Source organism: Cupriavidus sp. GW822-FHT02D05 (genome assembly GCF_058802485.1).
Map to the genome: position 1 here is coordinate 57,672 of NZ_JBXAOE010000008.1, position 57,671 is coordinate 115,342.

At 67.1% G+C, this 57,671-nt stretch carries 43 protein-coding genes (2 of these 43 cut by a window edge); 23 read left to right on the forward strand and 20 right to left on the reverse strand.

All coding sequences use genetic code 11. The features are described from left to right. Positions 1–1,607: the 5' portion of a carbon starvation CstA family protein gene (locus AC1RQK_RS12490; protein ID WP_183035997.1), read on the reverse strand. 466 nt of this gene lie to the left of the window's left edge; the window shows 1,607 of its 2,073 coding nt (coding positions 1–1,607); the start codon lies at positions 1,605–1,607; the stop codon falls past the left edge of the window. A gap of 391 nt (positions 1,608–1,998) precedes the next feature. Between AC1RQK_RS12490 and AC1RQK_RS12495 the strand changes: the two genes are divergently transcribed. Both AC1RQK_RS12495 and AC1RQK_RS12500 read left to right on the forward strand, forming a co-directional pair. After that, positions 1,999–3,435: a cache domain-containing protein gene (locus tag AC1RQK_RS12495; RefSeq protein ID WP_492809210.1), complete on the forward strand. Its 1,437-nt coding sequence runs from the start codon at positions 1,999–2,001 to the stop codon at positions 3,433–3,435. Continuing rightward, complete coding sequence (locus AC1RQK_RS12500; RefSeq protein WP_492809211.1) at positions 3,432–4,100, forward strand: response regulator; 669 nt, start codon at positions 3,432–3,434, stop codon at positions 4,098–4,100. Before AC1RQK_RS12495 ends, AC1RQK_RS12500 begins: the two co-directional genes overlap by 4 nt. A 284-nt stretch (positions 4,101–4,384) precedes the next feature. Here AC1RQK_RS12500 and AC1RQK_RS12505 read toward each other — a convergent pair whose 3' ends face one another. Continuing rightward, complete coding sequence (locus tag AC1RQK_RS12505) at positions 4,385–6,241, reverse strand: phosphoenolpyruvate carboxykinase (GTP) (protein ID WP_492375464.1); 1,857 nt, start codon at positions 6,239–6,241, stop codon at positions 4,385–4,387. A gap of 568 nt (positions 6,242–6,809) precedes the next feature. Here AC1RQK_RS12505 and AC1RQK_RS12510 point away from each other — a divergent pair. The 10 genes from AC1RQK_RS12510 (at position 6,810) to AC1RQK_RS12555 (ending at position 23,053) form a co-directional block, all read left to right on the forward strand. Further along, entirely contained in the window at positions 6,810–7,823 is a 1,014-nt protein-coding gene (locus AC1RQK_RS12510) for a D-2-hydroxyacid dehydrogenase family protein (protein ID WP_492809212.1), read from the forward strand. Between the two features lie 153 nt (positions 7,824–7,976). Next, complete coding sequence (locus tag AC1RQK_RS12515) at positions 7,977–9,152, forward strand: MFS transporter (RefSeq protein WP_492809213.1); 1,176 nt, start codon at positions 7,977–7,979, stop codon at positions 9,150–9,152. A 147-nt stretch (positions 9,153–9,299) separates the two neighbouring features. Beyond that, complete coding sequence (locus AC1RQK_RS12520; RefSeq protein ID WP_492809214.1) at positions 9,300–9,929, forward strand: MOSC domain-containing protein; 630 nt, start codon at positions 9,300–9,302, stop codon at positions 9,927–9,929. A 198-nt stretch (positions 9,930–10,127) separates the two neighbouring features. Next, a complete protein-coding gene (locus AC1RQK_RS12525; RefSeq protein ID WP_492375460.1) occupies positions 10,128–11,372 on the forward strand; it encodes an efflux RND transporter periplasmic adaptor subunit in 1,245 nt (414 codons plus the stop codon). Between the two features lie 18 nt (positions 11,373–11,390). Beyond that, positions 11,391–14,588, forward strand: a complete 3,198-nt coding sequence (locus AC1RQK_RS12530; RefSeq protein ID WP_492809215.1) for an efflux RND transporter permease subunit — start codon at positions 11,391–11,393, stop codon at positions 14,586–14,588. Positions 14,589–14,869: 281 nt separating this feature from the next. Then, entirely contained in the window at positions 14,870–17,155 is a 2,286-nt protein-coding gene (locus AC1RQK_RS12535; protein WP_492809216.1) for a TonB-dependent hemoglobin/transferrin/lactoferrin family receptor, read from the forward strand. A 21-nt stretch (positions 17,156–17,176) separates the two neighbouring features. Further along, a complete protein-coding gene (gene cobN, locus AC1RQK_RS12540) occupies positions 17,177–21,268 on the forward strand; it encodes a cobaltochelatase subunit CobN (protein ID WP_492809217.1) in 4,092 nt (1,363 codons plus the stop codon). A gap of 6 nt (positions 21,269–21,274) precedes the next feature. After that, on the forward strand, positions 21,275–21,784 hold the full coding sequence (locus AC1RQK_RS12545; protein WP_492375456.1) for a MotA/TolQ/ExbB proton channel family protein: 510 nt from the start codon (positions 21,275–21,277) through the stop codon (positions 21,782–21,784). Then, on the forward strand, positions 21,781–22,101 hold the full coding sequence (locus tag AC1RQK_RS12550) for a DUF2149 domain-containing protein (RefSeq protein WP_441640460.1): 321 nt from the start codon (positions 21,781–21,783) through the stop codon (positions 22,099–22,101). Before AC1RQK_RS12545 ends, AC1RQK_RS12550 begins: the two co-directional genes overlap by 4 nt. Before the next feature lie 52 nt (positions 22,102–22,153). Next, positions 22,154–23,053 (forward strand): ChaN family lipoprotein, encoded by a 900-nt coding sequence (locus tag AC1RQK_RS12555; protein WP_492809218.1) that lies wholly within the window; start codon positions 22,154–22,156, stop codon positions 23,051–23,053. A gap of 14 nt (positions 23,054–23,067) precedes the next feature. Here AC1RQK_RS12555 and AC1RQK_RS12560 read toward each other — a convergent pair whose 3' ends face one another. The 9 genes from AC1RQK_RS12560 to AC1RQK_RS12600 form a co-directional block, all read right to left on the reverse strand. Continuing rightward, positions 23,068–24,561 (reverse strand): dihydrolipoyl dehydrogenase family protein, encoded by a 1,494-nt coding sequence (locus tag AC1RQK_RS12560; RefSeq protein ID WP_492375454.1) that lies wholly within the window; start codon positions 24,559–24,561, stop codon positions 23,068–23,070. An 80-nt stretch (positions 24,562–24,641) separates the two neighbouring features. Continuing rightward, on the reverse strand, positions 24,642–25,571 hold the full coding sequence (locus AC1RQK_RS12565; protein WP_492375453.1) for a patatin-like phospholipase family protein: 930 nt from the start codon (positions 25,569–25,571) through the stop codon (positions 24,642–24,644). A 55-nt stretch (positions 25,572–25,626) separates the two neighbouring features. Continuing rightward, positions 25,627–26,067, reverse strand: coding sequence for a PaaI family thioesterase (locus AC1RQK_RS12570; protein ID WP_492375452.1), 441 nt, complete (start codon positions 26,065–26,067; stop codon positions 25,627–25,629). 39 nt (positions 26,068–26,106) lie between these two features. Further along, the gene (locus tag AC1RQK_RS12575) at positions 26,107–27,165 is read right to left on the reverse strand and encodes an AbrB family transcriptional regulator (protein WP_492375451.1); all 1,059 of its coding nucleotides are present in this window, start codon (positions 27,163–27,165) and stop codon (positions 26,107–26,109) included. A 301-nt stretch (positions 27,166–27,466) separates the two neighbouring features. Continuing rightward, on the reverse strand, positions 27,467–28,981 hold the full coding sequence (locus tag AC1RQK_RS12580; RefSeq protein WP_006162311.1) for a tripartite tricarboxylate transporter permease: 1,515 nt from the start codon (positions 28,979–28,981) through the stop codon (positions 27,467–27,469). 16 nt (positions 28,982–28,997) lie between these two features. Further along, positions 28,998–29,471, reverse strand: a complete 474-nt coding sequence (locus AC1RQK_RS12585; protein WP_492809219.1) for a tripartite tricarboxylate transporter TctB family protein — start codon at positions 29,469–29,471, stop codon at positions 28,998–29,000. A 242-nt stretch (positions 29,472–29,713) separates the two neighbouring features. After that, positions 29,714–30,682 carry a tripartite tricarboxylate transporter substrate binding protein gene (locus AC1RQK_RS12590; protein WP_150986401.1) on the reverse strand — a complete coding sequence of 323 codons (969 nt, stop codon included), beginning with the start codon at positions 30,680–30,682 and terminating at the stop codon, positions 29,714–29,716. Positions 30,683–31,053: 371 nt separating this feature from the next. Continuing rightward, positions 31,054–32,523: a sensor histidine kinase gene (locus AC1RQK_RS12595; RefSeq protein ID WP_492809220.1), complete on the reverse strand. Its 1,470-nt coding sequence runs from the start codon at positions 32,521–32,523 to the stop codon at positions 31,054–31,056. Then, positions 32,523–33,197, reverse strand: coding sequence for a response regulator (locus AC1RQK_RS12600; RefSeq protein WP_492809221.1), 675 nt, complete (start codon positions 33,195–33,197; stop codon positions 32,523–32,525). The genes AC1RQK_RS12595 and AC1RQK_RS12600 overlap by 1 nt, the downstream gene beginning before the upstream one ends. A 247-nt stretch (positions 33,198–33,444) precedes the next feature. Here AC1RQK_RS12600 and AC1RQK_RS12605 point away from each other — a divergent pair, with 247 nt between their 5' ends. After that, on the forward strand, positions 33,445–34,602 hold the full coding sequence (locus AC1RQK_RS12605; protein ID WP_492373260.1) for an ABC transporter substrate-binding protein: 1,158 nt from the start codon (positions 33,445–33,447) through the stop codon (positions 34,600–34,602). Positions 34,603–34,636: 34 nt separating this feature from the next. On the opposite strand, the gene AC1RQK_RS12610 is transcribed toward AC1RQK_RS12605, so the two are convergent. Further along, positions 34,637–35,398: a TetR family transcriptional regulator gene (locus AC1RQK_RS12610; protein ID WP_492373256.1), complete on the reverse strand. Its 762-nt coding sequence runs from the start codon at positions 35,396–35,398 to the stop codon at positions 34,637–34,639. A 446-nt stretch (positions 35,399–35,844) separates the two neighbouring features. Between AC1RQK_RS12610 and AC1RQK_RS12615 the strand changes: the two genes are divergently transcribed. The 4 genes from AC1RQK_RS12615 (at position 35,845) to AC1RQK_RS12630 (ending at position 42,406) form a co-directional block, all read left to right on the forward strand. Next, positions 35,845–37,077, forward strand: coding sequence for an efflux RND transporter periplasmic adaptor subunit (locus tag AC1RQK_RS12615; protein WP_492373255.1), 1,233 nt, complete (start codon positions 35,845–35,847; stop codon positions 37,075–37,077). A gap of 30 nt (positions 37,078–37,107) precedes the next feature. Next, the gene (locus AC1RQK_RS12620) at positions 37,108–40,260 is read left to right on the forward strand and encodes an efflux RND transporter permease subunit (protein WP_492809222.1); all 3,153 of its coding nucleotides are present in this window, start codon (positions 37,108–37,110) and stop codon (positions 40,258–40,260) included. A gap of 1 nt (position 40,261) precedes the next feature. Further along, complete coding sequence (locus tag AC1RQK_RS12625; RefSeq protein WP_492809223.1) at positions 40,262–41,737, forward strand: efflux transporter outer membrane subunit; 1,476 nt, start codon at positions 40,262–40,264, stop codon at positions 41,735–41,737. A 210-nt stretch (positions 41,738–41,947) separates the two neighbouring features. Further along, entirely contained in the window at positions 41,948–42,406 is a 459-nt protein-coding gene (locus tag AC1RQK_RS12630; protein WP_492373253.1) for a GNAT family N-acetyltransferase, read from the forward strand. A 4-nt stretch (positions 42,407–42,410) separates the two neighbouring features. On the opposite strand, the gene AC1RQK_RS12635 is transcribed toward AC1RQK_RS12630, so the two are convergent. Next, positions 42,411–43,634: a CapA family protein gene (locus AC1RQK_RS12635; RefSeq protein WP_492809224.1), complete on the reverse strand. Its 1,224-nt coding sequence runs from the start codon at positions 43,632–43,634 to the stop codon at positions 42,411–42,413. Between the two features lie 136 nt (positions 43,635–43,770). Here AC1RQK_RS12635 and AC1RQK_RS12640 point away from each other — a divergent pair, with 136 nt between their 5' ends. Next, the gene (locus AC1RQK_RS12640; protein ID WP_492373251.1) at positions 43,771–44,502 is read left to right on the forward strand and encodes an oxygen-binding di-iron domain-containing protein; all 732 of its coding nucleotides are present in this window, start codon (positions 43,771–43,773) and stop codon (positions 44,500–44,502) included. Positions 44,503–44,526: 24 nt separating this feature from the next. On the opposite strand, the gene AC1RQK_RS12645 is transcribed toward AC1RQK_RS12640, so the two are convergent. Next, entirely contained in the window at positions 44,527–45,135 is a 609-nt protein-coding gene (locus AC1RQK_RS12645) for a glutathione S-transferase family protein (protein WP_492373250.1), read from the reverse strand. 154 nt (positions 45,136–45,289) lie between these two features. Between AC1RQK_RS12645 and AC1RQK_RS12650 the strand changes: the two genes are divergently transcribed. Then, positions 45,290–45,748, forward strand: a complete 459-nt coding sequence (locus AC1RQK_RS12650; RefSeq protein ID WP_492373249.1) for an Lrp/AsnC family transcriptional regulator — start codon at positions 45,290–45,292, stop codon at positions 45,746–45,748. 80 nt (positions 45,749–45,828) lie between these two features. On the opposite strand, the gene AC1RQK_RS12655 is transcribed toward AC1RQK_RS12650, so the two are convergent. From AC1RQK_RS12655 to AC1RQK_RS12680, 6 genes are all read right to left on the reverse strand, one after another. Continuing rightward, positions 45,829–46,614 (reverse strand): OmpW/AlkL family protein, encoded by a 786-nt coding sequence (locus tag AC1RQK_RS12655; RefSeq protein WP_492809324.1) that lies wholly within the window; start codon positions 46,612–46,614, stop codon positions 45,829–45,831. 101 nt (positions 46,615–46,715) lie between these two features. Then, entirely contained in the window at positions 46,716–47,939 is a 1,224-nt protein-coding gene (locus AC1RQK_RS12660; protein ID WP_492373258.1) for a DUF2957 domain-containing protein, read from the reverse strand. A 383-nt stretch (positions 47,940–48,322) separates the two neighbouring features. Next, entirely contained in the window at positions 48,323–49,150 is an 828-nt protein-coding gene (locus AC1RQK_RS12665) for a DUF1571 domain-containing protein (RefSeq protein ID WP_492809225.1), read from the reverse strand. 339 nt (positions 49,151–49,489) lie between these two features. Next, positions 49,490–50,425, reverse strand: a complete 936-nt coding sequence (locus AC1RQK_RS12670) for a TetR/AcrR family transcriptional regulator (RefSeq protein ID WP_492809226.1) — start codon at positions 50,423–50,425, stop codon at positions 49,490–49,492. A 278-nt stretch (positions 50,426–50,703) separates the two neighbouring features. Continuing rightward, complete coding sequence (locus AC1RQK_RS12675; RefSeq protein ID WP_492809227.1) at positions 50,704–52,299, reverse strand: GMC family oxidoreductase; 1,596 nt, start codon at positions 52,297–52,299, stop codon at positions 50,704–50,706. Between the two features lie 21 nt (positions 52,300–52,320). Next, positions 52,321–52,905: a hypothetical protein gene (locus AC1RQK_RS12680; protein ID WP_492809228.1), complete on the reverse strand. Its 585-nt coding sequence runs from the start codon at positions 52,903–52,905 to the stop codon at positions 52,321–52,323. A 182-nt stretch (positions 52,906–53,087) separates the two neighbouring features. Here AC1RQK_RS12680 and AC1RQK_RS12685 point away from each other — a divergent pair, with 182 nt between their 5' ends. From AC1RQK_RS12685 to AC1RQK_RS12700, 4 genes are all read left to right on the forward strand, one after another. Then, positions 53,088–54,191 carry an AraC family transcriptional regulator gene (locus AC1RQK_RS12685; RefSeq protein WP_492809229.1) on the forward strand — a complete coding sequence of 368 codons (1,104 nt, stop codon included), beginning with the start codon at positions 53,088–53,090 and terminating at the stop codon, positions 54,189–54,191. Between the two features lie 273 nt (positions 54,192–54,464). Continuing rightward, positions 54,465–56,063, forward strand: a complete 1,599-nt coding sequence (locus AC1RQK_RS12690; protein ID WP_492809230.1) for a flavin-containing monooxygenase — start codon at positions 54,465–54,467, stop codon at positions 56,061–56,063. Positions 56,064–56,129: 66 nt separating this feature from the next. Beyond that, entirely contained in the window at positions 56,130–57,044 is a 915-nt protein-coding gene (locus AC1RQK_RS12695; RefSeq protein ID WP_492809231.1) for an SDR family NAD(P)-dependent oxidoreductase, read from the forward strand. Further along, positions 57,041–57,671: the 5' portion of an alpha/beta fold hydrolase gene (locus AC1RQK_RS12700; protein WP_492809232.1), read on the forward strand. 332 nt of this gene lie beyond the right edge of the window; the window shows 631 of its 963 coding nt (coding positions 1–631); its start codon is at positions 57,041–57,043; its stop codon lies off the right edge, out of view. Before AC1RQK_RS12695 ends, AC1RQK_RS12700 begins: the two co-directional genes overlap by 4 nt.

Genomic DNA, 57,671 nt, shown 5'->3' on the forward strand with positions numbered 1-57,671 from the left:
AGCGGGTCAACCACGCCCTGGTACAGGAAGTAGCCCCAGAACGATACGGTCAGCGCGGTGGCGATCAGGTTAGCCGGCAGCGAGTCGGTGCGGCGGAACGAGGGCACGAAGCTGCCCAGCAGGTCCTGCAGCATGAAGCGCCCGGCGCGGGTGCCCGCGTCCACCGCGGTCAGGATGAACAGCGCCTCGAACAGGATGGCAAAGTGGTACCAGAAGGCCATCATGGCCTGGCCGCCCACCACCTGGTGCAGGATGTGGGCAATCCCCACCGCCAGCGTCGGTGCGCCGCCGGCGCGCGAGATGATGGAGTTCTCGCCAACGTCCTTGGCAGTCTGGATCAGCACATCCGGCGTGATCACGAAGCCCCAGCCCGACACCACCTGGGCCACCGATTCCGGCGAGGTGCCGATCACGGCTGCCGGGCTGTTCATGGCGAAGTACACACCCGGCTCGATTACCGAGGCCGCGACCAGCGCCATGATGGCCACGAACGATTCGGCCAGCATCGCGCCGTAACCGATAAAGCGCATATGCGCTTCGCTCTCAAGCAGCTTGGGCGTGGTGCCCGAGGAGATCAGCGCGTGGAAGCCCGACACCGCGCCGCAGGCGATGGTGATGAAGAGGAACGGGAACAGGTTGCCCGACCACACCGGGCCGCCGCCCTTGGCGAACTGGGTGAACGCCGGCATCTTCAACTCCGGCGCCACGATCAGGATGCCGATGGCCAGCGCGATGATGGTGCCGATCTTCAGGAAAGTGGAGAGATAGTCGCGCGGGGCCAGCAGCAGCCACACCGGCAGCACGGCAGCGATAAAGCCGTAGATGATCAGCATCCACGTCAGCGCCTTGCCGTCGTACGTAAACAACGGTGCCAGCACCGCGCTTTCATGCACGTACTGGCCACCGATGATGGCCAGCATCAGCAGCACGAAGCCGATCACCGACACCTCGCCGATGCGGCCCGGGCGGATATAGCGCGTGTAGATGCCCATGAAGAGGGCGATAGGAATCGTCACCCCCACCGTGAACGTGCCCCAGGGCGAATCCGCCAGCGCCTTCACCACGATCAGTGCCAGCACCGCCAGGATGATGATCATGATCATGAAGCAGCCGAACAACGCGATCATGCCTGGCACCGTGCCCATCTCGGACTTGATCAGGTCGCCCAGCGAGCGGCCGTCGCGGCGCGTGGAGATGAACAGCACCATGAAGTCCTGCACTGCCCCGGCAAACACCACGCCCGCCAGGATCCACAGCATGCCGGGCATATAGCCCATCTGCGCGGCCAGCACGGGACCCACCAGCGGGCCGGCGCCGGCAATGGCGGCGAAGTGGTGGCCGAACAGCACGGCCTTGTTGGTCGGCACGTAGTCCAGCCCGTCGTTATGGCGCCAGGCCGGCGTCATGCGCTTGGGGTCGAGCTGCATCACCTTCTCGGCGATGAACTTGCTGTAGTAGCGGTAGGCGATCAGATAGATACAGATCGCGGCGACCACGATCCACAAGGCACTGACGGCTTCGCCGCGAGACAGTGCAACGGTGGCAAAGGCGAAGGCGCCAAGGATGGCGACGGCCAGCCACACCAGGTGTTGCCCGATGCGATTCATGATGAGGGTCTCCTCAGACCATTTTTAGGAATGCCGGCGGCGGCAGGTGCCGGAAGCAAGGGGGGCGCCTGGGCGGCGTCCCCTGGTGGCGGCGGGCGGAGGGGGGGTGGCGGGATGGTCCCTGCCATGTCTCCGTCGGCGCCCGGTATGTCTCGCAAGATCCGGATCTGGTCGTCGCAGGCGGGCGATGCAAACAGCATAGACGCTAGCCGCACCCACTGCGCAGGACGCGTGCATTACGCCGCTTGAGCGGCGCGCGTGCGTCTGGCGTGTAGTATTGACACCCGTCCCTGGCGGCACAAGCGCGGAACTACGCAGCGATGCTGCGTGTTACTACGTAGATCGACGCTCGCATGCCGCTTGCGCGTCATCCGTGTTTACCCCGGTCCCGATGAAACTCCGTCAGAAAATCCTGTTATTGGCCGTCGCGCCGCTCGCCGTGGCCATGTTCGGCATCGCGCTGGCCGTGCGCTACCAAGCCACCCAGCTGGCAAGCCACGAGCGCGCCCTGGTCGAGGCGGCCTACCTGCAGAGCAAGGAAGCCGAGCTGCGTCACTACGTAGAACTGGCGCAAAGCGCGATCGCGCCGATGGTGCGCTCGGGCCACAACGATGCGGCCACCCGTGACGCCGCCATGCAGGCCCTGGCGCGCCTGGACTACGGCCCCGACGGCTATTTTTTCCTCTATGACCTGCAAGGCCGCAATCTGATGCACCCGCGCCAGCCCGAGCTGGTCGGACAGGATTTATGGAGCCTGCGGGACCCGCAGGGCGCGCTCACCATCCAGAAGCTGATCGCCGCGGCCCGCTCCGGCGGTGGGTCGGTGCGCTATATGTGGAGAAAACCCTCCTCGCAGCAACTGGCCCCCAAGCTGGGTTACGTGGTCGCCGTGCCGGCGTGGAACTGGATGCTGGGCACCGGCATTTATCTCGACGACGTGGAGCGCACCCTGCGCCAGCTCGATGCGCGGGCGGAGACCGATATTCGCGAGACCATGGCGTGGATCGGCGTGATTGCTGCGATCAGCATCCTGCTGGTGGCCGCCAGCGGCCTGGCGCTCAATGTGAGCGAGCACCGCGAGGCCGACGCCAAGCTGCGGCAGCTGGCGCAGCGCGTGGTGCAGTCGCAGGAAGAGGAACGCGCGCGGCTGTCGCGCGAGTTGCACGATGGCATCAGCCAGTTGCTGGTGTCGGTCAAGCTGCTGCTGGAGACGGCCGCCAACCGCCTGCGCATGGCCCCGGACCAGGGCCAGTCGGTGGCGCCCGTGCTTGGCACGGCGCTGGTCCGCCTGGATACGGTCTTCAATGAGGTGCGCCGGGTGGCGCGCAACCTGCGGCCTGCCCTGCTTGATGACCTTGGCCTGTTCGCCGCGCTGGAGCACCTGGCACGCGAGATGCAGGAAGGCAGCGGGCTGCAGATTTCCGTGTCGCACACGGGCAAGCCGCGCGAACTCGCTGACGAGCAGGCCACAGCCCTCTATCGCATCGCCCAGGAAGCGCTGACCAATGTGGAGCGGCATGCGCATGCGCGCCATGTCACGCTGGGGCTGGCGTTCGATGCCAACGCTACCCGGCTGACCGTGCAGGATGACGGCGCCGGCTTCGACGTGGCGCGCATGCAGCTCGATCCGAAGCGCGGCATCGGCCTGCGCAACCTGCGCGAGCGCATCGCCGCGCTGGGCGGCGAGTTCGATATCGTCTCCGGCCCGGGCTCGACCCGGCTGAGCGCGGCGGTGCCGGTGGTGCCGGCGCAGTCGGCCACACGCCACAACCCGGATTCGCCGGATTCGCCGGATTCGCCAGATTCACAAGGAAACCCCCGCTCATGACCCCCGCCCCCGCCCGCGTCCTGTTGATCGACGACCACGCGCTGGTGCGCGACGGCATGCGCATGCGCCTTAGCCTGCAACCCGAGCTCACGGTGGTGGGCGAGGCCGACGACGGCGAGGCGGCGCTGGCCTGGCTGGCGCGGACCAGCGCCGAGCACATACCTGAACTGGTCATTACCGATATCGGCATGCGAGGCATGGGCGGCATCGCGCTGGCCGCCGCGCTGCATGAGGACTATCCGGAGCTGGCCGTGCTGATCGTGTCGATGCACGACAACCTCGAATACGTGCGCCAGGCGATCCGAGCCGGCGCGCGCGGCTATGTGCTCAAGGATGCACCCGCCGACGAGCTAATGGCCGCGATTGCCGCGGTGCTGGCCGGCCGCGTCTTCTACAGCGCCCGCATTGCCCGCAGCATGGCCGAGCAAACCCCGGCCGCCGGGCCGCTCGATGCGCTCACCCCGCGCGAGCGCGACATCTTCAACTGCATCGGCCGCGGCCAGGCCAACAAGGACATTGCCGCCGCGCTGGGCGTGTCGGTACGCACCATCGAGACCCACCGGCTCAACCTGCGGCGCAAGCTGGGCATCGAAGGCCGCGCGGAGCTGGTGAAGTTCGCCGTGGAGCAAGGGAGCACGGAGGGTGGCCCGACCGGGTCCCAATGAAAAAAGCCCACTCCAGTTGACGGAGTGGGCTTTAGCGCTTGCTGACGAAGCTGGATCTGCGTTGTCGCGCTCCCCTCTCCCGCGCGCGGGAGAGGGGCTGGGGGAGAGGGCGGGCGCTCGTCATGCCTGCGTGCTGGAGAACACCACGGGCTTCGCTTCAAGTGGCTCCTAGCTAAGCCACCCCTCTCCCCGGCCCTCTCCCCCTGAGGGGAGAGGGAGCGACAGCCGTCGTCGTGGCGCCTGGCTTTGGCCTGTTCGACGGCTTCGGTGGATGTGCCTGTTATTTAGGCAGCCAGACGCTTGGCCAGCGCGGCCTTGGCATCCACCAGGGCTTGCGGCAGGTTGTGCTTGAGTTGCGTGAACAGCTCCTCATGCAGCTCCAGTTCCTTCTGCCAGGCGGCGTGGTCGATCGAGGTGACCTGCTCGAACTGCTGCTTGGTGAAATCCAGGCCTTCCCAGTTCAGGTCCTCGAAGCTGGGCGAGGTGCCGAACACGTGGTCGGTGCCCTTGCCTCGGCCTTCGACGCGGTCGATCATCCACGACAGCACGCGCATGTTCTCGCCAAAGCCCGGCCACACGAAGTTGCCGGCCTCATCCTTGCGGAACCAGTTGACGCAGTAGATGCCCGGCAGCTTGGCGCCGGACGCTTCCAGCTTCTTGCCCAGCGCCAGCCAGTGGCCGAAGTAGTCGCTCATGTTGTAGCCGCAGAACGGCAGCATGGCGAACGGGTCGCGGCGCACCACGCCTTGCTGGCCAGCAGCGGCGGCGGTGGTTTCCGAGCCCATGGTGGCGGCCATGTAGACGCCTTCGGTCCAGTTGCGCGCCTCGGTCACCAGCGGCACGGTGGTGGAGCGGCGGCCGCCGAAGATGAACGCATCGATGGCGACGCCAGCCGGGTTGTCCCAGTTATCGTCGATCGACGGGCACTGCACTGCCGGGGCGGTGAAGCGGGCGTTCGGGTGGGCAGCCTTGGCGCCGGTTTCCTTGGCGATGGCCGGGGTCCAGTCCTTGCCCTGCCAGTCGATCAGGTGCGCCGGGGCTTCCTTGCTCATGCCTTCCCACCACACGTCGCCGTCATCGGTCAGCGCCACGTTGGTGAAGATGACGTTTTCCTTCAGGGTAGCCATCGCGTTGAAGTTGGTCTTCTCGCTGGTGCCCGGGGCCACGCCAAAGTAGCCGGCTTCCGGGTTGATGGCGTACAGGCGGCCGTCCTGGCCCGGCTTGATCCAGGCGATGTCGTCGCCGATGGTGGTGACCTTCCAGCCTTCGAAGCCCTTGGGCGGGATCAGCATGGCGAAGTTGGTCTTGCCGCAAGCCGACGGGAACGCGGCGGCCACGTGGTATTTCTTGCCTTCCGGCGAGGTCACGCCCAGGATCAGCATGTGCTCGGCCAGCCAGCCCTCGTCGCGGCCCATGGTGGAGGCAATGCGCAGTGCGAAGCACTTCTTGCCCAGCAGGGCGTTGCCGCCGTAGCCCGAGCCATACGACCAGATTTCGCGCGTTTCCGGGAAATGGACGATGTACTTGGTCGGGTTGCACGGCCAGGCCACATCTTTCTCGCCGGCAGCCAGCGGCTTGCCCACGGTGTGCACGCACGGCACGAACTCGCCATCGGTGCCCAGCACGTCGAACACGGCGCGGCCCATGCGGGTCATGATGCGCATATTGACGGCAACGTACGGCGAATCCGACAGCTCTACGCCGATGTGGGCGATCGGCGAGCCCAGCGGGCCCATCGAGAACGGCACCACGTACAGCGTGCGGCCGCGCATGCAGCCGTCGAACAGGCCGGACAGCGTCTGGCGCATTTCAGCCGGGGCGGTCCAGTTGTTGGTGGCGCCGGCGTCTTCCTTCTTCTGCGAGCAGATGAAGGTGCGGTCTTCCACACGCGCCACGTCGGACGGATCGGACAGCGCCAGGAACGAATTCTTGCGCTTGGCCGGGTTCAGGCGCTTCATGGTGCCGGCAGCGACCATCTGCTCGCACAGGCGGTCGTACTCTTGCTGCGAGCCGTCGCACCAGTAGATATTGTCGGGTTTGGCGAGGGCCGCGAACTCGGCCACCCAGGCGACCAGCTTCTGGTGCTTGACCCAGGCCGGTACGTTGAGTGCGGGCGTGCCCTGCATGGCGGGGTGGTTCATACTGCTACTCCAAAGCGTAAAGGAAATCTTGCAAAGCCAGGCCGGTTGCCGCGGTCGGAAGACGGCTGGCAGCGCCCCATGACCTGGGCAGACCGCGGCCATTCGCCGCTGGTTCCGCACCGGGCCGCGTAGGGCGGCTCTGACCAGGATCGTCACATCCCGTTACAACTGCACAGCGACCGGAACTGCGCAAAAGGTCGCGACAGGCCCCGCGGCTGCGCTACAGTGGCGCTTCGCCTGTGGCAGGGCCGGGCAGGCTTTGTCCGGCGCGGCCCGGGTGACGGGAGCAAGGCTCGACCGACAATCTGGGGCGGCACCGGAACCGGCAAGGATACCACCGCCGCTCGCCGCTGTTTTTTGCTCCGCAGCAATGTTTGTGCGCGATTCCGGGCCATGCCGTATTGTCTCGTTTGCCTGTCCGTCGGCTCACTTTCGCGTCGCGCGGGATTGTTCCCGCCGCGTTGCGCACTCGGTGCGGTGTCGGGCGGCAGATGCTAAAACTATAACGTTGATGGGTGCGCGGCAATGTGGGTGTGCGCACCTTGCGATAGCCAAAATAGAGTTTCCGATGAAGATTGCCGTACTCGACGATTATCAGGATGCCGTTCGCAAGCTGTCGTGCTTCAGCCTGCTCGATGGCCATGACGTCAAGGTGTTCAACAACACTGTCAAGGGCGTCGGCCAGCTGGCGGCACGCCTGTCCGACGTGGAAGCCGTGGTGCTTATCCGCGAACGATCGCGCATCACCCGGCAACTGCTGGAAAAACTCCCCAAGCTCAAGATCATCAGCCAGACCGGGCGCGTTGGCGGCCATGTGGATGTCGAGGCCTGTACGGAACGCGGCGTGGCGGTGCTGGAAGGCGCGGGCTCGCCCGTGGCCCCGGCCGAGCTCACCTGGGCCCTGATCATGGCGGCCCAGCGCCGCATTCCCCAGTATGTGGCCAGCCTCAAGCATGGCGCCTGGCAGCAGTCCGGGCTCAAGTCCACCACCATGCCGCCCAACTTCGGCCTGGGCCAGGTGCTGCGCGGGCAGACGCTCGGGATCTGGGGCTACGGCAAGATCGGCAAGCTGCTGGCGGGCTACGGCCGTGCCTTCGGCATGAATGTGCTGGTATGGGGACGCGAGAACTCGCAGAACGCCGCGCGCGCGGACGGCTTGGCCGTGGCCGGGTCGCAGGAGCAATTGTTTACCGACAGCGACGTGCTGTCGCTGCACCTGCGCCTGAGTGACGAGACCCGTGGGCTGGTCAAGCTGGCCGACTTCTCCCGCATGAAGCCCACCGCGCTGTTCGTCAACACCAGCCGCGCCGAGCTGGTCGAGGAAAACGCCCTGCTGGCCGCGCTCAACCGTGGACGCCCCGGCATGGCGGCGGTCGATGTGTTCGAGTCCGAGCCCATCCTGCAGGGCCACGCCCTGCTGCGCATGGAAAACTGCATCTGCACGCCGCACCTGGGCTATGTCGAACGCGAAAGCTATGAGATGTACTTCCGCATCGCCTTCCAGAACATACTCGATGTGCTGAGCGGCAAGCATGACAGCATCGCCAATCCCAAGGCGCTGACGCCGGCGCTGTCGCGCTAAGCGCTAGCCCGCAGGCGAGCGCCCCGCCGGCCTCCCTGCCGGCGAGTGCGCTACGCTCAACGCGAACCGGGCAAAACCGCTACACTCGGACTTCGCGCGCGGCCTCTGGCCGCGTTTTTCGTCCTCCGCACCTCCTTCTCCGCCCCCGTCGCCATGGATCCCAGGCTCGTGATGCTGTGCCTTGGCAATTTTGTCATCGGTACCGGCGCGATGATCGTCACCGGCATGCTCAATGACATTGCCGGCGATTTCCAGCTTGGAGCCGGCACCGCGGGCCAGTTGATCTCCGTGTTTGCGCTGGCGACCTGCGTCGGCGCGCCCTTGTTCGCCACGCTCGGCTCGCGCATCGACCGCCGGCTGCTGCTGGCGGGCTCATTGCTGGTCTATGCCGCGATGCACCTGGCCGCGGCCTTTGCGCCGAGCTTTGCCAGCCTGATGGCGATCCGCTTGCTGAGCGCGATCGGCGCGGCCATCTTCACCCCGCAAGCCGCCGCCACCCTGCCGTTGCTAGTCAACGCGCAGACGCGCGGGCGCGCCATCAGCTTTGTTTTCCTGGGCTGGAGCGTGGCCAGCGTGGTGGGCGTGCCAATGGGGACGTGGATCGCCAGCGCGCTGGGCTGGCGCTTCAGCATGGGGCTGGTGGGTTTGCTGGCGCTGGGCGCGTCGGTGGGCGTGTGGCGGGCCTTGCCGGCGCGGCTGTATGTGGAACCGGTGGGCCGGGCGGCCTGGGGTGCGGTGCTGCGGCACACGCCGATGGTGCTGGTGGTGGCCACCACCATGATCCAGTCGGCCGGGATGTTCACGCTGTTTACTTATATTGCCCCGCTGCTGCGCGACGTGCATGGTATCAGCGGCGGCACGCTCAGCCTGATGTTCCTGGCTTACGGCGCCTGCGGCGTCAGCGGCAATGTGCTGGCGGCGTCGCGCATGGACCGGGCCACGCCCGCGCGCATCGTTCAGGCCGCCATGCTGACCTCGCTGGCGGCCATGCTGCTGTGGCCGCTGGCGACACTGGGGCCGGTGGCGCTGGTGCTCATCTTCATGCTGTGGGGTGTCGGCGGCTTTGCCACCAACAGCGCGCAGCAGGCGCGGCTGGTAGCGCTCGCGCCGGAGCGCGCGGCGGTATCGATCTCGCTCAACTCGTCTTCCATCTACCTCGGCCAGGCCCTGGGCGCGATGGGCGGCGCGGCGATCTACGCAACCGCCGGCGCCGACTCCCTGCACTGGGGTGCGGCAGCGCTGATGCTGCTGGCGCTGGTGGTGTCGCAGCGCGCTCGGGTGCTGGGGCAGCGCTGGTGCCTGCGCGAGACGGCGCGGCAGCAGGCCTGAGCCAACCGGCTCATCGACCCACTGGACAAAGCAGACAAAGCGAACAATGCCGCCAGCCGTGCGGCGCCGCACACGTGGCAGCCGCTTGATACCTCTGTTTGGAAAATCCCGGCGCTAAGATAAAGGACACAGGATCAAGGAGACGGCATGAGCACATCCAACGGCATGCGCCTCATCGCCATCAGCGTCGGCAAGGCGGTCCCGCTCGTCGTGGCGGCGGTGGGCACCGAGGCGGTGGTGATGTCCGGCATCCGCAAGCATCCGCTCAGCACCTTGCTGCACCCGCTGTCGGTGGCGGTGCGTCCGCTGGGGCTGGCGGGTGACGAACAGGCCGACCTGAGCGTGCACGGTGGCCTGGACAAGGCGGTCTACGCCTACCCGGCCGAACACTACGCCTGGTGGAACGCGCGCCGCCGGGAAGCACGGCTGCCCGAGGCCGAGAAGCCGCTCGTGCCAGGCGCCATGGGCGAAAACCTGACCCTGGAGGGCGTGCTCGAGACCGATCTGTGGGTGGGGGATCTGCTGCGCATTGGCGACGTAGTGCTCCAGGTGGAGTCGCCGCGCCAGCCCTGCTACAAGTTCAACGCCGTGATGGGCTACCGCCATGCGATCAAGCATATGGTGCAAAGCGGTTATTCCGGCATTTACCTGAGCGTAGTCACCCCCGGCGATCTCCAGGCCGGCGCCGCGGTGATCATCAAGCCGGGACCGCGCGATGTGTCGATAGAAAGCATCAACGCGCGGCAACGCAATGGCCGCCAGATCCTGCTTTTCTGATAATGTTTGGCTCTCGATACAAGCAAGTATCCCTTCGCGCTGTAATAGTTTGTAATGGCGCGGATTGCATGGGTACTGGCCTTCAACGCCCTTGATCCTGTACTACTAGCGGTTTTCCGCGGCGCGGCACCGGCTTCCCAGAAGGCCGGGCCACGGGGGAGCGGGCGCATTTTGCGCGCACTGTCAGAGAGTCCTCACATGAAAACGAACGGGATCGACCAGGCCAAGGGCTTCGTCGACGCTAAGTGGAGTCCTTCCACGGGTACCGGCAAGGGGGTGTCGCCCTGGTTGCTCGGCGCGGTCTTGATCGCGCTGGCTGCTGGCGGATGGTTCGGCTGGCGTGCCTGGACGGCGCCCAAGCCGGCGGCCAAGGCGCCGCCTGTGGTGGTGGTGGCCACTGCGGTGGTGCAGCAGGGCGACGTGCCGCTGCGGGTGACGGCCAACGGCACAGTGAGCGCGCTCGCCACGGTGGAGATCCGCCCGCAAGTGTCCAGCACCGTGCGCACCGTGCATATCAAGGAAGGCCAGACGGTCAAGCCGGGCGACCTGCTCTTCACGCTCGACACCCGCATGGACGAGGCCAACCTCGCCAAGGCCCAGGCCCAGCTGATGCGCGACCAGGCCGACCTTTCCGATGCCCGCCGCACGCTGGTGCGCAGCAATGAATTGCTGCAGCGCAACTTCATCTCCAAGAGCGCGGTGGATACGGCCCAGGCCAAGGTCGACGGCTTCGAGGCCACCCTGCGCGCCGACCAGGCCGCCATCGAGGCCAGCCGCGTGGCGGTCAGCTACGGCGCCATCCGCGCCACCATCGGCGGGCGCACCGGCGTGATCAACATGTTCCCCGGCTCGCTGGTGATGCCCAACAGCGCCCTGCCGATGGTCACCATTGCCCAGGTGCAGCCGATTGCCGTCACCTTCACCCTGCCCGAGCGCCAGCTCGCCGCGCTGCGCGAGGCGCTGCACGCCGGCCCTGTTGCCGTGACCGCGCTGCCCAACGACGGCAGCAAGACCCCCGTGACCGGCAAGATCAGCTTTGTGGATAACACGGTGGACCCGCAGTACGGCAGCATCCGCATCAAGGCGCAGTTCGACAACGACGAGCAGCGCCTGTGGCCCGGGACGTATGCCAACGTGGACGCCGTGGTGCAGACCTTGAAGAACGCGCTGTCGGTGCCGCCGCAGGCGGTGGTGACGGGGCCGGAAGGCCGCTTTGTCTACGCGGTGCAGGCGGACAACCGCGTCAAGCCGATGCCGGTGAAGGTGCAAGTCTCCACCGCCAGCGCCGCCGTGATCGACGGCGTGCCGCCCGGCACGCGCGTGGTGGTGGAAGGCGCGCAGAACCTGCGCGCCGGCAGCATGGTGCGGGAAGCGACGCCCGCGGCCAAGGCTGGCGCGGCAAGCGCTGCCGCCGCCGATGCGAACGCCAATGCCAAGCATTGAGCCCAGGGCACTGACACCATGACCCTGTCCGAGCTTTGTATCCGCCGCCCGGTGATGACGATCCTGCTGTGCCTGGCAGTGATCGTCACCGGCATTGCGCTCTACCCCACCATCCCGATCGCGGCGTTGCCGTCGTTCAACTCGCCGGTGATCCAGGTCACGGCCACCTTGCCCGGGGCCAGCCCCGAGACCATGGCGGCCTCGGTGGCGACCCAGCTGGAAAAGCAGTTCGCCACCATTCCCGGCGTGTCGGTGATCAGCTCGTCGAACACGCTCGGCAACTCCAGCATCACCATCGAGTTCAACAACGACCGCGACATCGACGCCGCGGCCGTGGACGTGCAGGCGGCGCTGTTCCGCGCGCAGCGCGCGCTGCCGATCGAGATGACGGTGCCGCCGTCGTACCGCAAGGTCAACCCGGCCGATGCGCCGGTGCTGCTGCTGGCGATCAACTCGCCGGCCATGAGCCTGGCCGAGCTCAACGCCTTCGGCGACAACCTGATCTCGCCTAGCCTGGCCACCTTGCCAGGCGTGGCGCAGGTGCAGGTATTCGGGCAAAAGCGTTTCGCCGTGCGCGTGCGCGCCCACCCGGACGCGCTTGCCGCGCGCGGCCTCACGCTGGATGAGCTGGCCACGGCGCTGAACCGTGCCAACGCCAATACACCGGTCGGCACGCTGGACGGCGCGCGCCAGACGCTCACCATCCAGGCCAACCGCCAGCTTGCCAGCGCCGACGCGTTCCGCAACATCATCGTGGCCAGCCAGCCCAGCGGCGCGCTGGTGCGGCTGTCTGACGTGGCCGATGTGGAAGACAGCGTCGAGACCATCAAGACCGGCAGCTGGCTCAACAACGAGCGCTCGATCGTGCTGGCCGTGCTGCGCCAGCCGGATGCCAATACGGTGGCGGTGGTGGACGCCATCAAGAACGCGCTGCCGCGCCTGATCCAGCAGATGCCGGATTCGGTCAACGTGGCGGTGGTCAACGACCGCTCGCAGTCGATCCGCGAATCCATCCACGATGTGCAGTTCACGCTGGCCCTGACCGTCGGGCTGGTGGTGATGGTGATTTTCCTGTTCCTGCGCCGCGCCGCCGCCACGCTGATTCCGACCGTGTCGCTGCCCATCTCGCTGATCGGCACGGTGGCGCTGATGAAGGCCTTCGGCTACAGCCTGGACAATGTGTCGCTGCTGGCCATCACGCTCGCCGTGGGTTTGGTGGTGGACGACGCCATTGTGATGCTGGAGAACATCGTGCGCCATATCGAGGAGGGCGTGCCGCCGCTCAAGGCCGCGCTGGTCGGCTCGCGCGAGATGGGTTTCACCATCCTCTCGATCTCGATCTCGCTGGTGGCGGTGTTCATCCCCATCTTCTTCATGCCGGGCGTGATCGGCTTGCTGTTCCACGAGTTCGCAGCGGTGGTGTCGCTGGCCATTCTGGTATCGGCGCTGGTGTCGCTCACGCTGATCCCGATGCTGTGCGCGCGCTTCCTGTCGGCCGAGAACGTGCCGATCGATGAGTCGCAACATGCCTATGGCGACCACGCGGATGCCGGCCATGCGCCGGCCATCGTGCAGAAGCAGACCATCGGGCTGCGCTCCACCCAGTGGTTCGAGAACCTGTTCGAATTCACGCTCCACCGCTATGCGCGCGGGCTTGACTGGTGCCTGGCGCACCGCAAGTCGGTGCTGGCGGTGGCCGGCCTGACCTTCGTGCTGACCGCGGTGCTGTTCGTGATGATCCCCAAGGGCTTCTTCCCGGAAGAAGACATCGGGCAGATCCAGGTCAATGCCGAAGGCCCGCAGGATATTTCCTTCGACGCCATGGCCGAGCGCCTGCGCGATGCGGCCGAGCGCATGCGCAAGAACCCGGCGGTGCGCAGCATCGTGATCTCGATCGGTGGCGGGCCCTCCCCCGCCATCAACACGGGCCGCATGTTCATCGAGCTCAAGCCGCTGGGCGAGCGCCCCAAGATGGCCAAGGTGGTCGAGTCCCTGCGCAAGGACGTCTCGGGCATCGCCGGCCTGGCGGTCTACTTCTCGCCGGTGCAGAACCTGCGCCTAGGCGGGCGCCAGAGCAAGAGCCGCTACCAGTACACGCTGCAAAGCGTGAAGGCCGGCCAGCTGCAGGAGTACTCCGACAAGCTGATGGGCAAGATGCGCGCCGATCCGCTGTTCCGCGATGTCACCAGCGATTCGCAGCAGTCGGGCCTGGAAGCGCAGCTGTCGATTGACCGCGACAAGGCCAACGCGCTGGGCGTGCAGATCCAGGACGTGCGCCAGGCGCTGTACTCCGCCTTTGGCGAGCGCCAGGTGTCGACCATCTACACGCCGATCGACAACTACTACGTGATCCTGCAGGCGGCCGACATTGACCGCGCCGACGAGACCGCGTTCTCCAAGATCTACGTGCGCAGCAAGACCGGGCAGATGGTGCCGATCTCCGCCTTCGCTACTACCGAGCGCCGGGTCGGGCCGATTGCCGTGAACCACCAGGGCCAGCTGCCCTCGGTGACGGTGTCGTTCAACCTCGCGCCGGGCGCGGCGCTGGGCGCGGCCTCCGCCAAGATCGATGGCTACAAGCAAGAGATCGCCATGCCGGGTTCGATCTTCACGAGCTGGGGCGGCGACGCGGCGGTGTTCCAGTCGTCCCAGGCTACGCAGGTGCTGCTGCTGGTGGCGGCGCTCGCGGTGATCTACACGCTGCTGGGCGTGCTGTACGAGAGCTACATCCATCCGCTGACCATCCTGGCCGGCCTGCCGTCGGCGGCCGTCGGCGCGTTGCTGACGCTCTTTATCTTCGACGTGGAGCTGTCTCTGATCGCCACCATCGGCGTGCTGATGCTGATCGGCATCGTCAAGAAGAACGCCATCATGATGATCGACTTCGCGCTGGCGGCGCAGCGCGAGCAGGCCATGGCCCCGGCGCGCGCGATCCGGCAGGCCTGCCTGCTGCGCTTCCGCCCGATCATGATGACGACCTTCGCCGCCGTGATGGGCGCGCTGCCGCTGGCGCTTGGCCTGGGCGCGGGCGCCGAGCTGCGCCAGCCGCTGGGCCTGGCGGTGGTGGGCGGCCTGCTGTTCTCGCAGGTGATCACGCTGTTCATCACGCCGGTGATCTATCTGGCGCTCGATCGGTTCTCGGGCACCGGCCCGCTGCAGATCGACGACGAAGGCAATCGCCTGCCGGCCTTGGTGGGCGGGGAGGCCGCGCACTGAGCGTGCTGCCGTAGCCAATCGCGACGCCTCGGGGGCGGTGCCGTATCGGTCGGCACCGCCCTTTTTGTTTCGGCTTCGTTGCAGCAGTGCCACGACTCGCGGCGCTTCGTGCGCAGGAGCATGGATTGTGGTGATCCATGCTTTACAAATGGTTACTTATTGATAATAATTCGCATTCTCAATAATGCGTGACCGGGTTCGCCGAGCCACGCCTGACCACGCGAGCGAGCCACAGTTTTCGCACTAGCCAGCCAGCGTTTCGCTTTCTTTAGGGAAAATCCATGAAACGCCGCTGTCTGGCGCGCTTGCGCGCCTCTGCCTCTATCCGAGTCGCGCCCATCGCCGCCGTCTGCGCCGCCCTTGGTGGCCCTGCCCTGGCTGCCGAGCCGGCCGCCGACCCGGCCCGCCACTTAAGCGAGGTGGTGGTCACCGCCACGCGCACCGAGGAGCGTGCCGACGCCGTTGCCTCCACCATCACCGCCATCGACGCCAGCCGGATCGAACGCGCCCAGCCCGTTGACGAGACCGCCCTGTTCGCCGATGAGCCTGATATCGACGTGCCCCGCGACCGTCGCCGCTTTGGCGCCGGCAGCATCAATATCCGCGGCATCGAAGACAACCGTGTGCTGCTGATGGTCGACGGCGTGCGCCTGCCCGACTACTACAACGGCGGCGGCCCCTCCAACCTGTCCAGCGCCACGCGCGACGCGCCCGAGTTCTCCTTCCTCAAGCGGGTCGAGGTGCTGCGCGGGCCGGCTTCCAGCCTGTACGGCTCGGACGCCATCGGCGGCGTGGTGTCGTACGTCACCAAGGATCCCGAGGACATCATGCGCGGGCGCGCGGTGGGTGGCGAAGCCGGCCTGTCGTGGAACGGCATCGACCGCAGCTTCGGCCAGACCGCGGGCGTGGCTGGCGGCAACGAGACCATCAAGGGCTTGTTCATGTACGCGCACCGCAAGGGGCACGAAGTGCAGAGCATGGGCGGCAACGACACCACGTCGACCGGCCGCACCAAGGCCAATCCGCAGAACAGCGAGACCAACGCGTGGCTCGGCAAGATCGTGCTCGACCCCGCCGCGGGCCATCGCTTCAAGCTGACTTACGAGCATCGCGACAACGACACCTTCACCGATATCCGCCGGCTGTCCACGGCGCTGCCGCGCGTGACCTCCGCCAGCGGCACCGAAGACCTGTCGCGCAACCGCGTCAGCCTGGACTACGAATGGAAGCCGGCCAGCCGCGTCATCGATCGCCTGAGCGCGGCGGTGTTCTACCAGGAGAGCGAGTCCAACACCGTGACCAACCAGGTGCGCAGCCGCACCAGTTCGGGTTGCTCGGGCTCCACGGCGGGCAGCAGCCTGTGCGACGTGAACCTGCTGTTCGGCTTCCGCCAGCAGCAGACCGGCTTCAACGTGCAGGCCGACAAGTCGTTCAACACCGGCATTGTTGGCCACCGCCTGATCACCGGCGTGGACTTCCTGCGTACCCAGACCAGCGAGATGCGCGACGGCACCACCTACAACCGCACCACCGGCGTGGTGTCCAAATCGCTGGCCGGCGACAACTTCCCGATCCACGATTTTCCCAAGGGCGAAACGCGCCAGACCGGCATCTTCGTGCAGGATGAACTGCAGTTCGCCGGCGGCCGCTTCACGCTCACGCCGGGCATGCGCTTTGACCACTACTCGCTCGGCCCGGATGACGACAAGCTCTACAACAGCGTGGCCTCCAAGCCCGCCATCAGCAAGAGTGATTCGGCACTGTCGCCCAAGCTCTCCGCGCTGTGGCAAGCCACCGACCGCATCAACCTGTGGGCCCAGTACGTATTCGGATACCGCGCGCCCAACTACCAGGAGATCAACGGCAGCTTCCGCAACACCATCCAGGGCTACGGCGCCGCGCCCAATGGCGACCTGAACCCGGAGAAGAGCCGCTCGTTCGAAATCGGCGCGCGCTATACGGATGAGCGCGTGCAGACCAGCGTCGCGGTGTTCGACAACCGCTACAAGGACTTCATCGAGCAAGTCGCGCTGCGCTGCCCGTCGGACCCCGCTTGTCTTGCCGGCCTGCGTGCGACGTACCAGTACCGCAACCAGAGCAGCGTGCGCATCTACGGCGCCGAGTGGCGCGGCAGCTACCGCTTCCTGCCGCAATGGCGCGTGGACAGCGCGGTGGCCTACGCGCACGGCAATAACGAGCAGACCGGCCAGCCCCTCAACAGCGTCTCGCCGCTGCGCGCCAGCGCCGCGCTGACGTGGGAGCGCGGCAGCAGCAGCCAGGGCCAGGGCGCCAGCCTGCGCTGGCGCGGCGCGCGCACCGTGACGCGCACCGACGACACCTCGTTCGCCTACTTCAAGCCGGGCGGCTATGGCGTGGCCGACATCCAGGGCTGGTGGCGCTTTAACCGCTACGCCAGCCTGGTGCTGTCGGTGAATAACGTGTTCGACAAAAAGTACTGGCTGTGGGGCGATGTGCGCCAAGGCAGCGTGGCCGCCAGCGAGCCGGGCCTGGACTTCTACACGCAGCCAGGACGTACCTTTGCCGCCAGCGTGAAGCTGTCGTTCTGACCGGAGGCGAATCGACCCGACATGTCCCCACAAGATAAGACCAAGATGCGGTTTCTCCGCGCGTTGTGCCTGCTGTGGATAACCTGGCTGGTGCTCGGCATGCAGCCAGCGTCGGCAGCGCCGCGCATCGCGGTGCTGACCACCTCGCCGGTGCCCGCTGGCAAGTTCGAGCCGCTGCAGGTCATGGCGCGCGCACACGGCATGACGCTGGACGCGCGCTACCTGGAGCGCATGAGCGCGCAGGATATCGCGCCGTTTATCGACGGCGCCGGCCTGCTGATCCTGGACGCGCCGCGCGACCACATCGTCACCGAGATGCTGGCCAAGCTCGGGCCGCTGTGGACCCATGCGCGCGTGCCGCGCCTGCTGATTGCCACTGACCGCTTCGATGCGCACGGCGTGGATAGCGCGCTGGGCGCGAAGCTGCAGGCGTACTACGTCAACGGCGGCCGCGCCAACTTCGACGCGATGATGCGCACACTGGCCGCGCAGCAGTTCAAGCTGCACGCGGACAACGCCATTCCCGCGCCGGTCGTTTTCCCCAAGGCCGCTTACTACCATCCGCGGCTCGCCAGCGTGGTCACCGCATCGCCAGACGACGCGCTCAAGGTGTCCGGCCATGCGGGCGAGCCGGTGATCGGCGTCGCCATCCACCAGGCCTACGTGTCGGGTCTGGACAGCGCCTTCATCGACGACCTGATCACGCGCATCGAAGCGCGCGGCGCGCGTGCGCTGGTGTTCTACAGCGGCGTCATGGATGCGCACGGCGTGCTGCGCATGGCCGCGCCCGGCGGCAAGCGCATCATCGACGTGCTCATCAACGGCCAGATCATGCTCAACGCGGCAGGCCGCAAGGCGGAGTTCGAGGCGCTCGGCATCCCGGTGCTGCAGGTCATGCCTTATCGCAAGGGCGACGCGCAGGACTGGGAGCGCGACCCGCACGGCATCAGCCTGACCGACACGCCCTTCTACCTCGTGCAGCCCGAGCTGGCCGGGGTGAGCGATCCCATGCTGGCCGCCGCCACCTCGCACAAGGACGGCAGCATCGTCAGCCTGCCGGCGCAGCTCGATGCCGTGGCGGACAAGGCGCTGGCGCTCACGCGCCTGCAGCGCACGCCGAACGCCGACAAGCGCGTGGCGATCCTGTTCTACAACTATCCGGCGAGCGAGAAGAATCTGTCGGCATCGTTCCTCAACCTGCCGCGCAGCCTGTCGTCCACGCTGGCCGCATTGCATGCGGCCGGCTACCGTACCGACGCTGCGGATGCGCTCACGCTGCAGCGCGACCTGGGCGCGTTGCTCGCGCCCTTCTACCGCGATGGACAGCTTGCCGCGCTGCTCGACGCGGATCGCGCGGTGTGGATGCCGATGGCGCAATACCGCCGCTGGTACGACGCGCAACCCGCTGCGTTTCGCGCCGAGGTCAGCGCGCGCTGGGGCGAACCCGAAGCCTCGTCGATGGCGATCAGGCGCAACGGCGTGGCCGGCTTCGCCATCCCGCGCCTGCAGCTCGGCAACGTGGCGCTGATGCCGGTACCGCCACGCGGCGAGCGCGACGAAGCCGCCGAGAAAGCGCTCTATCACTCCACCAAGACGCCGCTTAGCCATTTCTACATGGCGGCCTACCTGTGGGCGCGCGAAGGGCGCGAGGCGCTGGTGCACTACGGCACCCACGGCACGCAGGAATGGACGCCGGGCAAGGAGCGCGGCCTGTCCGTGACCGACCAGCCCTACCTGGTGCTCGGCAGCGTCCCGGTGATCTATCCCTACATCGTCGATGACGTGGGCGAGGCGCTGCAGGCCAAGCGCCGCGGCCGCGCCACCATCGTCAGCCACCAGACGCCGCCGTTCAAGCCGGCGGGCCTGCACACCGATCTGTCGGCGCTGCACGACCAGTTGCACAACTACCTGCAACAGGACGACGGCGCAGTGAAGGACACGCTGCGCGAGGACGTCCTCAAGCGCAGCGCGCGCATGCACCTGCTCGACGACATGGGCTGGCCGCAAGCGCGCGCGAGCGCGCAGTTTGCCGAATACCTCGACGCGCTGCACACGCATCTGCACGAGCTCGCCGGCGCATTGCAGCCCTACGGCCTGCATACGTTCGGCCAGTCGCAGGATCCCGAGCTGCGGCTGTACACGGTGATGGCCATGCTCGGGCAACCGTGGCTCAAGCGCGTGTTTCCCGACGAGCCGGAAGAACTGTTCGCGCTTGACTACAAACAGCTCGCGCAATCGGCGCCGTACGCCATGCTGCGCAAGTACGTGATCGACGGTGCGTCGTTGACCAACCTTGCCGACGCCAAACAGCGCGAAGACATGCAGCGTGCCCGCACGCTGTACGCCAGCCTGGACGCCGCGCCGGAGAGCGAATCCATCCTCACCGCGCTGGCTGGCCGCTATGTGCTGGCCGGCACCGGCGGCGACCCGGTGCGCAATCCCGACGCACTGCCGACCGGGCGCAACCTGTATGGGTTCGATCCCTCGAAGGTACCGAGTCGCGAAGCGTGGCAGGCCGGCCAGGCCGCGGCCCAGAGCATGATTGCCGACTGGCGCAAGCGCAACGGAAAGTGGCCCACCAAGCTGGCTTTCTCGCTGTGGAGCGTGGAGACCATGCGCCATCAGGGCATGCTGGAGGCGCAGGCGATGGCCGCCATGGGCGTCCGCCCGAAGTGGGACGGCGGCGGCCGCGTGGTCGGCGTGGAAGCGATTCCCGCCGCCGAGCTCAGGCGGCCGCGCGTGGACGTGGTGCTGTCCGCGACCGGCCTCTATCGCGATCACTTCCCCAACCTGATCAAGTGGCTGGCCGAAGCGGTCAAGCTCGCCGCCGCGCAGCCCGAGCCCGACAACGCCGTTGCCGCCAGCACGCGCGCGCTCAGCGCGCGGCTGGCGCAACGCAAGGCCGCGGACATGACCCCGGAGCGCATCGAGTCGCTGGCGCTCACGCGCATCTTCGCCAGCGAAACCGGCAACTATGGCACGGGACTGAACGACGCTACGCTGGCCAGCGACAGCTTCGGCAGCGGCAAGGAAGCGGACGCCAAGCTGGCCAAGCTTTATCTCGAGCGCATGCAATACGGCTATGGGCCCGACGAGAAGACGTGGGGCGAGAAACTGCCACAACTGAATCTCTACGCGGAGAACCTCAAGGGCGTGGAAGGCGCGCTGCTGGCGCGCAGCTCCAACTTGTACGGCATGCTGACCACCGACGATCCTTTCCAGTATCTCGGCGGCATCGGCCTGGCCGTGCGCCACCTGACGGGCAAGGCGCCGGAGCTGCTGATCTCCAACCTGCGCGACGCCAACAACGCGCGCACGCAGACGGCGGCATCGTTCCTCGCCACCGAGCTGCGCACGCGCTACTTCCATCCCGGCTGGATCGAAGGCATGAAGGCCGAGGGCTATAGCGGCGCGCTCAATGTGCTCGATACCGTCAACAACTTCTGGGGCTGGACCGCGGTCGCGCCGGAGATTGTGCGCGACGACCAGTGGACCGAGTTCGCCGAGGTCTACGTCAAGGACAAGCACAAGCTCGGCCTGGACGCATGGTTCGAGAAGAACGCGCCGCAGGCCCAGGCACAGGTGATCGAGCGCATGCTGGAAGCCGCACGCAAGGGCTACTGGGGGGCCGATCCCGAGATGCTCAAGACGCTGGCCGACAGGTGGCAGGCGCTGTCGCAGCGGCACGATATCCGCAGCGACAACCGCAGCTTCAATCGCTACGTGCAGCAGCAGGCCACGGCGCCCGGCGCCGCGGGCTATGGCACGCAGGCTCCGGCGGCACCGCCCGCCGGCGCACCGGCAGCAGCAGCCCCGCAGGCGGCACCGCGTCCTGCTCAGCAGCAAGCGCAGCCCAAACCCAAGCCGCAGCCCGAGCTGCAACCCGAGCCGCAACCCGAGCCGCAACCCGAGCCCAAGGCACAGCCGCAAACGGTGCCGGTGCAAGGCATGCAACTGGTAGAGAAAACGCCGCCCGCGGCGGCTCTCGTGCCCGTGCTGTCGTGGCTTGCCGGCGGCATCGCACTGGCCGGCGCCATGCTTGGCGGCGCCCTCAGCGCGCGCCGCCGCGCTGGCGCTGCGCCCTTCGTCCAAAAACAATCCGAAACCCGCTGAGGCATCATGACTCCTACCCTGCTTGAAACCCTGATGTACGACGTCGGCCAGTTGTTCCTGTTTCCGACGCTGGCCCTGATCGGGCTGCTGTTCCTGTACGCCTTCTGGGCGCTCGGCGAGTTCATCACGCAAGGCTGGCAACGCCGCCGCCACGGCATCGAGACGGGACGCGGCTATGTGCTGGTAGCGTTCGCGCTGCGCCACCGCATCCAGGACCCGGACACGCTTGACGTGACCGCGCACCGCCTGCTGGAGTGGCCGCGCATTGCCACGCGCGTCGCGCCGATGCTGGGACTGGTGGCCACCATGATCCCGATGGGTCCCGCGCTCAAGGGCTTGTCCGGCGGCAACCTCGCCAACGTGGGCGAGAACCTCACCATCGCGTTTTCCGCGGTGATTCTCGCGCTGATCGCTGCCAGCATCACCTTCTGGGTGGTCAACGTGCGCCGCCGCTGGCTCGCCGAGGAGCTGGTGTGGCTGGGCAAGCATCAACCGCAATGGGAGGTCGGCGCATGAAGTTCCTGGAGGAGAGCGAGGCCGACGATCCCATCCTGTCGGTGGTCAACCTGATCGACGTGTTCCTGGTGGTGATCGCCGCGTTGCTGGTGGCCATCGCGCAGAACCCGATGAACCCGTTTACGCACGCGGACGTCACCATCATCACCAATCCCGGCAAGCCCAACATGGAGATCGTCTCCAAGCAAGGCGAGAAGGTCGTGCGCTACCAGGCCAGCGGCCAGGTCGGCAGCGGCGACGGCACCAAGGCCGGCGTGGCGTACCGGTTGCAGGACGGCTCGATGGTGTATGTGCCGGAAGCCGCGGCCGCGCAGTAAAACTGCGCAATAATGAGCACGAGCGAGCCATCGCAACCAGGATTACTTAGCCATGCAGATTCGTCACAGCGTTGCCAGCCTAGCCAGCTTTGTCCCTACCCGCGCCGCCGGACTGGCGCTCGCGGCCGCCATGTTCGCCGCGCTCGCCGGTTGCGCGGGCACGCCGCCTGCCGCCGTGGCTGGCGATGTCGCGCATCAGTTCACCGGCAAGACCTACGTGCTGCTGGGCGAGGTCCACGACAACGCCGATGGGCAAAAGCGGCGCCTGCTGGCGTTGTCGGACGCACTGGCGGCCGGTTGGCGCCCGGCCATCGCGATGGAACAGTTCGACCGCGAGCGCCAGGCCGATATCGACCGCGCCCGCCGCGAGCGGCCCGGCGACGCGGCGTATGTCGTGGCGCAGGCGGGTGGCAAGAGCTGGCAGTGGGAGCTTTACACGCCGGTAGTGGCGCTGGCCTTGCGCTACGACCTGCCGCTGGTGGCGGCCAACCTGTCGCGCGCGGATGCGGGCAAGATCATGCGCGGCGGGCTGGATGGCGTGTTCGATGCGACGCAGCGCAAGCGCCTCGGCCTCGCCGCGCCGTTGCCCGCGGACGTGGTGACCGAGCAGACCGCGGTGCTCGACCGTGGCCACTGCGGCAATTTCCCCAAGGCCATGCTGCCCGGCATGCTGGACGCGCAGGCCGCGCGCGATGCGGTAATGGCTGCCTCCATGCGTGAATACGCCGACCGCGGCGCCGTGCTGATCGCCGGCAACGGCCACGTGCGGCGCGATGTGGGCGCGCCGCGCTGGCTCGCCGCCGAGCCGGGCGCGATCTACAGCGTGGGTTACCTGGAGCAGGCCAGCGGCCGCGAGATCGGTGCCTATGACCGCGTGGTGCTGGTGCCGGTGCACAAGCGGCCCGATCCGTGCGAGGGCGCCAAGCCGGCGGCGATGGCCGAGCCGGCCTGAATCCGGCGGCGCGCCTAGCCGAACAGCTCCTCGGCCACGGTGGGATGCAGCTGCACCGTGGTCTGCAGGTGTGACAGCTTTACCCCGAGCCGCACCGCCACGGCAAACGCCTGCATGATCTCGGCGGCGGCATTGTCCATCATGTGCGCGCCCAGCACGCGCCCGCTGCGCGCATTCACCACCAGCTTGACCATGGACGCCTGCTCGCTGCCGGCAAAGCGATTCTCCAGCGAGACGAAGCGGCGCACCACGGTGTGGATGCGCTCGGGCTTGCCAGCTGCCTCGATGGCCGCCTGCTCCGTCAGTCCCACGCTGCCGATGGCCGGCTCGCAGAACACCGCCGTTGGCACCAGGTCGAAATCCGCGCGGTCGCCGCGGCGGCCGAACAGGCGGTCGGCCAGCCAGCGGCCCTGAGCGCCGGCCACCGGCGTGAGGTGCAGGCCGTCGATGACATCGCCAATGGCATGGATCGAGCGCACCTTGGTGCGGAACGAGCGGTCCACCTGGATGCCGCCCTTCTGCGTTTTCGCGATGCCCAGCCCCTCCAGGCCTAGCCCATCCCAATGCGGGTCGCGCCCGATAGCCGCCAGCGCGGCCTGCGCGCGCACGGTCTGGATGCGGTCCTTGCCGTTGCCATTGTTGCCGCCGTCCGCGCGATCCGCGCCATTGCCATGCTGCCGGTAGCACACGTCAATGGCGCCGTTGGCCTGGTTCAGCAGCGTCACCTCGGCATTGAAATGCAGGCGCACGCCCTTGGCGGTGAGCGCCTCGGCCAGCGCCTCGGCCACTTCGTGGTCAAAGCGCGCCAGCAGGCGCGCCTCGCGCACCAGCATCTCCACCTTGACGCCATAGCGCGACAGGATCGAGGCTTGCTCCACCGCCACATAGCCGCCACCGATCACCACCAGCGAGGCTGGCAGGCTTTGCCAGGTGAAGATGTCGTCGGAGGTGCAGGCCAGCTCGCCACCCGGCACCGGCAACGCGCGCGGCCGTGCGCCGGTGGCAATCAGGATGCGTTTGGCGCGGATGGTCTCGGCGCCCACCTGTACCTGCTCGGCGGCGCTCACCGTGGCGTCGCCGCGTAGCAGTTCCACGCCGGCTTGCTGCAGCCGGTGCGTGTAGGCCACGTGCAGCCGCGCCATCTCGGCGTTGACGCGCACAATGGCATCGCTCCAGTCTTCCTTGCCGCCGGTGTGCGAAAGGCAGCCTGACAGTACCGCCGCGAGGCTGGCACCATACGAGAGCATTTTCTTGGGCACGCAGCCCCGGTTGATGCAGGTGCCGCCGATCTCGTCGCGCTCCACCAGCACCACGCGCGCGCCCAGCGTGGCCGCGCGCCGCGCAGCCGCCACGCCGCCCGAGCCGGCACCGATCACCACGAAATCCGCTTCGCGCTGCGCGCCGGCCTTGCGCTTGCCACGACGGGGGACTTGCTCGACAGCCTGCTCGGTGCTGGCCCTGCGGGCGCTCTGACGCTCGGTCGTGGATCTTGCCTGGCGTTTCGTCATCAATGCCTCCAGTAGCGGCGCGAAGGCCGCATTGCACATCGTGATGACGGAGCCGCGAGCACGGCCGGCGCGCGGGAGCGCTACCCGGCGGTGCCAAGCTCCGTCTTCATGACAGACGGCCAGTCACGCAAAAAGGTTTCCCCGTCACGCCGGCCGAGTTCGTAGGCACCGATCATCGCGCCGGGCTGGGTGTAGTCCCAGCTCGAGATCGGTACCCGTTGCGAAGGTTGCAGGTAGAGCCGGCGCTGCACGCCATGTTGCAGGACAAAGCGGCGCGGGCGCGGATAGAGCCGCGTCACCAGCACCAGCACGTTGCCGGGCGTTGCGTCGAGCGCGTCGACCGGCACATTGTCGACCATGCCGCCATCCAGCACGGGCCGGCCGTCGCGCCGCAGCACCGGCGTGAAGGGCGGGGTCGAGGACGATTGCAGCAGCAGGTCCGCCAGCTGCTCGGGCGAGCCGCAGTCCTGCGCGCGCACGAACTCGGGATGAAACCCTAGCTTGCGGCCCAGGCGCGGGTGCAAGGTCTTGAGCCAGTGCTTCTCGATGTTGTAGGCGACCAGCCCGGCCATCACCGCTAGCCGCGGGCCGCTCCAGCGCGGGATGTGGGCCACGCCGATGCGGATCTCCGGCGCCGTCTGCAGGTTTGCCAGGCGGCCCTCGCCGAAGATGTTCAGCAATGCGGTGCGGTAGATGCCGTAATGCGGAAACACGCGTTGCTTGCTCAGCAGGTTGCCCCAGTACGCATTGCGCCGGTTGCCGGCAAGCACCTGGCCGTAGTACGCCATCACCTGGCGGGAGTCGTGCGTATAGATCATGCACGCCGTGGCGGCCCCGGCCGAGATCCCCGTGATCACGCGCGGGCGCAGCCCCAGCTCGGGCGCCACCGTATCCCACCAGCCTGCCTGCCACCAGCAGCGGTTGCCGCCGCCGGCAAACACCACCTGGTCGAACGGCGAGGCGGCGGCGGGCTGGATGGGGGCAGGCGTCAGGCTGCGGGGCTCATGCATGGAGATGGCTTGGGAGATTGCGTGCAATTTGGCGTGCAATTGGGTGATGCGCCGCTCACAGCAGCGCGTAAGTGGTAGTGGCCTGCACGGCCAGCTTGCCATCGGTGCCGGTCAGCTCGATTTCGCCGAACACCACGGTCTTGCCCAGGCGCAGCACATTGGCGCGCACCAGCACGTCGCCCTCGATCACCGGGCGCATGAAGTTGGTGGTGAGCGTGACAGTGGTCATCGGCCTGAAGGCGCCAAGTGCATTGGCGATGGCCACGATCATGGCAGTATCGGCCGCGGACATCAGCACCTGGCCGCACACCACGCCACCCGCATGGCGAAATGATTCGTCAAAAGGCAGGCGCAGCGTTACGCCCTGCGCATCAACGTGCTCGGCACGCAGCCCGAGCTGGCGCACCCATGGCGCCAGTACCCGCTGCAGGGTGTGGTCGATATCGGCAAGCGTGAAGCCGGATTCCGGCGTTGGTACTAGCGTTGGCTCTGGCATGGCACGCCCGTTTGTCTGGGATGGGGCCGGGCCAGGTTGCTATTCCGTCTCCTGCGGCGCGGCACGATGTTTGAGCCAATGATACAGGGGGCCGGTGCACAGCACCACGAAGGCCATCCGGATCACGTGGAAGGCGGTGACCAGGGGCACGCCAAGCTCCAGCACCTTGGCCGTGATGCACATCTCGGCGATGCCGCCGGGCGTGGTGCCGAGGATGGCGGTGGCGGGATGCACGCCGGACAGTGCCGACAGGCCCCAGCCAAACAGCGCGGAGAGCACCAGCGCCGCCAGCGTGTACACCGCCACGCCGCCGAGAAAGCGTGGCGCGGTATGGAGGAAGTCGCGCGAGAAGCGCGCGCCCAGCGACACGCCGATCATCAGCTGGCCGGCGCGGCTCATCCACGTGGGGATGGCGGACAGCTCGAAGCCCGAGGCGGTCAGCACGGCGGCTGCCAGCAGCGTGCCGATCACGAAGGGATTGGGCAGGTTGAAGCGCTTGAGCACCAGCGCCACGCTGACCGTGATCGCGATCAGCACGGGCAGCCACAGGTAGTCCACCGTGCGTGGCCCGGGCACGTATGGGTCAAGCCCGTGGATACCGCCGTACTGGAACAGCGCGGGCACGGCCACCACCACCATCAGCACGCGCAGCGAATGCGCAGCCGCCACCTGGTCGATGCGCGCGCCGTTGCGCTCGGCCAGGTTGGCCATCTCCGACGCGCCGCCGATGGCGGTGGAGAAGTACGCCGTCTTGAACGCCACGCCGGTGGTCTTGCGCAGCAGCCAGGCGCCGCCACAGCCGAGCAGCAGCGCAAACAGCGAGCCCGCGACGATATACGGCAGGAACTCGATCAGCCGCGCCACCACGTCAGATGTGAAGTAAAGCCCGAGCGAGGTGCCAATGGCCCACTGCCCGGCGTTGCGCGCCTGCGTGGGCGCGCGCAGGTCCGCGCCGCGCATGCGCGCGATGGCTACCGCCAGCAGCGGGCCGATCATCCATGGCAGCGGTGTGTGCAGCAGCGTGCAAACGAGCGCGGCGGCCAGGCCGAGCAGCAGCGTCGAGAGGACCGGACGCCAGCGGTGAAGGAGAGAGGGCATGTTGCAGCGGCCTGGCTATTGCGCCAAAGCCATCTGAGATGACGACGGTGTTTACTCCCTCTCCCCTCAGGGGGAGAGGGTTGGGGAGAGGGGTGGCTTAGCTAGGAGCCACGAGAAACGAAGCCCATGGTTTTTTCCGGCATGGCGGCGTAGGCAGCGCCCGCCCTCTCCCCCGGCCCCTCTCCCACAAGTGGGAGAGGGGAGACCACATGCGCAGTGCCAGCCGGGTCAACAGTCAACAAGCAAAAGGCAAAAAGCCCGGCACCCTGGAGTGCCGGGCCTTGCCCGCATTTTGCGCTAATCAACCTGTGGCGTCAGCCACTTTGCCACGCGCTGAGCGCCGGGCCAGCCAGCCCAGGATGCGCGGGATCAGCACCACCGCCACCGTCATGGCCAGGATGGTGGCCGAGATCGGCTGGGTCACGAAGATCGACCAGTCGCCCTGGCTGATCGACAGCGCGTTGCGCAGCTGCTTCTCCGCGATCGGCCCCAGGATCATGCCCACGATCACCGGTGCGGTCGGGAAGTCAAAGCGGCGCATGGCCATGCCCAGCACGCCGATGATGAACAGCAGCAGCAGGTCGAACCACGACTGGCGGATGCCGTAGGCGCCCAGGCCCGCGAAGATCAGGATGCCGCCATACAGCAGCGGCGTGGGGATGCGCAGCATGCGCACCCACAGGCCGATCGCCGGCAGGTTCAGCACCAGCAGCATCACGTTGCCGATGTACAGCGAAGCCAGCAGGCCCCACACCAGGTCGCCCGAAGTCTGGAACAGCATCGGGCCCGGCTGCAGGTTGTAGTTCTGGAACGCCGCCAGCAGGATCGCGGTGGTGTTCGAGGTGGGGATGCCCAGCGTCAGCAGCGGAGCCAGCGTGGCCGTCACGGCGGCGTTGTTGGCGGCCTCGGGGCCAGCCACGCCTTCGATCGCGCCCACCGTGCCGAACTCATCCTTGTGCTTGGACAGCTTCTTCTCGGTGGCGTACGACAGGAAGGTCGGGATTTCCGCGCCGCCGGCCGGGATCAGGCCGAAGGGAAAGCCGATGATGGTGCCGCGGATCCACGCCGGCACCGAGCGCTTCCAGTCCGACTTGGTCATCATGACCGAGCTGAGCTTGTTGAAGCCGCCCGCGGGCTGCGGGAAGAAGGCGTTGAACAACGCCTCGCCCACCGCGAACAGGCCGACCGCGACCACCACGATGTCGATGCCGTCGTACAGCTCCTGCACATTCATCGAGTAGCGCGTCTGGCCCGAGAGCGAGTCCATGCCGATCAGGCCGATGCCCAGGCCCAGGAACAAGCTGGTCATGCCGCGCAGCAGGGATGAGCCCAGCACCGCCGACACCGTGGTGAAGGCCAGCAGCATGATCATGAAGTATTCGCCGGGCCCGAACTGCAGCGCCACGTCGGCCGCGACCGGCGCGAACATCGACAGCAGCACGGTGGCGATGGTGCCCGCGGCGAACGAGCCGATGGCCGCCGTGGCCAGCGCCGGGCCGGCGCGGCCGCTCTTGGCCATCAGGTTGCCTTCCATCGCCGTGACCATGGTCGACGACTCGCCCGGCGTGTTCATCAGGATGGAGGTGGTGGAGCCGCCGTACATGGCGCCGTAGTAGATGCCGGCGAACATGATCAGCGCGGCGGTGGGTTCCACCTTGGCGGTCAGCGGCAGCAGCATCGCTACCGTGAGCGCGGGGCCGATGCCCGGCAGCACGCCGATGGCGGTGCCCAGGAAGCAGCCCACCAGGGCCCACATCAGGTTGATTGGCGTGATGGCGATGGCAAAGCCATGCATCAGCAGGTTAAGCGTATCCATGGATCATCAGCTCCGTTCAGAACCCGGCGACGGGCAGCAACGGCAAATTGATGCCGAGCAGGAATTCAAACAGTGCCCACATCGGCAACGTAATGCACAGGCCAATCAGGGCATCGCGCACAAAGCGCTTGCTGCCGTAGCCACGTGCCACGCAGACCATCAGCAGGGTCGACGCCAGCACAAAGCCCAGCGTGCCGATCAGCGCCATGTTGGCCACCAGGCCGGCAGCCACCCACAGGAAGCCGCGGAAATTGTGCGGGGCGTCGGGCAGTTCGGCGTCTTCTTCCGGCATATTGCGAAAGCCGCCGCGAACGCCTTGCCAGGTCAGCGCCGCGCCGCATGCGGCCAGGCCGATGGCAACCAGCGTGGGCATGAAGCGTGGCGACAGGCCGGCATAGCCCTCGTCGCCGGAGATGCCCGACAGGCCGACGAAGTAGAAGGCGGAGAGCAGCAATACGGCAATGCCGATCGCCAGGTGTGAGGGTTTCATGATTGGAAGTGGCTCCTTCAAGCGGTGCCTGCGGCCGTGTTGTCCGGCCCTTGGCGTCCCGCGGTTTGTCGTCCCCGCTTAAGGCGGGGGCCCGGCGATGTGTAGTTTGGTTTTTAGGTATCGCAGGTGGACACCGGACCCCCGCCTGCCGCATGCGCACCGAGCGTTACGGTGCGCCGCAGGCAGGGCCGACAGGTAAAACGCTGAAACGATAATGCGGTGAAACGCTCAGGCAGCGTGGCTTACTTCGCTACGCCCAGCTCGCGCAGCGAACCGCCCAGGCGGGCCGACTCGCTGTCCACGAACTTGCCGAACTCGTCGCCGGTCAGCAGGAACGGGGTCCAGTCATTCTTGGCCAGCGTTTCCTTCCACAGCGGGGTTTCGGTTGCCTTGACCACCGCATCCACCAGCGCCTTGCGTTGCTCGGCGGTGATGCCCGGCGCGCCGTACACGCCGCGCCAGTTGTAGATCTCCACGTTGATGCCCTGCTCCTTGAGCGTCGGGATATCGGCGGTGCGGTCCTTGGAGGTCACGGCCAGCGCGCGCATCTTGCCGCTCTTGATGAAGGGCAGGAACTCGGACACGCCGGCCAGGCCGACGGTCACGTGGCCGCCCAGGATCGATGCCGAGGCTTCACCACCGCCCTGGAAAGGCACGTAGTTGATCTTCTTCGGATCCACGCCGCTTTCCTTGGCTACCAGACCTGCCAGGATGTGGTCGATCGAACCCTTGGAGCCACCGCCCCAGCTCACGCTGCCCGGGTTGGCCTTGAGCTGTGCGGTCAGGTCTTTCATGGACTTCAGCGGCGAGTTGGCCGGCACGGTGATCACCATGGTGTCGGCGAACAGGCGAGCGATCGGGGTGGCGTTCTTCAGCGTGACCGGGGGATGGTTGGTTTCGATCGCGCCAACCATCACCGCGCCGGTGACGATCATCGCGTTGGGGTTGCCCTTGTCGGTATTGACGAACTGCGTCAGGCCGATGGTGCCGCCCGCGCCGCCCTTGTTGTCGTAAGAGGCCGTCTTGGCCACGCCGGCGGAAACCAGCGCCGCACCCAGCGAGCGGCCGGTCTGGTCGAAGCCGCCGCCCGGGTTGGCGCCGATCATGAACTTCACGCTGTCGAGCGCGAACGCGGGCGCGGCAGCCACGGTGGCGGTGATCGCGGCCGAAGCCATGACGACGTGGGCAAAGCGATGAATCGAACGACGCATTACGGTCTCCTGTTCTTTTTCAGAGGATTGCCGGTGAACGGTTGCCGGCGTTGCTGGCGAGGACCGACCCCGGAGGTGTCCGGCTGGCAGTGAAGCTGGCTGTCGGGGGCGAGAGAGTCGTGCGGTGCGCCGGCGCTGCGTGCGTTGACCGGGTGGCTAGGCGTTGTCTCCTGTCCCTGGCAGCGCTTGCATGCCGGACTTGTTCTTTGGCTTTCTGACTTGGTCTGGCCGGTACAGCGGCCATGGCGCGATTCTAGGGGGTAGAAACTGTCAAAAGGCTGTCAATTTGTCAGGCAATGGGGTGGGGTTTACGTGGGGATGGATGTATGGACATTTGCTTTTTTAGATTTTTTGGTCTTTTTAGCGCCCTCTCAGTCCCCGATCGGCAGCGACAGGACCGCCCGAACCCCTTTGCCCTGCAGCGCAATCCCCAGCGCTACCGTTCCCCCGAAGCGCGCCGCCATTTCGCGGGAGATCGCCAGTCCCAGGCCGGAGCCCGGCTCCACGTTCCCAACCCGGCGGTAAAACCGCGCAAATACTTTTTCGCGTTCCTCGGCAGGAATGCCCGGCCCATCATCCTCCACCACCAGGCAGGCGGCGTCCCCGACGCGCGCGGCGGAAAGCGTGATACGGCTGCCGCGCGGCGAATACTGGATCGCGTTGTGGACAAGATTGGCAAAGGCCTCGCGCAACAGCGCGGCATCGGCCCGTACGGGCAGCGCCAGCCCCTGCGGGCGCTCCCAGCCAAAATCCTGCTGCTTGCCGCGCGCCAGCGGCAAGTAGTCCAGCGCCACCTGCTCGGCCACGGCCACGGCGTCGATCAGCTCCAGCGGCTCGGCTTCGCCAGGCGCGTCGCTGCCCGGGTGCTGCCGTACCCGCGCCAGCGCCAGCAGCTGGTTGGTCAGGCGCGCGGCCTGCTCCAGCTGCGTGACGATGCCGCCTACCGCCTCACCGGCGGCGTCCCGCGCCCGCGCGGGATCTGCGCTGGCGCAAAGCTGGCGCTGGGCGAATTCGGCTTGCGTCTTGAGGATGGCCAGCGGCGTGCGCAGCTGGTGCGCGGCGTCGGCGATGAATTGCGCCTGGGCCTGCGTCATGGCGGCCGAGCGCGACACGTGCAGGTTGACCGCATCGACCAGCGGGCGGACTTCCATGGGCACATGGTCGAAGGCCAGCGGCGTGAGGTCGTCGGCGGAGCGCGCCTGCACGTCGTCGCGCACGCGCGCCAGCGGGCGCAGCACATAGGTGATGCCGGCCACCAGGATGCCCGCGCTGATCAGGATCAGCAGCACGTCGCGCGCCAGCGCGCCGCGCCACACGGTGGCGATCAGCGCAAAGCGCGGCTCGGCGGTTTCTGCCACCTGCACGATCACGCGCATGTGGGCGTTGGGGCGATACACCGGGTGCGCCAGCACGGCGATGCGCACCGGGTCGCCGCGATAGTCGGCGTCGTAGAAGCGCGGCTGGTTGCTGGCGATCTCTGCCTTGGGCAGCGGCAGGTCGTCGTAGCCGGTGACGGTTTCGATCTTGCCGTTGCGTTCCAGCGAGACGCGGTAGAAGACATGGGTCTGCGCCGCGGTCTCGAACATCTCCATGGCGGCGTCCGGCAGCGCGATCTGCACGCTTTCGCCGGCCATGCCGATGGCGTTGTCGATGGCGCGCACCGAGCCGTACAGCGAGCGGTCGTACGCCGCGTTGGCGGCATCGCGCAGCGTGCCGTAGGTCAGCCACGTGTCGAGCGCCATCATGGCCGCCAGCGCGGGCACGAGCAGCAGCAGCAACTGGCGGCGCAGGCTGCCTTGCAGCCAGCGCCGCAACCAGTGCCGTGGCAGGCGGCGCAGCATCAGGGCTGTCCTTCCGGTTCCAGCAGGTAGCCGAAGCCACGCAGCGTGACGATGGTCACGCCGTGGCCCGAGAGCTTCTTGCGCAGCCGGTAGACCAGCACTTCGATGGCATCGGGGCTGACGTCGGCATCGAGCGAGAACACCTTGTCGAGCAGTTGTGCCTTGGTCAGCGGCTGGCCGCTCTTGGCCAGCAGCGCGCCCAGCAGGGTCGATTCGCGCGGGGTCAGCGCGAGCGGCGCACCTTCGAGCGTAAAGCTGCGCGTTTCGCCGTCGAACACCAGCGTGCCGCACTGCAGGCGCGGATGCGCGCGGCCGCGGCTACGCCGGATCAGCGCCAGGATGCGGGCTTCGAGCTCGGCAATGGCGAAGGGCTTGGGCAGGTAATCGTCGGCGCCGAGGTTGAGGCCGCGCACGCGTTCGTCGAGCGTGTCTTGCGCGGTCAGGATCAGTACCGGGGTGCGGTCGTCGCGCCCGCGCATGGATTTGAGCACGGCCAGCCCGTCCTTGCCGGGCAGGCGCAGGTCCAGCACCACCACGTCGTATTCCTCGGCTATCAGCCGCGCCTCGGCCTGCAGGCCGTCGGCCACATGCTCGATGACAAAGCCGCCCTGCTCCAGGGCACGCGCAACCCAGCGCGCCAGTTCAATCTCGTCTTCCACCAGCAATAAGCGCACGGCGGTCCTCCGCTGCCAGGTAAGCGTCCGTTTGAAATCATGCGATGGCTGCGCCGCCATGGCTGGCAAGGCCGCCGCCCCCGCGAGGACACGCCGCGGGCGCTTATAATACCTCCGCCCCGGGCTGCGCGCGGCGAGTGCGCCATGGCCCCTTTTTTGGCCACCGATGTCACCACCGATGGTTCCCGCCTTGCGCAAGCTGCCCCCCTCCCCGTCCCCCTTGCCCTTCCCCTTCACGCCTCCCGCCATGGTTGCCGAACTGCCAGAAAGCTGGCACCGGCGGCGCGTCCTGGCCGGCGCCGCTGCGGCCACGCTGGCGGGGCTGAGCCATGGCGTGCATGCCCAGGCCGTTGCGCCGGTGCCGGCGGGCTATCCGGCAAGCTACGCCGAGATCATCGCGCGGGGTGTGCAGGAAGGCTCGGTCAACGTGCATGCCTCCACCGACATGGAAATCGCGCGGCCGCTGCTGGCCGCGTTCGAGGCACGCTACCCCGGCATCAAGGTGCGCTATCAGGACCTCAACACGCTGGAGTTGAACGGCCGTTTCCTGGCCGATAGCGCCGCGCTGGGCGCGGGCCAGGTGGGCGGCCCCGACTACGCCGATGTGCTGTGGAGCACGGCAATGGACCTGCAGATCAAGCTCGTCAACGATGGCCATGCCCTGCGCTACCCCTCGCCCGAGCGGGCCGGCCTGCCGGCGTGGGCTGCCTGGCGCGATGAAGCCTGGGGCACCACCTTCGAGCCCGCCGTGATCGTCTACAACCGCCGCCATTTTGCCGGCATGCGCACGCCGCGCAGCCGCACCGGCCTGGCGCGCCTGCTGCAGGAAAACACGCCGCGCTGGCGCCAGCGGGTGGTGACCTACGATGTGGAAAAATCCGGGGTGGGCTACCTGCTGGCGCAGCAGGACGCGCGCATGGGTGATGAGTTCTGGTATCTGGCCCAGGCGCTGGGGCGCTGCGGCGTGCAGTTGTCGGCGTCCACCGCGAACATGATCGAGCGTATCGCCTCCGGCGAATTCGTGATGGGCTACAACTTGCTGGGTTCGTACGCGCTGTCGCTGATGGAGCGCGGGGCGGAGATCGATGTCATCGCGCCGCGCGACTACACGCTGGTGATGTCGCGCGTGGCCTTCATCGCGCGCCGCGCGCCGCATCCCAATGCGGCCCGGCTATGGCTGGATTTCCTGCTCTCGCGTGCGGGCCAGACGCTGCTGGGGCAGAGCGCCTCGCAGCTCTACACGATCCGCACCGACACCGACAGCGAGCACACCGCGGCGGCGCTGTCGGAGCGGCTGGGCTACGCGCTCAAGCCGATCAGCGTCGGCCCCGGCCTGCTGGCGGCGCAGGACACGCTGCGCAAGCGCAATTTCCTGGCACGCTGGCGCGAGGCCGTGCGGGGCTGAGTGGGGCTGAGCGGCTCTCGCGCCGCTGCGGCGATCAGCCGGGTAGCGCTTTGGCGGTGAGTGTCTGCGCAGCCTGCTTGGTCTCGGCCTCGGCCTTCTTCTTGGCCTCCTGGCACATCGAGGCAACTTCTTCCTCGAGCTTCGGCACGGGACGCGCCACATAACCCTGGCGCAGAGCCGGCGACAGCTTGAGGGTGTCGATGAAGGCGTCGGCCACCCGCTCGGCATTGCTCTCGAGATCGAATTCCTCGGGGGCGAACAGCCAGTGCGACAGCATGCCGCCAATCGAGGCGTGGAACACATTGACGGCAAGGTCCAGGTCGAGGTCGGCCGGCAACTGCCCGCGGTCCACCGCCATGCGCAGGTGCTCGCGCATCTTCACCGTGCCCTCCTGGTGCGACTGGCGCTGCCGCTCGAAGATGGCGCCGTTGTCCGCCACCATCTCGCACTTGTGGAAAACGATCTCGAACACGCGCCGCCACTGCGGGTTTTCCACGGTCTGGCGCATCACAAAGGCGCAGATGTCGCGAATGCTGCCAAGCGGGTCTTCCTGGCTCGCGATGCGTCCCGGCTCGCACAGGGCCTCGAGCGGCAGGTGGACGCGGTCGGACATCGCGGCGAAGACATCGCTCTTGTTCTTGAAATGCCAGTAGATGGCGCCGCGCGTCACGCCGGCCGCCTCCGCAATATCGGCTAGCGAAGGGCGGGCAACGCCGCGGGCGTGAAATACCGCCTCGGCCGCGTCGAGAATGCGATGGCGTGTTTCAAGCGCCTCTTCCTTGGTGCGTCTGACCATGATGTTCTCTGGTGCCGGCCACGAGGGACCGGTCTGGTTCTGTCTCCCTGAGTGCTGGCGGTGAAGCCCGCCTTGCACTGTGCGCGCCGCGCCGGCGCGTTAGGACGTGGATATATAGGGCGGCTATCGCCGCGTTGCAACAAGTTCTTACATACATGCTTGAATGTATATATAATACGCGTTCGCCTGACTTTCGGCCAGCCCATCGGCGTGATGGGCTGGCAGACGGCGGCGCGCACCTCTCCACGGTTCACGCTGCCATGTCGGCATGTCGTTACTAATTTGCAACCTTTCGTCGCATGTGCCACGTCAGCGTTGCAAATTGTGGCTAGCATTACTCTTTTTGCCCGCCTCTGTGCCATCTGCCAGCGGTGGGCCGCGCCGTATCCGGATACGACACCGGGAGCGCATGCGGCCGATCTCAAATTGCCATCATGGGGTTATCGATGAGGAAGTCCCAACGTATCACTTGCGTTGCCGCTGCCGTGTTGTCGGCGCTTGCGCTGTCCGCCTGCGGCGAAAAGAAGCCGCAGGGCGGCGCCATGCCGCCGCCGGAAGTGGGTGTCGTCACCGTCACGCCTACGACCGTTTCTGTTATCAATGAACTGCCGGGCCGCCTCGAAGGCGTGCGCACCGCCGAAGTGCGGGCACGGGTTGCCGGCATCGTGCTGTCCCGTAACTACACGGAAGGCGGCGAGGTCAAGGCAGGCCAGTTGCTGTTCAAGATCGACCCTGCGCCCTACCAGGCACAGCTCGAGTCGGCCAAGGCCAGCCTTGCCCGTGCCGAAGCCAACGCCGTGGCGGCCCGCCAGAAGGCCGAGCGCTACAAGCCGCTGGTCGCCGTCAACGCGGTGAGCAAGCAGGAATACGACGAAGCCGTGGCGGCCGCGGGCCAGGCCACCGCCGACATTGCCTCGGCCAAGGCTGCCGTTTCCACCGCCCAGATCAACCTCGGCTACACCGCCGTCACCGCGCCCATCAGCGGCCGCGTGGGCCGCGCGCTGGTGACCGAAGGCGCGCTGGTCGGCAGCGGCGAAGCCACCAAGCTGACCATGGTCGAGCAGGTCGACCCGATCTGGGTGACCTTCACCCAGCCCGCGAGCGAAGTGATGAAGCTGCGCCGCGCCATCGAGAGCGGCAAGGTCAAGGGCGTCGACGGTGGCGCCCGCGTCCATCTGTTCATCGAGGACGGCCGCGAGTACGAGCAAACCGGCAAGCTGCTGTTCTCGGACATGACGGTTGACCCGACCACCGGCGCCATCACGCTGCGCGCGCAGTTCCCCAACGCCAAGCGCGAGCTGCTGTCGGGCACCTTCGTGCGCGTCAAGATCGAGCAGGGCGTGGACGAAAACGCGCTGACCGTGCCGCAGCGCGCGCTGATCCGCAATGCGCAAGGCGCATCGGTGATGGTGGTGGGCGGCGACGGCAACGTCGCGGCGGTGCCGGTCAAGGCGCCCCAGGCCATCGGCGAGAGCTGGATCGTCACCGAGGGCCTGAAGGGTGGCGAGAAGGTGATCGTCGAGGGCTTGCAGAAGGTCAAGGTCGGCGCGCCCGCCAAGGCCGTGCCGTTTGTCTCGAAGACCGCCGCCGCCTCGGCTCCCGCCACGCAGCCGGCCGCCAGCGGAGCCTCGGCTCCTGCCGCGGTGACCGCTGACAAGGCCGACGCCAAGCAGGGCTAATCACAGCGCAATTCGAAGGGAGCCAGTGTTATGGCCAAGTTTTTTATTGACCGGCCGGTGTTCGCGTGGGTGCTTGCGCTGATCATCGTGCTGGGGGGCTTGCTGTCGGTGGTGCAACTGCCGATCGCCCAGTACCCCAACATCGCCCCGCCGACGATCTCGGTCACGGCGACCTATCCGGGCGCATCCGCCAAGACGCTTGAAGACTCGGTCACCACGGTGATCGAGCAAGAGCTCAACGGCATTCCCGGGCTGCTTTACTACAACTCCACCAGCGAAGCCACCGGCCTGTCGACGATCACGATCGCCTTCCAGCCGGGCTCCAACATCGACCTGAACTCGGTCGAGGTGCAGAACCGCCTCAAGCGCGTGGAAGCGCGCCTGCCGGCGGAAGTGCGCCAGCAGGGCGTGCGCGTGGACAAGGCCGGGAACAACTACATGATGTTCCTGACGGTCGCGTCCAAGTCCGGGCAGGCCGACGCCATCCAGCTGGGCAACTACATCTCGTCCAGCGTGATCGATTCGATCCGCCGCGTGCCGGGCGTGGGCCAGGCCGACCTGTTCGGCACCGAGTACGCCATGCGCATCTGGGTGGACCCGGCCAAGTTGACCGGTTTCAACCTGACGCCGCAGGACGTCACCGCCGCCATCTCGGAGCAGAACGTCCAGGTCGCCGTGGGTGAGCTGGGCGGCACGCCGTCGCCCAAGGGCACCGAGCTCAACGCCACCGTCACCACCGAGAGCCGCCTCACCACGCCGGAGCAGTTCGCCAATATCCTGCTGCGCACGAACCCGGACGGCTCCTCGGTGCGCATCAAGGACATCGGCCGCGTCGAACTCGGCGGTGCCGACTACTCCACGCTGGCCCGTACCAACGGCAAGGCCTCGGCGGCCATCGCCATCAAGCTGGCCCCGAGCGGCAACGCCCTGGCCACCGCCACCGCGGTGCGCGCCAAGATGGAAGAGCTCTCCAAGTTCTTCCCGGCCGATTACCAGTACTCCGTGCCTTACGACACCTCGGCCTTCGTCAAGATCTCGATCGAGGAAGTGATCAAGACCCTGGTCGAAGCCGTGGTGCTGGTGTTCCTGGTGATGTACCTGTTCCTGCAGAACATCCGCGCGACCATCATCCCGACGGTGGTGGTGCCGGTGGCCCTGCTGGGCACCACGGGCATGCTGCTGGCCTTCGGCTTCTCCATCAACGTGCTGACGATGTTCGGCATGGTGCTGGCGATCGGTATCCTGGTGGACGATGCGATCGTGGTGGTGGAAAACGTCGAGCGGATCATGAGCGAGGAAGGACTCTCGCCACGCGACGCCACGCGCAAGGCCATGGGCCAGATCACCGGCGCCATCGTCGGCATCACGCTGGTGCTGACCGCGGTGTTCATCCCGATGGCGTTCTTCTCGGGTTCGGTGGGTAACATCTACCGCCAGTTCTCGCTGTCGCTGATCGCGTCGATCGCGTTCTCGGCGCTGCTGGCCTTGACGCTCACGCCGGCGCTGTGCGCCACGTTGCTCAAGCCGGTCGAGGCTGGCCACCACCACGAGAAGAAGGGTTTCTTCGGCTGGTTCAACCGCACCTTCGCACGCGCCGCCACCGGCTACCAGAGCATGGTGGGCCGCATCCTGGCGCGCGCCGGGCGCTACCTGATCATCTACGCGCTCATCGTCGTGGGCATGGTGGTGCTGTTCAAGCGCCTGCCCTCCTCCTTCCTCCCCGAGGAAGACCAGGGCTACATGATCACGGTGGTGCAGCTGCCCAACGGCGCCACGCAGGAGCGTACCATCGGCGTGCTCAAGCAGATCGAGGACTACTACCTGCAGAAGGAATCCAAGGTAGTGGACCAGATGATCACCGTGGCGGGCTTCTCCTTCTTCGGCCGCGGCCAGAACGGCGGTATCGCGTTCGTGCGCCTGAAGGACTGGAAGGACCGCACCGGCAAGGACGAGACCGCGCAGGCACTGGTTGGCCGGGCGTTTGGTGCGCTGTCCTTCATCAAGGACGCCATCATCTTCCCGCTTAACCCGCCGGCGATCTCCGAACTGGGCAACTCCTCGGGCTTCGACTTCCGCCTGCAGGACCGCACCGGCCAGGGTCACGCCAAGCTGATGGAAGCGCGCAACATGATGCTCGGCATGGCCGCGAAGAATCCCGCGCTGGTGGGCGTTCGCCCCGAAGGCCAGGAAGACGCGCCGCAGCTGCAGATCGACATCGACCGCGAGAAGGCACGCGCGCTGGGTGTGTCGGTGGCCAATATCAACGCGACGCTGGCCATCGCGTTCGGCTCTTCCTACGTCAACGACTTCATCTACGAAGGCCGTGTGCGCAAGGTGATCGCCCAGGCCGAAGGCAACGACCGCAAGCTGCCCGATGACCTGACCAAGCTGCGCGTGAAGAACAGCAACGGCGACATGGTTGCGTTCGCCGCCTTTGCCACTTCCAAGTGGATCATGGGCTCGCCGCGCCTTGAGCGTTACAACGGCTTGCCGGCGGTGAAGATCGCTGGCCAGGCCGCTCCGGGGCGCAGTACCGGCGAAGCCATGAAGATCATGGAAGACAACTTCGCCAAGCTGCCGCCGGGCTTCGGCTTCGAGTGGTCGGGACAGTCTTATGAAGAGCGCCTGGCCGGTTCGCAAGAGCCGATGCTGTACACGCTGTCGCTGATCATCGTGTTCCTGTGCCTGGCCGCGCTCTATGAGAGCTGGTCGATCCCGGTCGCAGTGCTGCTGGTGGTGCCGCTCGGCGTGCTCGGCGCGCTGCTCGGTGTGACCCTGCGCGGCATGCCCAACGACGTGTACTTCAAGGTGGGCCTGATCGCGACGATTGGCTTGTCGGCGAAGAACGCCATCCTGATCGTGGAATTCGCCAAGGATCTGCAGGCCCAGGGCCGCAGCGTCATCGACGCTACGCTCGAAGCCGTGCACCTGCGGTTCCGCCCGATCCTGATGACCTCGATGGCCTTTATCCTGGGCGTGCTGCCGCTGGCGATCGCCAGCGGCGCGGGCTCGGGCGGCCAGCGCGCCATCGGTACCAGCGTGATCGGCGGCATGATCACCGCCACGGTGCTGGCGATTTTCCTGGTGCCGGTGTTCTTCATGGTGATCCGTAGCCGCTTCAAGGGCAGCAAGCGCGAGCAGATGCTGAACGAGCAAGGGCTCGAACCCAAGGAAGGAATCTGACATGACAAAGACACTGACCACGCTGTTGCTGGTGGCGGGCGTCCTCTCGGGTTGCACACTGGCACCCGTTTATGAACGCCCTGCCCCGCCGGTGGCCACTAGCTTCCCGGCCGCGCCGGAAGGCTACGCGGCCGCCGAAGTGAAGACCGGCGAAACCCGCCGGGCGAGCGAGATCGGCTGGCGCGAGTTTTTCCGCGACCCGCGCCTGCAAGTGCTGATTGCCACCTCGCTGGAGAACAACCGCGACCTGCGCACCGCTGCGCTGCGCATCGAGGAAGCGCGCGCGCTGTACCAGGTGCAGCGCGCCGACCTGCTGCCCACGGTGAACGCCACCGGCGGTTTCAACCGTTCGCGCACCCCCGCCTTGCAGTCGGCCACCGGCAAGCCGTTTGTCTCCGAGTACTTCCAGGCGGGCGCCGGCGTGACTTCGTTCGAGCTGGACTTCTTCGGCCGCGTGCGCAGTCTGTCCAACGCGGCGCTGTCGCAGTACTTCGCCACCGAGGAAGCACGCCGTTCCGCGCAGATCTCGCTGGTCTCCGAAGTCGCCCAGGCCTACCTGTCCGAGCGCTCTTTCGCCGAGCAATACGAGCTCGCGCAGAACACGCTGAAGACGCGCGAGTACACGCTGAGCCTGGCCAAGCAACGCTTCGATGCGGGCGCCACGTCGGCGCTGGACCTGCGCGACAACGAATCGCTGGTGGCGCAGGCCCGCGTTTCCGCCGCGCAGCTGGCACGCCAGCGCGCGCAGGCGCAGAACGCGCTTGAGGTGCTGGTGGGCAAGCCGCTTGGCACCATCGAGAACCTGCCTGCACCGATGCGCCTGTCGGACGAGCGGATCATCAGCGACATCCCGGCAGGGCTGCCGTCGGACCTGCTCGAGCAGCGTCCCGACATCCGCCAGGCCGAGCAGTTGCTGCTCTCCGCCAACGCCAATATCGGCGCGGCGCGCGCGGCGTTCTTCCCGCGCATTACGCTCACCGCCAATGCCGGCGCGATCAGCCCGACCTTCTCGAGCCTGTTCGATTCCGGCACCGGCGCGTGGTCGTTCGCACCGCAGCTGGTGCTGCCGATCTTCGACTACGGCCGGAACCTGTCCAACCTGGACCTGACCAACGTGCGCAAGAATATCCAGATCGCCAACTACGAGAAGACCATCCAGACGGCCTTCGCGGAAGTGGCGGATGCACTGGTGGCGCGCGGCACGCTGGAAGAGCAGGTGACCAGCCAGGAGCAGGTGCGCAACGCCGAGGCAGCGCGCTACGAGTTGTCGACGATGCGCTTCAGGAATGGCGTGGCCAGCCAGCTGGACCAGCTCGACTCGCAGCGTCAGCTGTTCGCTGCCGACCAGGCCCTGATCCAGGCGCGGCAACTGCGCCTGAACAATGCCATCGACCTCTACCGGTCGCTTGGCGGCGGCCTGAGCGAGACCGGACCGGTGGCCTCGGTGAACGTCAAGCCGGCCGTGACCACGCAGTAAGGCAGAAGGGTTCGTCCTGCCATCCGGTGCATTCAGCCCGGATGGCCTCGAAGCGAAGCGCCAACAGCGCTTCGCTTTTTTTATTCCCGGCTTCGGGCCATGGCGCCGGTGGGAAGTTCTCCGAATCGCAATGCACTGCGTTAGGATGTCGGTGCGCGCCGCGCAAATTCTCTCTCCCACCACCCACGCAAATCCCCAAGGAAGCCTGCCATGGAAGTCCGCCCGCTTGATACCGATGATGTCGAGCTGGTCTGCCGCCATCGCGAATCCATGTTCCGCGAGGCCGGGCGCGGCGAGGAGGTCCTGCAGGCCATGACGCAGCAGTTCCGGCCATGGCTTGTGCCGCGCCTGCGCGATGGCAGCTACTTCGGCTTCGTGCTGATGGACCAGGGCCAGCCGGTGGGCGGCATTGGCCTGATGGCGATCGACTGGCCGCCGCATCCGGCCCATCCCCTGCAGGACAAGCGTGGCTACGTGCTGAACGTGTATGTGGAGGCTACGCATCGCAAGCAGGGGCTGGGGCGCCGCCTCATGCAGCTGGCGGAGGACGAATTCACCAGGCGCGACCTCCAGTACGCGATCCTGCACGCCACCGAGATGGGCCGGTCGCTGTATGTCGCGCTGGGCTGGCACGCCACGAGCGAGATGGCGAAAGCCATGCGCGCGTAGCGCGCTAGCCGTCCCAGCGCAACGCCAGGGTATCGTCCGCCACACGGGTCGCGTGCGTGCCCTGCTTGCCGCTTTCCCGGTCCAGCGTGGCGCAGAGCCACGACACGCCTTGCTCCGGTGCGCGGCGCAGGCTGAAATGGCGGATCTGCATCGGCACGGCGGACAGCTGGCGCAATGCGCCGGTTGCGCCGTCGACGAGCGGGAAGTACATCAAGGCCAGGTCGGGCCGGTATCGCTCGTATCCGCCGATGCCTTCGTAGTCGTTGAGGAAGTCACCGCAGCCATAGAGAATCAGGCGGTCGCGATACACCTCGGCACCCCTGATGTGATGGGACGAGTGCCCGTACACGATATCGGCGCCGCCCGCATCGATCAGCCGGTGCGCGAAGGCCTGCTCCTGGCGCGAAATGTCGAAGCCCCAGTTGCCGCCCCAATGCAGCGACACCACCACGATATCGCCCGCGCCCTTCGCTGCTGCCGTAAGGCGGGCAACCCCATCGGCGGCGCGCACCGAAATGTCGGGCAGGAAATGGATGCCGGCGCGCCCGGGGGCCGCGGCCCAGTCCGCCGGCACGCCGCTTGCCGCGGTGGCATAGGCAAAGACGAGCACCCTTCCCCCTTGCGCGAGCGCGATCGCGGCAGGCGCGCTGGCCTGCGCCTCGTCGCGTCCGGCGCCCGCGGTCCGCATGCCTGCCCCGTGCAAGGTTGCCAGGGTTTCGTCGAGCCCGGCGCACCCCCAGTCCAGCACGTGGTTGTTCGCCAGCACGCAGCAATCGAGCTGCGCGCTGCGCAGGCACGCCACATTGGCGGGGTGCATCCGGTAGTGGATGCCCTTGCCCGGCTGTGCGTCCTCGCTCACGGTGACGGCCGTTTCCAGGTTGACGATGCGCACATCCGGCCGGAAGCGATCCAGCTGCGCGAGCGCGTCGCCCCACGGATAGGCAGGATCAACCGGCCGCTGTATTGCGCCTGTGGCACGCTCGGCCAGCTCGACATAGTCGACTGCCGAGCGTAGCCAGCCCTCGAACAGGTGCGGCTTGCCCGGATGCGGCAGGATCTGGTCGATGCCGCGGCCGGTCATCACATCGCCGCACAGGAACAGACGCACGCTGTCGCGGGCTGCCCGAGTCACGTCATCCATCGCGCATTTCCCTCTTCCCTCTTCCCTCTTCCCTCTTCCCTCTTCCCGGCTGGCGCGGCCGCCCGCTTGCCGGATCGTCGTCCCCATTTTGCGCCGTCGAGCGTCCCATGTGCAGCCCGGCCAAGCAAAAGGTGGCATGCTTGTGGCGTTGCAGTGACTAGAATGAAGCAGGCCGGCGCAGGCGGCCGGGTCCCCGCGCCCAGACGATTTCCAGGAGACAACGATGACCGTCACCAACGCCCGGTCGGGCACCAACGTCCACGAAATCGCGGACGGGATCTATCGGATCAATACCCCGGTCCACATCGACGGTGGGCCGGGCGGCTTCTCCTTCAACCAGTACCTGATCGTCGACGACGAGCCGCTGTTGTTCCATACGGGGCTGCGCAAGATGTTCCCGCTGGTGCATGAAGCCGTGGCCAGCGTGATCGCACCGGGCCGGCTGCGTCATATTGCCTTTTCGCACGTGGAAGCCGACGAGTGCGGCTCGCTCAATGAATGGCTGGCGGCGGCGCCCCACGCATCGCCGCTGTGCGGCACCGTCGCCGCCATGGTGTCCGTCAACGACCTGGCCGACCGGCCCGCGCAGGGCCTGGCGGACGGGCAAGCCGTGCCGCTTGGCCACCATACCGTGCGCTGGTTCGATACGCCACACTTGCCGCATGCCTGGGAGTGCGGGCTCATGATGGAGGAGCGCACCGGCACGCTGCTCTGCGGCGACTTGTTCAGCCAGGGCGGTGCCGAGCTCCAGCCTCTGACCGAGGCCGACATCCTCGGGCCGAGCGAAGCGTTCCGGCGCGGCATGGATTACTTCTCCCACACGCCGAACGCCGGCGCCATGCTGGAGCGCATGGCGCTGCTGCAGCCAACCACCCTGGCCTGCATGCATGGCAGCGCCTGGCGCGGCGACGGCGCCGGCCTGCTGCGCGCGCTCGCCCAGGCCCTGGCTCACTAAGCACGGCCGGTGCGCGGCAGTGGATCAGGTCTGCGGCGTGTCCTTGAACACGGCAAGGCGTTCGGCGGCCGCGCTGAATGCCGCCAGCGCAGGATACGCTGACGCCTCGACGCATGCCGGCAGCATCAGCTGCGTGAAGCCCCACGCCACGGCGGCGGTCACGTCGGCCTGCATGAGCAAGCGCTCATCCGCGGGAAGCGCGGCCCCCGCCAGTTCGGTTTCCAGCGCCGCGTAGGCGGCATGCAACTGCCCCTGCACGCGCTCGATCCATGGCTCGTGCTGCTTTTCCGCCGGGCGCAGGTTGCGCTCATAGACGATCTGCACCGTCTTCTCGCACGCCGCCAGCGCCAGGCCGATCACGCGCAAGGCGTGCTGGCGCTGCTTGTGCTGCGCGGGCATCAGGCTGCGCGTGGCCAGCGTCTCGGCATAGTCGAGGATCAGGCCGGACTCCATCAGTACCACGCCGTTGTCGCAAACCAGGGTGGGCGCTTTCACCACGGGATTGATCGCGCGAAACTGCTCGAACGTGCTGAACACCGAGACGGCTCGATATTCGAACGGCAGGTCCAGCAGCCGCAGTGAGATGGCCACGCGGCGCACATAGGGTGAGTCGAGCATGCCGATGAGTTGCATATTGCCTCCGGAAGGATATCGGGCTGCGCATTGAGCCGCACTGAGTTCCAGCATAATCGCAGCAGCCGTCGCCACGAATGGCAAGGCATCGGAAATCGGCACCGCGCACCGATGATTCATCGGTGGCGCGCAACAGGTGCCATAGGAGAATGGGATGGAGCTGGACAAGAAAGACCGACTGATCCTGGAGGCGCTGCAGGCCGATGCCCGCCAGAGCCTGGCAGCGCTGGGCAAGCGCATTGGCTTGTCGCAGCCCGCCATGAGCGAGCGTGTGCGCAAGCTGGAGGACGCGGGCGTGATCGAGGGCTACGGCGCGCGGGTGAACCTGCGCGCGCTGGGCGTCGGCCTGCAGGCGATCATCCATATCGAGACCACGCACGCCTATATCCAGAAGTATGTGAAGCTGTTCGAGAGCATGCCCGAAGTGCTGAGCGCCGATCGCGTGACCGGTGCGCATTGCTTTATCGTGCGTTGCGCCATCGCCGATCCGGCCGACCTGGAGCACGTGGTCGACACGCTCGCGGCCCACGGCTCGGTGACCACATCGCTGGTGCTCTCAAGCCCTGTGCGCAAGACCGTGACGGTACCGGCCGTGAGAGTTCGAACGGCTTGATCTAGCGCTGGTTTGCTCCCCTCTCCCACTTGTGGGAGAGGGAGTGACAGCCCTCGTCATCGCAAGCGGCTTTGCCCACTTCAGAACTTATACGTCGCCGCCACAAACATGATCAGCGGGTTCGGGCTGATGGTGGCCTTGGAGGTGGACAACACCGTGCCGTCGGACGCCTTGATGATCATCGACGACGTCGTCTTGAGCGGAATGTAGGTGACCGATGCGGTCAGGCCCCACTGGTCCGTGATCGCAAAGGAGCCGCCGATGTTGAACACCGGCGCGAACGAGTTCGACGCCTTGGCCTCGACGGAGGTCGGCCCCGGCTTGCCGGCGCCGGCGGCCAACGTGGCGCCCAGGTTGTTGTTGACCGAGGCGGCGAACGCCGGGTTGAGCTCGATGTTGGTGAAGAAGTTGTACGACACACCGATGCCCAGGAAAGGACGCACGCGCGCGGTAGGCTCGAAGAAGTGGTATTGCACCATCGACGCCGGGCTCCACTGGCGTGCGCTGGTGATGATCGGGTTCAGGCCCGGGTCGCCCAGCGGCTGCTGCCCCAGCGCGCCCGCCGGGCCCGGCGGGATCAGGTTGCCGTGGCCGTAGAGCTTGAACTTGGGCGGAATGCCGCCCACCGCCGTGAGCGCGATGTGGTCCGTGAAGAAGTGGCTGAAGGTCAGCCCCAGCGTGTCCGCGTTGGATGTGCTGATGCTGCTGCCCGGCGCCGTGAATGACGACGGCAAGCCCAGCGGGCCGTTGATGGGCGCATCGATCACGCTGGTGGTGAACGGGCTGCTGTTGCCGCTGGTGTTGATGTGGAACCAGCCGGCAGCGACGACGTTGTCACCGGCTTTCTGTGCATGGGCGCTGGGCATGCCGCCCAGCCAGGCGAGCGCGGCGATCAGCAAGGGCGCTGCCAAACGAAAGGCATTCATCGTCATCTTGTCTTCCCGGAATAAGTTGGATTGCATGGCCGTCATTGCACGAAGGCGCCGATGGTGAAGTACGGGCTGCCGCTGCGCGACTCGAGGAAACCGAACACGCCGCCGGTGAAGATGAACTTGCCGGTGGGGCTGCCCGCCGCGCCATCCTTGCGCGTGGTGGTGACCACGCCGGGCAACTGCTGGGAGAAGTCCAGCTTGAGCGCCGTGGCGAGCGAGGCGTCCGACGGGTGGAACGGGTCGAGCATGGCCGCGTCCGCTGCCACCAGCGCGGTGGTGCGGTAGTCGAAGTTGCTGTCCACGCCGACGTACTCGCCGTTGACCGTGCCCTGCGTCACGGCGATGGCTGGCGCCATCATGCCGATGCCGATCTCGTCGTCGGCGCCCAGCGGCATGCCGTTGGTGAGCGATCCGTTGGCGTAGCCCACGCGGATCATCACCGGGACCAACTGGCCGCGTAGCTTGCCCACGATCAGGTAGGCGCGGCCCAGCGTCGCGCCGAGCGTGGGCGGATCGATCTCACCCTTGTAGTTGGCCGACATCAGGCTGCCGTTGGCTTGGGGCACGAAGTTCTTGCCCTTTTGCGAGCAGGTGCCGCCCGTCTTGTTGTCGCACACCTGGAACGAGCCGTCGGCCGCCAGCGCCATGCGGTAGTCCTGCGCCACCGTCTGGAAGTTCTTCGACGGCACCTCGTGAAAGCCGTAGCCGTTGTACTGGCCGGCGATCTTGGTGAGGTCGGTTTCGGTCTGCGCGAAGCCGATGAACTGGAAATACGGGAAGGTGGTATCCGGCACCGCGCCTGCACCCAGGACACCATTGAACTGGATGCGCGCACCCGGAATGGTGCCGCCCGCCACGCCTTCGCCAACGAACAGCCGCGCGGGGCGATTCGGGTCCAGGCTTGCGCCGTTGAGCTGGAACGCGCACTGGTTGAGCTTGTCGGTGGGCAGGCCTGTTTCCTGCGACAGCGTGCCCGTCATCACGTTCTGGCCGCCGGTGGTGTCGCTGCGGGTCGGCATGACCGTGCCCGTGGTGCGCGGCACCGAGGAGTCGAGGAAGGTCACTTGCCAGGTCTTCCTGGTGGTGTCGATCTGCACCTTGACCAGTTCGCCCGAGCCGGTGCCGCCGGTGAAGGTGGTGGTGTAGTCGAGTGCCGCGGGACACAGGCGCACTGGTGTGGCCGGGGCGGAGCTGGTGCTCGCGGCGGCGCTGCCACCGCCGCTGCCGCCATCGCCGCCGCCGCCGCAGGCGGCCAGCATCGTGGCACCCAGCAGCGCCACGCCGTAGCGCAGGATCCGCTGCCCATGATGTTTTCTCCACGGCGTACGCTGCCGATGCTGTCCGTGCTGCAAAGGATGCTGATGCATGATGCTTGTCTCCTGAAGCGCTGTGTCGCGCGTGGTGCCGCTTTGTTTTGTCTTGCGTGCCGCTATGCTTGGCAACGCATCGTCCTTTTCCGTGCTGCGACTCTCGCTGCCGGGGCAAGCGAGCGTCAATAGAGTGCGCGTTCCAAACATGGCGCGCCGTGCCCTTGCCACCGCTGCGCAAGCGCTCGCGCCGTTTGTTCAAACTGCTGCACGCGTGCCCGCGCAAGCAGATTCAAACGCGCGCGGCGCTGCATGGCGGACACGGTGATGCAGCATCAGAACTTGTAGTCGCTGTTTTTCGCATCGAAGGCGCTCGCGTCGAAGGTCTTGCGCACCGCCTTCTCGAAGACAATCTTCTCGACCATGTTGCCCTCGGCATCCCAGGCGGTTTCCACACGCGGCCAGGGGTTCTTCAGGTCCAGCATCAGCTGCACCCGCTTGGCGTAATAGCGTGGCGCACCGGCCGGCAGGTCCCAGGTGAGCGCGACCATGCGCATGCCCTGCTCCTGCACAATGTCCGCGCGCGTGAACTTCTCCGTGAGCCCGGCCGCGCGCAGCGACCTGGCATCGCGCTCCAGCATCGACACCACGTACTGGAAGCCCAGGTCCCGCACCGTGTGGTTGGACTGCGCGCGCGCGATGGTGCCGTCGAGCGCGATCCACATCGAGGTGAAGCCCAGCATGCCGCCGAGGTGGCCGTACATCTCATCCTTGCGCTGCGTCTCGTCGTAGAGGATTTCCTGGCCGGCCTGGCTGCCGCCCGGCAGCCACTTCGCATAGAGCTGGCGCGGCGCGTGGCGGTAGCGGATCATCATGCGCGCGGGCTGGTCTTGCCACTGGCCGTTGAGGCGCTCCTGGCGCGTCATCCAGTACTCGTACTCGGGGTAGCGGTTCATCTCGGCCTTGGCCCACAGCAGCGCGGCCTCGGGCTGCAATGCGTTGATGGCCGCAAGCAGTTGCTCGTCGGGCAGCTTCGCCAGTTCGCCGCTGGCGATCTGCTTCGAGAGCAGCGCGGCCTGTTGCTGGGCGCCGAGCCCGTCGAAGGCGGTGCCCGAACCGGCGCTCGCCTGCGGCTGCGTCTGTGCGGGTGCGGGCAAGGCCATCGCGAGTGCGAATGCGACGGTGGCCGCAAGATTGCGCAATAAGGGCAATGACCTTCTCGATGCGGATACGGTTGCGCTCGGCGCGTGGGAATACAAGGCTTTCACGATGCGGATCTCCTGTTGTGGTGTCGGCCCGCGCGGAAAACGCGGGCGACAGCGGTCCACCGCGTGCGCGGGACGCACGCGTGGTGTCGTTGAGAACGGAATGCCCGAGTGCGGATCGCTGCGGAAATGCCGGGCTAAGGACGGCCGGATGCCTGGCTCAAGCGGGGCACTTGCAACTCGGGTTCCTGGAGGCGGCCAGGCCTGCGCCGGCGGTTGGCCGGCGCCAGCGCGCCGCTAGGTTCTGGAGCGGGTACGCATCCAGTCGTCGAGCGGATTGCTCGGGAAGACGAAGGGGTGCTCGCGCGCGCCGCGCACCGCCATGCTGGTGACGGCAGCGCGTGTCGCGCCCTCGTTGCGTGCCGCGCGGCGTGTCTTGCGCGCGGCAACGGATAGGGTGTCGGCGCGTTGCGCCTGTTCTGCCACCAGGGCAGTCAGCGCGGCTTGCCCGGCATGCTCTTCAGCTTGCTGGGTCTCGCCGATCTGGAACACGTCCTGCAGCGCGCACAGCTGCTGGCTGGCGGGCACGGGTGCCTTGAGCGCAGCCACCACCATCGCGCTCAACTGGGCGAGCACGTGCGCGTCGCTCAGGTCCTTGCCTTGCGTAAAGGCCGGCAGCAGGTTGCCAAGCTCCTCGCCGGCCAGCACACCGGCCAGCGCCTTGAGCGCGAAGTTCAGGCGCCAGCCCAGTTCTTGTGGCGGGATCTCGGGCAGCGCGCGGGCGAAGGCATCGGAGAAGCGGCCGAACACCGGCGCGTAATGGCCAAGCAGATAAGACTGGATAAATGGCGAGGTATCGGAATACACGCGCCCCAGCAGCCGCAGGAACGACGGGCCGCCCACGTCGGGCTCGCGCGCCATTTGCAGCGCGGGCACGAAGAGCGCACCCATCACGTGTTCGCAGCGTATCTGCGCCCCCGGCCAGCGTGCCTCGCAGGCATCGAGCAGCGCCAGGCGGCGCGTGTTGAGCGGGTCGAGCCGGCGGCCCAGGACCGCCTGCATCATGATCTCTTTACTGCGGAAATGGTAATTGACGGCGGCCAGGTTGACGATCGCGCGCGATGTCACTTGCCTTAGCGAGGTGCCTTCGTAACCAACCTCGATGAACAAACGCTCGGTGGCGTCGAGAATGCGGGCCTTGGTGTCTCCTGCCGTGCCTCTTCCGGTCTTCATAGGGGGCGTCTCTCTCATGGTCATGCCGCACAACCCCAGCAAAATTCCACGCACTGCAACAGCTCCTTGCTCTGACGGCAAACGGATGCTTGAAACAGTTGTACGGAGCCTAGCGAGCGCTGCGGGCGTTTCACAAGTGTAATTTTGGAGCGATGCCTCTAATCCGATTTGATTGTGCCCGCATGCCGCGCGCGCCATGCGGGATTTTACTTCCCTGCTTAAGGGGGGCGTGTCCTTGCGAGCCAACGCCCGTAGCCGCGCGGATTGGCGGGCCGCGCTCATCCGGCCAGCCGCGCCGCCAGCGCCTGGGCGTTCTGCGCGCTGAGTGCAAAAACAGACAGTTGCGGGTTCGCTCCTATGCTGGTCGGAAACACGGAACCGTCCAGCACCGACAGGTTGGCCAGCTGGTGATGGCGGCCATGGCTGTCGACCACCCCGCCCTGCGGCTGGTCGCTCATGGCGCAGCCGCCCATCAGGTGCGCGGTGAACAGCGCCGCGCGGAACTTGGCCAGCGGCAGCGTGGCAATGCCCTGGCGGGCCTGCGCCCAGCTGTCATAGTACGGCGCGTCCAGGTGGGCCGGGCGCACGCGCAGCGCCCCGGCCGCGAACTGGGCTTCGGCCATGCTCAGCCAGGCGCGTCGCATGCCGTCCCAGACGTAGTCGCTCAGGTCGTAGTCCAGCACCGGGCTGCCGTCGTCGGCAATGCGCACGCGCCCGCCTTCGCTCTGCGCCACAAAGCCATCGCGCAGCAGCGCCAGCATCGCGTTGGTATGCGGCAGCGCGGCCATGTCGGTGCGCAGCGCCTCGCCCACCTGGTTGAACACGCCCGCGCTGATGCCGGGGAACAAGGGCGGCACTTCCAGCTTGTAGCCCATCGGGCCGGTGGCGCCATCCTTCCACTGGAAGTGATCGGAGGCGATCGATTGCGGCGCGCCGTAGTATGGGTCGACCTGTTCGGGCATCACCGCCACGCTCAGGTTGACCGGATGGATGAAGGTGCGTACGCCGACCCGCTGATACGGGTCCGGCACGCGCGAGCGCAGCAACAGCGCCGGCGTGTTGATGGCGCCGCCGGCCGCCACGTAGTGCCGCGCGCGTACCGTTACCGCAATGCCGGTGGGCGTGCGGCCATCGGCACCCAGCGCTTCACCGGCAAGCGTGGTGACCGTCTTGCCGTCATGCTCCAGCGCGCGCACCCGCACGCGGTGGACCAGCGTGGCGCCCTTGGCGAGCGCGGCGGGAATGGTCGATACCAGCATCGATTGCTTGGCGTTGACCGGGCAGCCCAGCCCGCAATAGCCGGAGTTCCAGCAGCCTTTCACATTGCGCGGGATCACGTGCGACTCCCAGCCCAGCTTGTCGCAGCCGCGCTTGAGCACATCGTTGTTGTTGTTCGGCGGCATGCCCCACGGCGCCACGGACAGCCGTGCCTCCATGCGCTCGAACCACGGTGCCATGTCCGCGGCGCTGTGGCCGCTCACCGCATGGTGCGCGGCCCAGTGCGCCAGCGTTTCCTTTGGCGTGCGAAAGCTCGACGACCAGTTCACCGTCGTGCTGCCGCCCACCGAGCGCCCTTGCAGGATGGCGATGGCGCCATCGGACGTGGCGCGCGCCGCGCCCTCCTGGTACAGCTCGCGATAGGCGCGGCCCTCGTCCATGTCCTTGAAGCTGTCGGAGGTGCGCAGCGCGCCCTCCTCCACCAGCACCACGCGCAGACCGGCCTCGCTGAGGATCTCGGCGGCCACGCCGCCGCCGGCGCCGCTGCCGACAATCACCACGTCGGCGTCGAGCGAAAGCGGCGCGGTGAGCGCGGCGCCGTCCACCACGTTCCAGCCGGCGGCGATGCCGGCGCTATAGATATCGGGAATGGCCATGAGGTACTCGTGTATTGGATTTCAGGCGTGCAGCGCACGAAAGACCGCAGGATTGGGGCCGGGATATCCGCTGCCCGCCCACGCTGCCGGCAGCAGGTAGTAGCCCACGCTGCTGAGCTTGACCAGCACCACGGCGCCGGCATTCAAGGTGGCAAAGCGGCTGGCGCGCCAGCGCGCGAGAAAGCGGCGCGCCTGCTGCGTGTCGGTCTGCTTCCAGTCCTGGCCCACGCCGGCGAGCACCCAGCGCAACGGCCCGATGGCGAGCAGGTCGAGCAGCTTGCGCAGTTCCGCGCGTGCGTTGGCATCCATGGCGGCGCATGTGGCGTCGACATTGCGCACGGCCTGGCCGAGCTGCAGTTCGCGCGAGCCGCGCTCGCGCTCGGCGAGCTCCGCCACCACGGCGGGCAGCAAGGCGGTGAACAACGCCACGTCGCCTTCGCGCAGGAACTGCATGCCGGTGGCGGGTTGCTTGTGCGCGGGCGCGCAGCCGGACAATGCCGGGACCAGGCCGGCGCACGCGAGTGCGGCGGACAAGCCAAAGCCAATCTTGAGAAAGCCGCGCCGCGACAGTGCGCACGCGGGCGGCTCGGTGGCTGGGGTGTGCATGGTGTGTCTCCTGTTTTGCGCTTATCCGTCTGCTTGCGGGTCTTTTGCGGGTGCATTGCGGGTGCATCGCGGGTCCATTGCGCGGGCCATGCGATGCGCGTTGCCGATACCCCGCATTGACGCTCGCCGCAGTTTGGATAAAGATCGGGCCCCGGTCTTGATCCCGCATGACAGGTGATTTGATGCCACGCGCCAACGCGGCGCTCCCCGCCGCTGCTATCACCGACATCGCCAGCGCTGCTTACGTCGCCCAGACGCCCGGCACCGTGTCGCTGCCCTACCTGCGCACCGTGCTCGACTACGGCGAGGCCGCCGGCATCACGCCGGCCGACCAGCTCGTGCTCGCAGGGCTCGATCCCGCCCTGCTCGACAGCGCGGCTGGCCCCGCCACGCGCATCGGCGTTGCGCACTACCTGGCGCTGCTCGATGCGCTGGAGCGCGCCGCCGGCGATCCGCTGGCGGGCCTGCACGCGGGCGCGGCGTTCCGGCCGCGCCACTATGCGGAGATGGGCTATGTGGTGCTGACCACGCCCACGGTGCGCGAGGCCATCCTGCAGGGCATCCGCTACGAGGTGCTGGCCAACGATATCGGCCGCACCCGCCTGCATGAAACGGCGCAGGGCGCGTGGATGACGTGGGAGGCGCAGCACGGCCCGCTGTCGCGCCACGCGCACGAGCTGCACATGGCCACGTGGATCGGCTTTTCCCGCTGGCTGCTGGGCGACGGCTTCTCTGCCGAGCGCATCGAGTTCCCCCACGCGCCGCCACCCGGTGGCCACGCCGGCGATTACACCCGGGTATTCGGCTGCCCGGTGGTTTTCAACGCCGGCCGCCACGCCATGCACATCGATCCCGCGCTGCTGGCGCGCCCTTCGATGCAGGCCGATGCGCAAATGCAGGCACAGATGACGCGCATCGCCCAGGTCCAGCTGCGCGCGCTGGAGGCGGACGGCACCGGCGAGATCGCACAGGCGCGTGCCTTTATCAGCGCAGCGCTGCATCGGGGCGAGGTGCCGATCGCGGCGGTGGCAGCGCACCTGCGCTTGCCCGTGCGCACGCTGCAGCGGCGGCTGCAGGCGCAGGGGCTGAACTACTCCGCGCTGGTCGACGGGGTGCGCCGCGCGCAGGCCGAGCACTACCTCGCCGACCCCGCCATCAGCCTCGCCCAGCTGGCCATGCTGCTCGGCTTTTCGGAGCAGAGCGCGTTCAGCCATGCGTTCAAACGCTGGACGCAGGAAACCCCGAACGCCTGGCGCAAGCGGTTGCTGGGCCGCGCGCCGGGATAGCCACCGTCGCCTTTCGGCAATATTTGGCAGATAGGAGGCGGTTTCAAACGCAGCGGTGGGTACGCCCTCCGGTGCGGAAAAGCGCGCTTTTCTGCTGTTTTATGCGCTCAAAACACCACTAAAATCCGTTAAAAATTAGAAGAACGATTCAAATCTCCGTGTTGACCCGTGGCGCTGGCGTGCCTACGATGACATTCATCAATGTCACAATCAATAATGTTGCGACGCAATACGGCATGCCGCCGTGCACGCCAGCGACACGAGAGACAGCTTATGAACGCGCCAGCAGACCTGCCCCCGGAGTTATCCACAGCCCAGCCGTCACCGGAGGGGCCCGGCCCCACCGAGCACATCGATATCGCCATCATCGGCACCGGTTTCGCCGGGCTGGGCATGGCGATCCGCCTCAAGCAGGCAGGCCTGCATGACTTCGCGCTGTTCGAGAAGGCCGCCTCGGTGGGGGGCACATGGCGCGACAACCACTATCCGGGCTGCGCCTGCGATGTGCAGTCGCACCTGTACTCGTTCTCCTTCGCGCCCAACCCCAACTGGTCGCGCATGTTTTCGCCGCAGCCGGAGATCCGCGCTTACCTGGAGCGCTGCACCGACCAGTTCCGCCTGCGCCCCCACCTGCGCCTGAACCACGAACTGCGCCGCGCCGCGTGGGACGACGCCAGCGGCACGTGGCAGCTCGACATGGCCGATGGCAAGCGCGTGCAGGCTCGCGTGCTGGTGTCGGGCATGGGCGGCCTGAGCCGGCCGGCGTATCCCAATATCCCGGGCCTGGCGCGCTTTCGCGGCGAGGCGTTTCACTCGCAGCACTGGAACCATGACTACGCGCTGGCGGGCAAGCGCGTGGCGGTGATCGGCACTGGCGCCAGCGCCATCCAGTTCGTGCCGCAGATCGCTGCGCAGGTGGCGCACCTGGACCTGTTCCAGCGCACGCCGCCGTGGATCATGCCCAAGCCCGATCGCAAGGTGTCGGCCGCCGAGCGCTGGTTGTTCCGTCGCCTGCCGCTCACGCAAAAGCTCATGCGCACCGGCATCTACTGGGCGCTGGAGTCGCGCGTGCTTGGCTTCGTGGTGCATCCCAAGCTGATGACGGTGGTGGCGCGCATCGCGCGCCGCCATATCAAGCGGCAGATCGCCGATCCCGCGCTGCGTGCCATCGTCACGCCGGACTACACCATCGGCTGCAAGCGCGTGCTGATCTCCAACGACTATTACCCCGCGCTGGCGCGCGCCAACGTGGATGTGGTGACGCACGGCATCGACCACGTGGAGGAAGACGCCATCGTGATGCGCGACGGCACCCGCCGCAAGGCGGACTGCATCATCTTTGGCACCGGCTTTCACGCCACCGATCCGATTCCGCGCGACGCCATCCTCGGCCAGCGCGGCGCCGACCTGCTCGACGCCTGGCGCGATGGCGCCGAGGCGTACCTGGGCACCACCGTGGCCGGCTTCCCCAACCTGTTCTTGGTGGTGGGGCCGAACACCGGCCTGGGGCATAGCTCGATGGTGTTCATGATCGAGTCGCAGGTGAACTACATCCTCGGCGCGCTCAAGGCCATGGGCCAGCAGCGCGTGCAGGCCATCGACGTGCGCCCGCCCGCGCAGCGCGACTACAACGCGGGGCTGCAGCGCAAGCTGGCGGGCGCGGTGTGGTCGGAGGGCGGCTGCGTGAGCTGGTACCTCGACCCCAAGACCGGCAAGAACACCACGCTGTGGCCCGGGTTCACCTGGCAGTTCCGCCGCGCCACCGCACGCTTTCGCATGGCCGACTACGAGATCCGTCCGCTGATGCACCACGCGCTCGCACCCAACGCACCCAATGCAGCCAGCGCAGCCAACCGGGCCATCGAGGCGTGAGCGCGTTGCGTGCCCGGCCGCGAAGCTGACCAGAAGCACACCAGAAGAACACCGAGGAGACACCGCATGAAGGATTTCAAGAACAAGGTGGCCGCCATTACCGGCGCAGGCTCCGGCATGGGCCGCTCACTGGCGCTCACGCTGGCGCGCGAAGGCTGCCAGCTGGCGCTGTCGGACCGCAATGAAAAAGGCCTCGCGCAGACGGTGGCCGAGGTCATGCGCGCAGCGCCGGGCCTGGTGTTCACGCAGCACTGCGTGGATGTATCGGACCGCGCCGCGATGTACGCCTGGGCCGAGCAGGCCGCGCGCGCGCACGGGCGCATCAACCTGATTTTCAACAATGCCGGCGTGGCGCTGTCGAGCACCATCGAGGGCATGAGCTACGATGACCTCGAATGGATCATGGGCATCAACTTCTGGGGCGTGGTGCATGGCACCAAGGCGTTCCTGCCTTACCTGAAGGCCAGCGGCGACGGCCACGTGATCAATACGTCGAGCATCTTCGGCATCTTCGCGCAGCCCGGCATGAGCGGCTACAACGCGAGCAAGTATGCGGTGCGTGGCTTTACGGAATCGCTGCGCCAGGAGCTCGACATGCAGGCGTGCGGCGTGTCCGCGACCTGCGTGCACCCGGGCGGCATCAAGACCAATATTGCGCAGGCCAGCCGTATCTCCGCGAACGTCACCGGCTTCCTGGTGCACGATGAGCAGCAGGGCCGCGATGAGTTCGAGAAGTACTTCATCACCACGGCGGACAAGGCCGCGCGCGTGATTCTCAACGGCGTGCGCCACAACCGCCGCCGCGTGCTGATCGGCCCGGATGCGGTTGCCGCCGACATGATGGCGCGGCTGCTGCCCGCGGCCTACCAGAAGCTGGTGGTGTTCGACGCGCGCCGCAAAGGCCCGCTCGGCAAGCCTACCGCGGACGTGTCCAACACGGTGCCGGCCAAGGCCAGCGGCAATGGCGGAGATGCGCAATGAACCGCGTCGCCATGCCGGCGGACAGCCGCCTCTCGCAGCCACCCGGCGCGCTCACGCGCTGGTTCGGCCAGGGCCGCGTAGGGCTGTTCAGCCTGTCGCGTGAAATGCTCGCCAGACGCTACGCGCTGCCCGCCTCGCGCTGGGTGCAGGTCATGGGCACGCTCGTGCATTACACCGATGAAGGCGTGCCCGGCGGCGAGCCGCTGCTGCTGATCCATGGTTTCGGCGCTTCGCTGCACACCTGGCAAGGTGTGCTGCCGGCACTCGCGCAACGCTATCGCGTGCTGCGCGTGGACCTGCCGCCCTTTGGCCTGACCGGGCCGTTGCGCGATGCGCGCGGGCGCATTCTCACCATGGATGTGGACACGTACCGCCGCTTCATCGACGCCTTCTGCGACGCCATCCACCTGCAGCGCGCCAGCGTCATCGGCAACTCGCTGGGCGGCCTGATCGCATGGGACATGGCCGCGCGCCATCCCGGGCGCGTCGACAAGATGGTGCTGATCGATGCTGCGGGTTTCCCGATGAAGCTGCCGCTCTATATCGCCTTGTTCAACCACGCGCCGGTGCGCTGGTCGGCGCCGTGGCTGCTGCCGGAGTGCGTGATCCGCGCCGCCACGCGCGATG

Coding starts and splice junctions, on each gene's coding strand:
- AC1RQK_RS12630 (WP_492373253.1), top strand. CDS start 41,948: ATGGAAGTCCGCCCGCTTGATACCGATGATGTCGAGCTGGTCTGCCGC.
- AC1RQK_RS12510 (WP_492809212.1), top strand. CDS start 6,810: ATGAAGATTGCCGTACTCGACGATTATCAGGATGCCGTTCGCAAGCTG.
- AC1RQK_RS12550 (WP_441640460.1), top strand. CDS start 21,781: ATGAAGTTCCTGGAGGAGAGCGAGGCCGACGATCCCATCCTGTCGGTG.
- AC1RQK_RS12625 (WP_492809223.1), top strand. CDS start 40,262: ATGACAAAGACACTGACCACGCTGTTGCTGGTGGCGGGCGTCCTCTCG.
- AC1RQK_RS12675 (WP_492809227.1), bottom strand. CDS start 52,299: ATGGCCATTCCCGATATCTATAGCGCCGGCATCGCCGCCGGCTGGAAC.
- AC1RQK_RS12565 (WP_492375453.1), bottom strand. CDS start 25,571: ATGCATGAGCCCCGCAGCCTGACGCCTGCCCCCATCCAGCCCGCCGCC.
- AC1RQK_RS12560 (WP_492375454.1), bottom strand. CDS start 24,561: ATGACGAAACGCCAGGCAAGATCCACGACCGAGCGTCAGAGCGCCCGC.
- AC1RQK_RS12660 (WP_492373258.1), bottom strand. CDS start 47,939: ATGCTGGCCGCCTGCGGCGGCGGCGGCGATGGCGGCAGCGGCGGTGGC.
- AC1RQK_RS12515 (WP_492809213.1), top strand. CDS start 7,977: ATGGATCCCAGGCTCGTGATGCTGTGCCTTGGCAATTTTGTCATCGGT.
- AC1RQK_RS12535 (WP_492809216.1), top strand. CDS start 14,870: ATGAAACGCCGCTGTCTGGCGCGCTTGCGCGCCTCTGCCTCTATCCGA.
- AC1RQK_RS12640 (WP_492373251.1), top strand. CDS start 43,771: ATGACCGTCACCAACGCCCGGTCGGGCACCAACGTCCACGAAATCGCG.
- AC1RQK_RS12665 (WP_492809225.1), bottom strand. CDS start 49,150: ATGGCCTTGCCCGCACCCGCACAGACGCAGCCGCAGGCGAGCGCCGGT.
- cobN (WP_492809217.1), top strand. CDS start 17,177: ATGTCCCCACAAGATAAGACCAAGATGCGGTTTCTCCGCGCGTTGTGC.
- AC1RQK_RS12645 (WP_492373250.1), bottom strand. CDS start 45,135: ATGCAACTCATCGGCATGCTCGACTCACCCTATGTGCGCCGCGTGGCC.
- AC1RQK_RS12590 (WP_150986401.1), bottom strand. CDS start 30,682: ATGCGTCGTTCGATTCATCGCTTTGCCCACGTCGTCATGGCTTCGGCC.
- AC1RQK_RS12620 (WP_492809222.1), top strand. CDS start 37,108: ATGGCCAAGTTTTTTATTGACCGGCCGGTGTTCGCGTGGGTGCTTGCG.
- AC1RQK_RS12575 (WP_492375451.1), bottom strand. CDS start 27,165: ATGCCCTCTCTCCTTCACCGCTGGCGTCCGGTCCTCTCGACGCTGCTG.
- AC1RQK_RS12610 (WP_492373256.1), bottom strand. CDS start 35,398: ATGGTCAGACGCACCAAGGAAGAGGCGCTTGAAACACGCCATCGCATT.
- AC1RQK_RS12555 (WP_492809218.1), top strand. CDS start 22,154: ATGCAGATTCGTCACAGCGTTGCCAGCCTAGCCAGCTTTGTCCCTACC.
- AC1RQK_RS12520 (WP_492809214.1), top strand. CDS start 9,300: ATGAGCACATCCAACGGCATGCGCCTCATCGCCATCAGCGTCGGCAAG.
- AC1RQK_RS12690 (WP_492809230.1), top strand. CDS start 54,465: ATGAACGCGCCAGCAGACCTGCCCCCGGAGTTATCCACAGCCCAGCCG.
- AC1RQK_RS12580 (WP_006162311.1), bottom strand. CDS start 28,981: ATGGATACGCTTAACCTGCTGATGCATGGCTTTGCCATCGCCATCACG.
- AC1RQK_RS12585 (WP_492809219.1), bottom strand. CDS start 29,471: ATGAAACCCTCACACCTGGCGATCGGCATTGCCGTATTGCTGCTCTCC.
- AC1RQK_RS12505 (WP_492375464.1), bottom strand. CDS start 6,241: ATGAACCACCCCGCCATGCAGGGCACGCCCGCACTCAACGTACCGGCC.
- AC1RQK_RS12635 (WP_492809224.1), bottom strand. CDS start 43,634: ATGGGGACGACGATCCGGCAAGCGGGCGGCCGCGCCAGCCGGGAAGAG.
- AC1RQK_RS12605 (WP_492373260.1), top strand. CDS start 33,445: ATGGTTGCCGAACTGCCAGAAAGCTGGCACCGGCGGCGCGTCCTGGCC.
- AC1RQK_RS12595 (WP_492809220.1), bottom strand. CDS start 32,523: ATGCTGCGCCGCCTGCCACGGCACTGGTTGCGGCGCTGGCTGCAAGGC.
- AC1RQK_RS12650 (WP_492373249.1), top strand. CDS start 45,290: ATGGAGCTGGACAAGAAAGACCGACTGATCCTGGAGGCGCTGCAGGCC.
- AC1RQK_RS12530 (WP_492809215.1), top strand. CDS start 11,391: ATGACCCTGTCCGAGCTTTGTATCCGCCGCCCGGTGATGACGATCCTG.
- AC1RQK_RS12680 (WP_492809228.1), bottom strand. CDS start 52,905: ATGCACACCCCAGCCACCGAGCCGCCCGCGTGCGCACTGTCGCGGCGC.
- AC1RQK_RS12695 (WP_492809231.1), top strand. CDS start 56,130: ATGAAGGATTTCAAGAACAAGGTGGCCGCCATTACCGGCGCAGGCTCC.
- AC1RQK_RS12670 (WP_492809226.1), bottom strand. CDS start 50,425: ATGAAGACCGGAAGAGGCACGGCAGGAGACACCAAGGCCCGCATTCTC.
- AC1RQK_RS12570 (WP_492375452.1), bottom strand. CDS start 26,067: ATGCCAGAGCCAACGCTAGTACCAACGCCGGAATCCGGCTTCACGCTT.
- AC1RQK_RS12500 (WP_492809211.1), top strand. CDS start 3,432: ATGACCCCCGCCCCCGCCCGCGTCCTGTTGATCGACGACCACGCGCTG.
- AC1RQK_RS12545 (WP_492375456.1), top strand. CDS start 21,275: ATGACTCCTACCCTGCTTGAAACCCTGATGTACGACGTCGGCCAGTTG.
- AC1RQK_RS12685 (WP_492809229.1), top strand. CDS start 53,088: ATGCCACGCGCCAACGCGGCGCTCCCCGCCGCTGCTATCACCGACATC.
- AC1RQK_RS12615 (WP_492373255.1), top strand. CDS start 35,845: ATGAGGAAGTCCCAACGTATCACTTGCGTTGCCGCTGCCGTGTTGTCG.
- AC1RQK_RS12655 (WP_492809324.1), bottom strand. CDS start 46,614: ATGCCCAGCGCCCATGCACAGAAAGCCGGTGACAACGTCGTCGCTGCC.
- AC1RQK_RS12495 (WP_492809210.1), top strand. CDS start 1,999: ATGAAACTCCGTCAGAAAATCCTGTTATTGGCCGTCGCGCCGCTCGCC.
- AC1RQK_RS12525 (WP_492375460.1), top strand. CDS start 10,128: ATGAAAACGAACGGGATCGACCAGGCCAAGGGCTTCGTCGACGCTAAG.